The 57,671-nt window shown below is 53.4% G+C and carries 33 protein-coding genes and 1 pseudogene (1 of these 34 running past the window's edge); 6 read left to right on the top strand and 28 right to left on the bottom strand.

Translation table 11 applies throughout. The features are described 5' to 3' along the window. The 3 genes in view from HFP08_RS07605 to HFP08_RS07595 are tightly spaced (at most 37 nt apart) and all read right to left on the bottom strand, a layout consistent with a single transcriptional unit that may run on beyond the window. Positions 1–428, bottom strand: the start of a protein-coding gene (locus HFP08_RS07605; protein WP_168119991.1) for an ABC transporter permease. The gene continues 529 nt to the left of window position 1, outside the view; only the first 428 of its 957 coding nucleotides appear in the window; its start codon is at positions 426–428; its stop codon lies off the left edge, out of view. Positions 429–448: 20 nt separating this feature from the next. Beyond that, positions 449–2,092 carry a type 2 periplasmic-binding domain-containing protein gene (locus tag HFP08_RS07600; RefSeq protein WP_168119990.1) on the bottom strand — a complete coding sequence of 548 codons (1,644 nt, stop codon included), beginning with the start codon at positions 2,090–2,092 and terminating at the stop codon, positions 449–451. Positions 2,093–2,129: 37 nt separating this feature from the next. Further along, complete coding sequence (locus HFP08_RS07595) at positions 2,130–3,056, bottom strand: dihydrodipicolinate synthase family protein (protein ID WP_168119989.1); 927 nt, start codon at positions 3,054–3,056, stop codon at positions 2,130–2,132. A 194-nt stretch (positions 3,057–3,250) separates the two neighbouring features. Between HFP08_RS07595 and HFP08_RS07590 the strand changes: the two genes are divergently transcribed. Then, positions 3,251–4,006, top strand: coding sequence for an IclR family transcriptional regulator (locus tag HFP08_RS07590; RefSeq protein WP_168119988.1), 756 nt, complete (start codon positions 3,251–3,253; stop codon positions 4,004–4,006). Positions 4,007–4,107: 101 nt separating this feature from the next. On the opposite strand, the gene HFP08_RS07585 is transcribed toward HFP08_RS07590, so the two are convergent. Together HFP08_RS07585 and HFP08_RS29485 are read right to left on the bottom strand one after the other, a co-directional pair. Beyond that, positions 4,108–9,612 (bottom strand): S-layer homology domain-containing protein, encoded by a 5,505-nt coding sequence (locus HFP08_RS07585; RefSeq protein ID WP_168119987.1) that lies wholly within the window; start codon positions 9,610–9,612, stop codon positions 4,108–4,110. Positions 9,613–9,825: 213 nt separating this feature from the next. Continuing rightward, on the bottom strand, positions 9,826–12,075 hold the full coding sequence (locus HFP08_RS29485; protein WP_168119986.1) for an S-layer homology domain-containing protein: 2,250 nt from the start codon (positions 12,073–12,075) through the stop codon (positions 9,826–9,828). A 156-nt stretch (positions 12,076–12,231) separates the two neighbouring features. On the opposite strand from HFP08_RS29485, the gene HFP08_RS07575 reads away from it, so the two are divergent. Both HFP08_RS07575 and HFP08_RS07570 read left to right on the top strand, forming a co-directional pair. Further along, positions 12,232–13,968: a sensor histidine kinase gene (locus HFP08_RS07575; protein ID WP_168119985.1), complete on the top strand. Its 1,737-nt coding sequence runs from the start codon at positions 12,232–12,234 to the stop codon at positions 13,966–13,968. A gap of 5 nt (positions 13,969–13,973) precedes the next feature. Further along, positions 13,974–15,134 (top strand): response regulator, encoded by a 1,161-nt coding sequence (locus tag HFP08_RS07570; protein WP_240941220.1) that lies wholly within the window; start codon positions 13,974–13,976, stop codon positions 15,132–15,134. A gap of 285 nt (positions 15,135–15,419) precedes the next feature. On the opposite strand, the gene HFP08_RS07565 is transcribed toward HFP08_RS07570, so the two are convergent. From HFP08_RS07565 to HFP08_RS07505, 13 genes and pseudogenes are all read right to left on the bottom strand, one after another. Next, the gene (locus tag HFP08_RS07565; protein WP_168119983.1) at positions 15,420–17,126 is read right to left on the bottom strand and encodes a response regulator transcription factor; all 1,707 of its coding nucleotides are present in this window, start codon (positions 17,124–17,126) and stop codon (positions 15,420–15,422) included. Between the two features lie 161 nt (positions 17,127–17,287). Beyond that, positions 17,288–19,009, bottom strand: coding sequence for a sensor histidine kinase (locus HFP08_RS07560; RefSeq protein ID WP_168119982.1), 1,722 nt, complete (start codon positions 19,007–19,009; stop codon positions 17,288–17,290). Further along, the gene (locus HFP08_RS07555; protein ID WP_168119981.1) at positions 19,002–20,507 is read right to left on the bottom strand and encodes an ABC transporter substrate-binding protein; all 1,506 of its coding nucleotides are present in this window, start codon (positions 20,505–20,507) and stop codon (positions 19,002–19,004) included. Before HFP08_RS07555 ends, HFP08_RS07560 begins: the two co-directional genes overlap by 8 nt. Positions 20,508–20,963: 456 nt before the next feature. Further along, a pseudogene (locus HFP08_RS07550) lies at positions 20,964–21,487 on the bottom strand (PD-(D/E)XK nuclease family transposase); the annotation flags it as partial. 152 nt (positions 21,488–21,639) lie between these two features. Next, positions 21,640–24,378 (bottom strand): alpha-L-rhamnosidase, encoded by a 2,739-nt coding sequence (locus tag HFP08_RS07545; protein ID WP_168119980.1) that lies wholly within the window; start codon positions 24,376–24,378, stop codon positions 21,640–21,642. Next, on the bottom strand, positions 24,375–25,289 hold the full coding sequence (locus tag HFP08_RS07540) for a nucleoside hydrolase (RefSeq protein ID WP_168120247.1): 915 nt from the start codon (positions 25,287–25,289) through the stop codon (positions 24,375–24,377). Before HFP08_RS07540 ends, HFP08_RS07545 begins: the two co-directional genes overlap by 4 nt. A 364-nt stretch (positions 25,290–25,653) precedes the next feature. After that, positions 25,654–26,961, bottom strand: coding sequence for an alpha-L-fucosidase (locus tag HFP08_RS07535; RefSeq protein WP_168119979.1), 1,308 nt, complete (start codon positions 26,959–26,961; stop codon positions 25,654–25,656). A gap of 32 nt (positions 26,962–26,993) precedes the next feature. Beyond that, the gene (locus HFP08_RS07530; protein ID WP_168119978.1) at positions 26,994–29,708 is read right to left on the bottom strand and encodes a hypothetical protein; all 2,715 of its coding nucleotides are present in this window, start codon (positions 29,706–29,708) and stop codon (positions 26,994–26,996) included. A gap of 144 nt (positions 29,709–29,852) precedes the next feature. Next, entirely contained in the window at positions 29,853–31,424 is a 1,572-nt protein-coding gene (locus HFP08_RS07525; RefSeq protein WP_168119977.1) for an extracellular solute-binding protein, read from the bottom strand. Positions 31,425–31,553: 129 nt separating this feature from the next. Continuing rightward, positions 31,554–32,453 carry a carbohydrate ABC transporter permease gene (locus HFP08_RS07520; protein ID WP_168119976.1) on the bottom strand — a complete coding sequence of 300 codons (900 nt, stop codon included), beginning with the start codon at positions 32,451–32,453 and terminating at the stop codon, positions 31,554–31,556. After that, positions 32,447–33,412 (bottom strand): ABC transporter permease, encoded by a 966-nt coding sequence (locus HFP08_RS07515; protein ID WP_168119975.1) that lies wholly within the window; start codon positions 33,410–33,412, stop codon positions 32,447–32,449. Before HFP08_RS07515 ends, HFP08_RS07520 begins: the two co-directional genes overlap by 7 nt. A gap of 297 nt (positions 33,413–33,709) precedes the next feature. Further along, entirely contained in the window at positions 33,710–36,016 is a 2,307-nt protein-coding gene (locus HFP08_RS07510; RefSeq protein ID WP_168119974.1) for a helix-turn-helix domain-containing protein, read from the bottom strand. Between the two features lie 42 nt (positions 36,017–36,058). Next, positions 36,059–37,270, bottom strand: coding sequence for an oligogalacturonate lyase family protein (locus HFP08_RS07505; RefSeq protein ID WP_168119973.1), 1,212 nt, complete (start codon positions 37,268–37,270; stop codon positions 36,059–36,061). 120 nt (positions 37,271–37,390) lie between these two features. On the opposite strand from HFP08_RS07505, the gene HFP08_RS07500 reads away from it, so the two are divergent. Beyond that, entirely contained in the window at positions 37,391–38,254 is an 864-nt protein-coding gene (locus HFP08_RS07500; protein ID WP_168119972.1) for a helix-turn-helix transcriptional regulator, read from the top strand. Between the two features lie 29 nt (positions 38,255–38,283). Here HFP08_RS07500 and HFP08_RS07495 read toward each other — a convergent pair whose 3' ends face one another. Beyond that, positions 38,284–39,090, bottom strand: a complete 807-nt coding sequence (locus tag HFP08_RS07495; RefSeq protein WP_168119971.1) for an AraC family transcriptional regulator — start codon at positions 39,088–39,090, stop codon at positions 38,284–38,286. Positions 39,091–39,232: 142 nt separating this feature from the next. Here HFP08_RS07495 and HFP08_RS07490 point away from each other — a divergent pair, with 142 nt between their 5' ends. Together HFP08_RS07490 and HFP08_RS07485 are read left to right on the top strand one after the other, a co-directional pair. Next, positions 39,233–40,516, top strand: coding sequence for a hypothetical protein (locus tag HFP08_RS07490; RefSeq protein ID WP_168119970.1), 1,284 nt, complete (start codon positions 39,233–39,235; stop codon positions 40,514–40,516). Positions 40,517–40,702: 186 nt separating this feature from the next. Beyond that, on the top strand, positions 40,703–42,436 hold the full coding sequence (locus HFP08_RS07485) for a hypothetical protein (protein WP_168119969.1): 1,734 nt from the start codon (positions 40,703–40,705) through the stop codon (positions 42,434–42,436). 471 nt (positions 42,437–42,907) lie between these two features. Here the strand turns inward: HFP08_RS07485 and HFP08_RS07480 are convergent, their stop codons facing one another. From HFP08_RS07480 to HFP08_RS07440, 9 genes are all read right to left on the bottom strand, one after another. Further along, a complete protein-coding gene (locus HFP08_RS07480; RefSeq protein ID WP_168119968.1) occupies positions 42,908–44,626 on the bottom strand; it encodes a DUF2207 domain-containing protein in 1,719 nt (572 codons plus the stop codon). Positions 44,627–44,919: 293 nt separating this feature from the next. Then, positions 44,920–46,533 (bottom strand): extracellular solute-binding protein, encoded by a 1,614-nt coding sequence (locus HFP08_RS07475; RefSeq protein ID WP_168119967.1) that lies wholly within the window; start codon positions 46,531–46,533, stop codon positions 44,920–44,922. 62 nt (positions 46,534–46,595) lie between these two features. Next, positions 46,596–47,456 (bottom strand): carbohydrate ABC transporter permease, encoded by an 861-nt coding sequence (locus HFP08_RS07470; protein WP_168119966.1) that lies wholly within the window; start codon positions 47,454–47,456, stop codon positions 46,596–46,598. A gap of 16 nt (positions 47,457–47,472) precedes the next feature. Continuing rightward, a complete protein-coding gene (locus tag HFP08_RS07465) occupies positions 47,473–48,387 on the bottom strand; it encodes an ABC transporter permease (RefSeq protein ID WP_346768725.1) in 915 nt (304 codons plus the stop codon). A gap of 858 nt (positions 48,388–49,245) precedes the next feature. Continuing rightward, positions 49,246–51,543 (bottom strand): helix-turn-helix domain-containing protein, encoded by a 2,298-nt coding sequence (locus HFP08_RS07460; protein ID WP_168119965.1) that lies wholly within the window; start codon positions 51,541–51,543, stop codon positions 49,246–49,248. Positions 51,544–52,077: 534 nt separating this feature from the next. After that, a complete protein-coding gene (locus HFP08_RS07455; protein WP_168119964.1) occupies positions 52,078–53,298 on the bottom strand; it encodes a TolB-like translocation protein in 1,221 nt (406 codons plus the stop codon). Positions 53,299–53,453: 155 nt separating this feature from the next. Beyond that, positions 53,454–54,287 (bottom strand): helix-turn-helix domain-containing protein, encoded by an 834-nt coding sequence (locus HFP08_RS07450; protein ID WP_206109203.1) that lies wholly within the window; start codon positions 54,285–54,287, stop codon positions 53,454–53,456. A gap of 77 nt (positions 54,288–54,364) precedes the next feature. Continuing rightward, on the bottom strand, positions 54,365–54,943 hold the full coding sequence (locus HFP08_RS07445; RefSeq protein ID WP_168119962.1) for a DUF2179 domain-containing protein: 579 nt from the start codon (positions 54,941–54,943) through the stop codon (positions 54,365–54,367). Positions 54,944–55,103: 160 nt separating this feature from the next. After that, positions 55,104–57,539 (bottom strand): DUF4832 domain-containing protein, encoded by a 2,436-nt coding sequence (locus HFP08_RS07440; protein WP_168119961.1) that lies wholly within the window; start codon positions 57,537–57,539, stop codon positions 55,104–55,106. Positions 57,540–57,671 lie beyond the last annotated feature (132 nt).

Here is a 57,671-nt window from a genome sequence, read left to right as displayed (position 1 = left end):
ATGCCTACGATAATAACGATCGAGATGAAATGAGGCGCGTACGTGATAGTCTGCACGATTTTCTTGAGGGGCTGACTGGATGTGCTGTTGAGCGCCAAGGCCAGAACAATCGGCAGCGGAAAAGCAGCGATCAAGGTGTAGAAGCTTAGCAAAAGCGTATTCTTCAGAATGACGCTGAACATTGGCATCGAGAAGAATCGATCGAAATATTTCATTCCGGCCCATGGACTGTCCATTATGCCCAAATACGGCTTGAAATCCTTAAAAGCGACCGTAATTCCATACATCGGAAAATAGTTGAAGACGATAATTAACGCTATGGCCGGCAACAGAAACAGGTATAGCTCCCGGCTTTGCCAAATGCGAAATCCTACCGATTTCTTGCGAAGCTGTTGCTCTTGCGGACTAGCATGGCTAGCGGTATCCATGCCCAATCCCTCCTCTCGGCTTACTTGGCGATGGCATCATACGCTTTCTGTTTCAGCTTGATAAATTCATCCAAACCAAGCTGCTTCATTCGTTCCACATAGGAATCCCATGCGGCGTCAATATCCTGCTTGCCGGTAATGAAATCGGCCAACATGGCCTTGCGGTAATTCGTCAGATCCGTTTTGTATTGACTCATTAGATTGTTGTCGTCCTGGCTCATCGCTCCCTGGACGTACACCATAGCGTTCGGCAGCACGACATCCTTGTACACATTCTGATAAGCCCAGCCTCTGGAGTTCTTCACGTCGTAGGATTTCTCCTTCCACACATTCTCGTAGAAGTTCTGATCCTTCAGTGCGACAAAAGAGTTGTGCATTCCCAAATCTCCGGCGTTGGCCGCCATCAGATCCGGAGACTCCTCCCAGAAAATCTGATAAGCCTTGCCATCCTCGTCGGTATCCCATACGATTCCTTTCGTTCCCCTGCTAACGGTCAGGCCCAGCTCCGTATCTGCCGCGATTGCTTCGAGCAGGCGAACCGTCGCAACCGGATACTTATTCTTCGAGGTGATAATGGCAGTGTTGGCAGGTCCCGGCATATACGCCTGACTGCGAAGCAGCGGCTTCTCTCCGTTGCCGCTGTCCAGCGGCCCCATCGGAACGCCAAGCTCCGGCTGTCGGTTGGCATAGGAGTGATAAGCGCCGACGATTGGCGGATTGGAACTAATTTTGGAAGCGTAGGTTGTGAAGTCGTCGGTGAATACCTCCGGCGGAATCAGTCCGTCTGCATACAGCTCGCGCAAATATTTCAACGGCTCCTTGAGAGCGGGATTCGTCGACTGATCCTTGACAATGCCATCCTCCACAACGACGTAATCCGGATCGGTAATATACACGCCGAAGCTGCCGTAGATGTCGAACTGGCCGCCAACATAATTGTCGAAGTAGAAATAGTACGGAATGACATCGGCAGGTATGGAGCCCTTGCCGGCGTTCTCCTTAATCGCCAGGAGCGCGTTCTTGAATTCCTCCGTCGTCTTCGGTACTGGCAGGTTCAGCTCCTCAAGCCAATTCCCCATCATGATCCATTGATCTCGCAGATTACGGTCAAACGGAGCAAAGTCGATATACGGCAGGCTGTACAGCTTGCCGTTCGGCGCAAGCGAACCATTATAGACGAGCGGATTTTCCTCCATGAACTTGTTCCAAGTCGGCGCATACTTCTCAAGCAGCGGCTTCATCTCCACGAAGCTGCCGCCCTCCACGGCATTGGCCATTTGATTGGGATTGATTCCGACATTCATGATCAGGTCCGGAAACTCGCCGCTCGCGAACATCAGATCCGCCTTGTCCTTGTCCTTGATAATCTCAATATCCAGATTAATATTCGTTTTCTCCGCGACATACTTCCAGATGGCCGTCGTGTCCATCTCCGGACGCAGCGATCCGTACGTAACAGCCGCGGTAATCGTAATCGGCTCCTTCGTAATCGGATACCCCTCCAGATTGGTCATCCCCCCGTCTGGCAGCCCGGATTCATTCCCGCTTCCCGCATTAGTCGGAGGCGACTCGTTTGTGTTTTTCGAGCAACCGGCCATTCCTGCGACAGCGAGCACCAGCGACAACCCCATTCCAACGATAAAGCGCTTACCTTTTGTTTGCATACGTTTACAAACCTCCCTCTTTTATTGTATTGCTGCTTTACGAATGCACCAGCTGCAACATCTCCCCAGCCCATGCGGCCACTTCATTGAGCTGGCGAATTTCCAGACGCTTGGACTCCGCGAACAGATCCGCGTCCAATACGCGGCTGTCGATAGCCATCGTCACTCCTTGGAGAGACAAACTGTACTTTGCGTTAACCGGGTAATACTGGTATTCAGCCATGGAGCAAGCTCCAAGCAACCGCTGCAGGCGCTCCGCCTTGCCGGGCTCCTTCGCATAATTCCGGCAGAGCCACGCATACAGCTGCGGATGGAAATTGGCCATAACGCCGCTGTAGCCAGATGCTCCAAGCTTCAAACTGTCTAGCAGCGTAGCGCTGTTCGCATTGAACAGCTTGATCCCGGAGCCTTCGATTACGCTCAGCTTCTCAGCCATCTGGCCTACATTGGAGCATGTATCCTTAATGAACAGAAACCGTCCAATGTCCACACAGCTGCGCAGCACGCGGGGCGACAACACGCGCTTGTACGGATACGGACATTCGTACATTCCGAGCGGAATATCCGGAAACTTGGCCGAAAACGCTTCCATATTCTCGATCAGGCGATCATCCGACTCCTCTTCCCCCGCAAATCGATTCGGCAATACGACATAGGCTGCCGCTCCCTCGCACATGACAGCTTCTGCCTCGCGCGCCTGATCATCCAGATTGTCCGCAGTATGGCCGGACACGACTGCTTGCATGCCGTCAGGGAGACGTTCGACAACGAAGCGGATCAGTTGCTTCTTCTCCTCCAGATCGAGCTTGAACATCTCACTCGATTGACAGACAGCGAACACCCCGGCAACACCCCTCCGTTGATAAAACATTAAGAGCTTCTCGACCGCGTCATAATCGATTTCATTGCGGTCCGTAAACGGCGTAATCATCGTCGGCCAGACTCCATTGTGGATGTGATGCAAGAAATTCACCTCTTTATCGTTCTAAAATTAAGAACGTTGTTCTATAATCAGTTAATTCGTGTCCCCATATTAGCATAGCAAATAGGCGATGTAAACCCTTTCTTCTTAAAATAAGCTTTACACCGCCTGATTATATCGTTAATAATAGAATAATGTTCTATTATTCAGAATATTTTTCAGGAAAGGATCCTCTTATGCCCGAAGAACCGAAAGTTAAAACCTTGAAAAAAGCTCTCGATGTGCTGGAAGTGTTCTCCGTATCCACGCCTGAGCTCGGCATCTCAGAAATCGGCGAGAAGCTCGGCTTATACAAAAGCAATGTTCACAACATCATCTCCACCTTCGAGCAGTGCGGCTATATCGAGCGCAATCCCGACACGGGAAAGTACCGGCTCGGAACGAAGATTCTCGAGCTCGCGTTCGTCATTAATTCCAGCCTTGGATTGCACAACATGATTTACCCGCCGCTGAGTCAATTGTCCTCTGAGGTGAACGAAGTCATATACTTCGCAGTGCCCAGAGCATCGCATATTCTGTATCTCGAAGGCGTGTATCCTGCCAATTCATACAGCGTTCGCTCGATGACGGGCGAGACAGCCGAGATGTACTGTACCTCGCTTGGCAAGGCTATTCTGGCATATCTTCCGCCGGATCAAGCCATGAAGGCGATCAGCGAGCAAAGCATGACCTCCTATACGCCGAACACCATCACGGAACGGAGCGCGTTGCTCCATGAGCTCGATCTCATCCGGGGGCGCGGCTACAGTGTCGACAATATGGAGCATGAGTTCGGCATCAAATGCGTCGGCGTGCCGGTTTTCAAACGAGACGGCACATTGCTCGGAGGCATGAGCATCTCCGGCCCTTCCCTGCGCTTCGACGACAGCATGATTGAGGACTACGCCGCCAAGCTGCGCGCATGCAGTCAGAAGATCAGTCTGCGTGTGTAGGCCTTTCTCAGACGGCTCATATTAAAGACAAGAAGAGCAGCCTCAAGGATCGTTTCCTTGAGGCTGCTCTCCTATATGCTCTATCATAATTTTTCAGAGAACTAGTTCAAAAAACCAATCGCAATCAGCATGCGTTCCAGCATCGCCGCCGCTTCTGCTCGCGTAATCGGCTGCTGGGGATGCAGTTGATGCTCAGCATCCCCTTGAATGATGCCTGCTTGCATGGCTTCAGCCATCTCGTCCGCCGCCCATGAGGATATCATAGATGCGTCGGACATATCGGACAGCTCGAATCGAACCTCTGACGACTCTTGCACAATCTCCCTATGCCGCATTGCATTCATGAACATCACCGTTGCTTCCTGGCGACTTACAGATGCGTCCGGGCGGAAGGAACCGTCATCGTAGCCATGCACCAGTCCTTCGCCGTAAGCAGCGGCAACAAACCCCGCATACCAAGCTTGCGAATCCACATCGGAGAATACTTCCGGCCCGCCCGTTGGTTCAATGATGCCCAAAGCTCTAACCAGCATCGTCGTCAGTTCGGCTCTCGTCACCTGGGCCATAGGGGCGAAATGCTCTTCGTCGATGCCATTCACAATGAGCTTGGAGCCCATTCGATTGACGAGATTTTCCGCCCAAGTGCCTTGCACATCCGCAAATTGCTTCTCATGCGACAGGAGCACATAAACGCCTCCAGCCCTCGCTTTCCACTGGATCCATTCCGCATCAAGCAATGCCGGTATTGGCGTGTATGCGTCCTGCTCATGGTCATATCTGGAAATCAGGGTTGCATCTTGATTCATCCCTTGCTCCAACGGACTTGTAACTGAGATATATTCGCTCCAGGAGGCAATCTCGGTGCTTCCGTCGCTATTCACGGCGAGCAAGTGAAGCTGGATTGGCAGTCCATGCACGGTTGCGCCTATGGTATCTGCCGCCTCCGCCCATTGCGAGCTCGCGTTCCTCTTATCTTGCCCAAGCGTTATTGCGATGGAGGCAGCATCGCCAAGATTCAAATTACCGAATAGCGCGACGGGAATCTCAACAACCCCGAGACGGGATTGAATTTGAATGACTCCGTTCTTATTAACAGCGAGCAGCTTCTTGACCGTCTTCCTCGGCAGCGAGAGTTCCCATTCGCTAACCTCACCGTTCATGAGCTGATCTCCGTCCACTGCCAGAATGGTCTCCCGAAGCTCCTTCTCAGTGAAGGAGAACGCATTCGAGTTGTTCTCGTTCCAAGATAAGGTGATCGGGAACAAAGGCTCCTCGTCATTGTCAGCGGAATCCATGGCTGGATCTGGATTCGTCACCGCTGGAGAGATGCTCGACACGGTAATTTCTTCTGTTGCCTGATTTCCCGCGCTGTCTTCCGCAAAGACTGTATAGACGCCGTTCTGCGTTACTGTAAAAATTGACGTTGTCAGAATATCGCTGCCGAACGTTCCGCTCGCAAAATCGGATGCAGCTTGACTTCCAAGGGCCCAGCGCAGAGCCGTTAACTGATTGCCTGTAGAGCTTTCGCCATACGCGCTGGCCGTGACCGAAATCTCCGCCGTCGCGCCTCGATCGACGCTCGATAATGTAATTGCCGGCTCTATCGCTACAATGCGAACATCTGTCGTATTCGGAGCCGCATAGCTCAGATCAGCCGCTCCGCCGCCTTGCCGCATAATTGTTGCGCCGTCCGGCAGATTCAGTTCGGATCCCATCTCGATTCCATCTTCATCCGCTATGTTCGCAGGCACTGCATACGTAAAGTGAAGATGCGTCAAAGCGGTGTCCGTCTGTCCGTCATAAATCGCGTAAACGCTTTGCGTAACGCTTCCGGTGCCGATGGCCAGCAGAACGCGCGGCATTCCCGTTACAACAACGTCGTACCCATAGGTGACGGTAATGGAAAGATCCTGCCCAACGCCGTAAAGTCCATCTGCTGGAGCAGAAATCACGACGCCGACCAGCGCCGCATCGAAATCCGCAATGGCCGCGTTCAAAACCGCAGTTGCCGCATCCAATTCCGTCTGCGACTGGTTCACGGCATCAGCGTCCACCGCCTGCGCATCAGCAATCGCGCTCTGCAGCGTAGCACGCGCTCCGCTCGGCGCATCGCCCACGCCCGTTCCTTGCGGATGATCGACCAGACGCTGCTCGGCGGTTGTGATCACAGCCTCCAGCGCCGCCGCATCACCCGCTCCAATCACCGCTCCGTCGAACGCCGTTACCGCCGCTTCCAACGTCGTCTGCGCGCTGTTCAGCTCCGCCTGCGTCTTGCTCGCCTTTGCGGCATCCACCGCCTGCGCAGCCGATATCGCATTCCCCAGCGTCGTGCGAGCCGCTGCTGGCGCTTCGCCTATGCTTGTTCCCTCCGTGTGATCTACCAGCCGCTGCTGCGCCACAGCTATCGCAGCCTCCAGCGCCGTCGCGTCGCCCGCTCCAATCACCGCTCCGTCGAACGCCGTCACCGCCGCTTCCAACGTCGTCTGCGCGCTGTTCAGCTCCGCCTGCGTCTTGCTTGCCTTCGCGGCATCCACTGCCTGCGCAGCCGATATCGCATTCCCCAGCGTCGTGCGAGCCGCTGCTGGCGCATCGCCAACGCTCGAGCCCTCCGCATGATCGGTCAACTTCTGCTGCGCCACAGCTATCTCCGCCTCCAGCGCCGCCGCGTCGCCCGCGCCAATCACCGCTCCGTTGAACGCCGTTACCGCCGCTTCCAACGTCGTCCGCGCGCTGTCCAGCTCCGCCTGCGTCTTGCTCGCCTTCGCGTCATCCACCGCCTGCGCAGCGTCTATCGCATTCCCCAGCGCCGTGCGAGCCGCTGCTGGCGCATCACCAACGCTTGAGCCCTCCGCATGATCGACCAGACGCTGCTCGGCGGTCGCGATCACAGCCTCCAGCGCCGCCGCGTCGCCCGCTCCAATCACCGCTCCATCGAACGCCGTCACCGCTGCTTCCAACGCCGTCTGCGCGCTGTCCAGCTCCGCCTGCGTCTTGCTCGCCTTCGCGGCATCCACTGCCTGCGCAGCCGATATCGCATTCCCCAGCGTCGTGCGAGCCGCTGCTGGTGCATCGCCTATGCTCGTTCCCTCCGTGTGATCTACCAGCCGCTGCTGCGCCACAGCTATCGCAGCCTCCAGCGCCGTCGCGTCACCTGCTCCGATCACCGCTCCGTCGAACGCCGTCACCGCCGCTTCCAACGTCGTCCGCGCGCTGTCCAGCTCCGCCTGCGTCTTGCTTGCCTTCGCGGCGTCCACCGCTTGCGCATCAGCAATGGCACTCTGCAGCGTAGCACGCGCTCCGCTCGGCGCATCACCCACGCCCGTTCCTTGCGGATGATCGACCAGACGCTGCTCGGCGGTCGCGATCACAGCCTCCAGCGCCGTCGCGTCACCTGCTCCGATCACCGCTCCGTCGAACGCCGTCACCGCCGCTTCCAACGTCGTCCGCGCGCTGTCCAGCTCCGCCTGCGTCTTGCTCGCCTTCGCGGCGTCCACCGCTTGCGCATCAGCAATGGCACTCTGCAGCGTAGCACGCGCTCCGCTCGGCGCATCACCCACGCCCGTTCCTTGCGGATGATCGACCAGACGCTGCTCGGCGGTCGCGATCACAGCCTCCAGCGCCGTCGCGTCACCTGCTCCGATCACCGCTCCATCGAACGCCGTCACCGCCGCTTCCAACGTCGTCCGCGCGCTGTCCAGCTCCGCCTGCGTCTTGCTCGCCTTCGCGGCGTCCACCGCCTGCGCAGCCGTTATCGCATTCCCCAGCGTCGTGCGCGCCACTGCTGGCGCATCGCCAACGCTCGAGCCCTCCGCATGATCGGTCAACTTCTGCTGCGCCACAGCTATCTCCGCCTCCAGCGCTGTCGCGTCACCCGCAGCCTGTATATTGTTGACCGTAGCGGTCTGCACTTTCTTGTTGCCGGCTTTATCCTCGACATATACCGTGTAAGTGCCGTTGCTTGTCGCGTCAAATGTCTTCGCCACCGTTATATCCGTTCCGCTGCCGGCGAAATTGCCAACCGTCTTGCTGCCCGGCAGCCATTTAAGAGCTTGCAGCCCATTTCCTTCACCATGGATGGTCGGCGAAACCGTCATCGTTACCGGATCGAAGGTGCTGCTCATCGTGGAAGGCGTAATCACAAGAGACGGCGCAGTGGGGAGACTAACCGTGACAGTCGAGTTGCCGGATGTCATGCTGTTATAGCCTGCATCTCCCGAATAATCTACTTGAATAGAGTGGTTCCCAACCCCCAAATTTGAAACATCAAGCGATGCCGATCCGCTCATAAGAGTCACATTTCCCAGCGTAGTTGCCCCGTCTTTGAACGTAACCGTTCCCGAAGGCATTCCAACATCGCCAGACACGGAAGCCGTCAACGTGGTTTCCTGCAGATAAGTCGTTGCCGCATCCGACACTGACAACGATACGGAAGGATTATGCTTGAGCAACGCAGGCGTCGTCTGTCCACGCCCCCATGTCCAAATTGCCCCGTCATCGTCAATGCCGTAAGATCTCTCGTTGCCCGCAACCACCGAAGCGAAGGACAATGAGCCGCCCGTATTCGGGTTCATCACCGAAACTTTATGAGGATTTGGATTAGAAGTCGCTCCATCCCCCAATTGGCCTTGATCATCTTTTCCCCAAGCCCACATATCCCCCTTGTCGTCAAGAGCAAGCATATAGGAATTACCCGCTGAGGCTTGTGTGAATTGCACAACGCTCCCTCCGTCCATGATAACCCGCTTCTCTGGTGTATCAATAGAATCTGTCGAGGTTGATCCATTTCCGAACTGTCCATACTTATTGGTACCCCAGGTCCAGATCTGACCATTCGTATCGAGTGCCGCTTCCAGATATCCGACAAAGCTGCCATCAACTTCGGTTCCTACCGCTACGGATTGAAACAAAGCTTCTGAAGCACCGTCCATCAAGGCATATTTCGGCATCGACACAATCGACACATTAAATAGGTTCCATAGATGGTTGGTTGTATCAATCCCAAGCACGAATTCATCATAGGCCTGAATGGATGCAAATTCAGCCAGGCTCCCCCCATCCATCACATCGAGCGCCGTGGGCACATTCGGGGTGGAAGTCGTTCGAAACCCCCATGCCCAGAGATGACGATGACTGTCTATGGCAAAGGCGCTGAATCTGCCGATTGCAATTTGCGTAAAGACAGCCTCTGTTCCTCCGTCCATCACGCTAAGCTTGCCCCATGTCAACGAGTTCGTCGTCGTGCCGTTGCCCAGTTGACCATCATCATTAGATCCAGTAGACCATAATCGGCCATTATCGTCCAAGGCGATCGTGTAGCCGCCACCTGTCTGCACGTCTTGAAAGCTTACAGGATTGCCGCCTTCCAGAACCGTCACCTTCTCCGGCGCTCCATTTGCAGAACCGCTCGTCGTTCCATTCCCATATTGACCAACGCTATTATCCCCCAACCCCCAGATATTGCCCATGTTATCCAGCGCTATCGCGTTACTAAGCATCGTAGACACGGATACGAATACCGTATCCCCAGGACTTGCTTTCGCCGAATGGCTTTCCAGCGGCAACCACGCTATTAACAACGACAACAATATCATTCCGATTCTCTTCAACTCAAATTCCTCCAATACCCAATTTCTTGTCTTTATGAATTGCATAACTTTCAACAGTCTATCAAAGCGCACTGAAAGAATAATGAAAGAATACAATGATTAATGTTTAAAGAATCAGCTAGTTTTCATTGACTGGCATCGGTTTCGATAGAGGCGCACAATGAAAACAGAGAAACCAAGACGGCTCCTCTGTTTCATGTATTTCCATGTTATTTAAATATACGATCCGCTGCCATCATCCGCTACCTTATGCATGGACCATGTCACTCCTAAAGCGTCGGCGCCGCCAAAATCAAGCGAGATGGTCAGACCATCTGCTTCATAAAACAAACCAATTTGATCGCCCGCATTCAAGTATACTTCTCCATCCAATGTCACTGTTCCGCTTCCGAGCACCGTTCTCATCGTTAATACTAGGGGTATATTCACATCCAGAATGGGAAGTGACCCTGAAATTAAAGCTGTCGCGGTCGGAGACATCCTCTTTACAGAAAAATAAGGATCAATTCCAGCTCCCATTGATGTTGTAACAGAGGAGGTTGTTTTATAATTGATCGTTGCTTTTACGGCATATCTCCCCGTAGTTGGTACCGTATAGTTCCCGCTTGCTGCATTAAACCCGGAGCTGCTGTAAAAGGAATTTGCTGTGCTCCAATTTGTCAATTGCATGGAAGAAGAGCCCGTGCTGCTCCCCAAAAATGCCGAGAAACCTTCAGTCGCAGGATTACTTGAGCTTCCTGGTTCGCCTTGCGGACCTTGCTCACCTTGCGGACCCGCTGGCCCTGCCGGACCTGCTGGGCCTTGCTCGCCTGTCGGACCTTGCGATCCTTCTGGACCAATTGGGCCTTGCTCACCCTGAGCTCCTGCCGGGCCTTGCGGTCCTTCTGGACCTGTTGGGCCTTGCTCACCCTGAGCTCCCGCCGGGCCTTGCGGTCCTGCTGGACCTGTTGCACCTGTCTCGCCCTTCTCACCCCGCGCACCTGTCGGGCCTTGCGGTCCTGCTGGACCTGTTGCACCTGTCTCGCCCTTCTCACCCTGAGCTCCTGCCGGGCCTTGCGGTCCTTCTGGACCTGTTGCACCTGTCTCGCCCTTCTCACCCTGAGCTCCAGCCGGGCCTTGCGGACCTGCCGGACCTGTTGCACCTGTCTCGCCTTTCGCACCCGCAGGACCTGTCGGACCTGTCGGACCTGCCGGACCTTGCTCGCCCTGCAGACCCTGATCGCCTTTCGCACCCGCAGGACCTATCGGACCTGCCGGACCTGTTGCACCTGTCTCGCCTTGCAGACCCTGCTCGCCCTGCAGACCTTGCTCGCCTTGCAGACCTTGCTCGCCTTGCAGACCCTGCTCGCCCTGCAGCCCCTGCTCGCCCTGCAGACCCTGCTCGCCCTGCAGACCCTGCTCGCCCTGCAGACCCTGCTCGCCCTGCTCACCCGCCGGTCCCGCAGGACCTGGCTCACCCTGCGGACCCGCCGGTCCTGCTGGGCCAGTATCACCCTGCTCGCCTTTGTCTCCCTTGGCTCCTTGACCTCCTTGCTCGCCTGTTGCTCCCTGCTCGCCTTTGTCTCCTTTCTCTCCTTTCACTCCAGGGACCTCGATTTCTTCATCTTGTACAACAGCTTCCACCATTAAAGCCATGCCGTCTTTATGCAATACATTGACTTCCTCGCCAATAACCATTGTGGCCAGAGATCCTTCTTGTCCTGATTGATTACCGAAGAAGACCGTTTTGTTATTCCAATTGAAATTCTCGTTCGTTCCAGCGATTTCGATTGAGAAGGAGCTGCCCGTTACACTCGCCAGCGTTCCCTTCGCAAAATGATCTCGTCCTACCGGGAAGTATAGTAAGGAGTTACTCAATATCACTGCCATTTGCGACCGTGTAATTAGCGTGTCAGGCTGAAACATGTTGTCCGGAAAGCCGCTGACAATGCCATATTGAACGCCTGCATTGATATAACCAAGATATTCAGGAGAAATATCCCGATTATCTTCGAACTTCGTCAATGTCTTAGATAGTTGCAGCGCTTCTTGCTCCTTGCCAATCGCTCGAACAACTAATCTTGCTATCCATTCTCTGGTCGCCGTCTGAGCTCCCCATACTGCTCCGTCCTTCGTATTTTCCTCTGCCGCCTTAACCAAGCCTGCTCCGAGCGCGGCCGCTATTGCGAACTGAGCCCAGTCATCTGCTGACAGCGATACATCCATGCTCCGTACCGGATCTAGCTCCATTAGCCGGGTTGTCATAGCAACGGCTTCCTGCTTTGTCACATTCTCATTTGGATTAATTTTGCCGTTCTGATCGCCATAAAGCACCTCGAGTAATGCCATCTGCGTAAGCTGTTTTACCGCCCAATTCGGCAATTGCTCTACCTTTGTACCGGCATCTGCAGCAGCAAAGGTCGATGTGTTCAAAATCATGATCATAACCACAAAAAACGGCAAGAATCTATACTTTTTTTTCACTCCACAAATCCTCCAATTTCGAATAGTCTCTTCTTTGCACATACGTTTGCTTATCCTATCAAGATGCTCTGAAAGAATTCTGAAAGAATATGAGATATAGGCTCGAAATATGGTAGAATTTAAACTTAACCTCTATGCGCAAAGGAACTGATTCGGATGACTCTCTCATGGCTCTCGCTATCCTCCATGATTCTAGCTCTTTGCATGACCGGCATGATTTTGATTTATGCACTTTCGCATAGACGCGAGCGCGGCGTTCGTTTCTTTATCCCTATGCTGTTCTGTCGGGTCGTCTTCTCCTTGTGCGTAATCCTGGAGTTATATAGCTCCTCACTGGATGCGAAGCTGATCTATCGCTATATCGAAATTACAATGAATACCATCATTCTTCCTTTTCTAATTCTACTAACGCTTGATTTATTGGGAAAAGAGAGACTTCTGCGCAGCCTCCGGTTTATTCTGTTTCTGCCGTTTGGCGTATGGGCGGCTCTGAATTGGAGCGACTCGAGGCTTCATTTGATTTATGATACTGTCACTCTCCGCAATGATCAGCTCATCATGACCAAATCAGGCTTTGCAGTCGGCTACAGCCTCTTCTATCTATCTCTGTACATACTGTGCATGATTGGAATTCTTATGTATGTTCGCACGATTCGAAGCGAAATACGGACACCGGCCCTGTTCATCCTCTTGTTCGGAACCATGCCTCCGGCTGTGGAGATGCTCAGGCTCTGGCGGCCGGATCTGTCCCCTTGGCTGCAGCCCGCGGCCGTTTATTGCGGATTCACGGGTATGATGATGCTTATTTTATTTTATCGCCACAAGCTGTTCGTCAATGTGCCCATCTCTCGAAACGCCGTGGTTGAGACAATGCGCGAAGGCGTGCTCATCGTGAATGCCCGGGGGATGATCGTGGATTGCAACGCGCCTATGCTGTTGTTGTTCGAAGAGCGGGGATTAACGTCCATTATGAATCAACCTGCTGCCTCCCTGCTCGCTCCTTGGCCGGAATGGCAGCGACTGTGCGCGACGATGAGAGAAGGCTCCGTCGAAATTCTCTTCTCCACAGGCGGCGAAGAGAAGGTATACAGCCTGAATGTATCGCCTCTGAAGTCGCAGGGAAAGCGCAAGCTGGGAAGCCTGACCGTGCTAAACGATATTACCGAGAAGCAGCGCCGGCTCGAGCATATCGCTCATCTCAATCAGCTGCAGGACAAGCTGTTCACCATCGTATCGCATGATATACGAGGACCTGTCGCGCTTCAGATGCAGCTTATTGAAATGATCGAGAACGAGCGCAAAGAAACAGGAACAGAAAGCCGCGAAACCGTCGACGCTTTGCTGCAGCAAGTCCGAACCTCCTTCGGTATGGTCGAAAACCTGCTGGAATGGTTCCGCAGCCAGCGTGACGGCATCGTGCTAAAGCCGGAATGGATCGAGCTGTCCGAGGTGGTGGAGGAGTGTGTCGAGCAGTTGCGAATGAACAGCGAGGTGAAGGAGATCAGCTTTGCCTATTCCTTCAATCCTCTCATCCACATTCATGCCGACCGTGACACCTTCTCGCTTGTACTTCGCAATCTGTTGTCCAATGCCGTCAAATTCTCTAAGGCTGAAAGCACAGTTGAGATTAAGGCGAGCGCTTCGGGAGAAGACATCGTCGAAATTGTTGTTGTAGACAAAGGAATAGGCATGAACGAAGATCAGTTGCGCGAGCTGTTTGATGAAAAACGCTTTCGCACTTCAAGAGGAACCTCGGGAGAGAAGGGCACCGGGCTTGGGCTGCTTGTCTGTCGGAGATTCGTTCATTTAAATGGCGGAAAGCTTTGGGCGGAGAGCAAGCAAGGCGAAGGAAGCAGGTTCCATATTTTGCTCGAAGGGAGAGGGATTACGTGAAGATTATGATTGTAGACGATGAGCCGATCATGAGGAAGGCGATCAGCCAGCTTCTCTCCGGCATGGAGGAGGCGGCGGTAACCGCTTCTGTAGCCAGCGCGCGGGAAGCGCTGTCGCATATCCGCGAAGAGCATGTCGATCTGGCCTTCGTCGACATCATGATCGCCGAGGACAACGGGCTCCAGCTAGCCCGCGAGCTGCGAGCTCTGAACTCGGCGCTCGACATCGTGTTCGTCACCTCCCACAGCGACTTCGCGCTTGAAGCCTTCGACGCCTATCCGCTGGATTATATGGTCAAGCCCGTTACCAAGAGCCGTCTTCGCAAAACGGTGGAACGCGCAATGTCGAGAAAGACGGAAGTCGCCAAACAAGCTGCTCATGCTGCTAGTGTCGGCCATGCGGGCGAAAACTCCCGCCATGTCGATCCTTCGGTCAAGCCGCCCCTGCCCAAGCTCCGCATTCAGGCATTCGGTTCGATTGATATCGCCAGCGAATTCAGCGGCAGGATCAAGTGGATTTCGCAGAAGAGTCAAGAGCTGTTCCTCTATCTGCTCATGCATCGCGGAAGAAGCGTCTCCAAGAGCCGAATTATAGAAGATATTTTTCAGGATATGCCTCTCAAAAACGCGGAAACCTATCTCAACACAGCCGTTTACCAGCTGCGCAAGGCTCTTAATCCACATGGGCTGAAGGCGATCATCCATACCTCGCGCGAGCAGCTTCATCTGGATATGAGCAGCATTGAAGCCGATTTCGTTCGATTTGAGCGCTTTGTCGACAAGAGCGAGGGAATTGACGTGAATACGATAGAAGGGGCTGCTTCCATGGAGCAGCTCTACGGTGGCGGATTATTCGAGGACAAAAGCTATCCATGGTCTGTTGCCGAGCATGAGCGGATGGAGAGCTTGTATCTCGGCTTCGCCAAGAAGCTGGTGCGGTACTATATTTCCGAGGATCAACATGAGGAGGCGAAACGGGTCTGCAGGCGGTTGCTCAGCCATAATAACCTCGACGAAGAGGCGAATCTGCTTCTGATGATGATCTTAGACTCCGCCAATAACCGAGCTGCAATCGAACAGCATTACCGCCGCTACAAAACAATATTAACGGAAGAGCTTGGCGTTCCAGTACCCGCGGCTATTGAAGCCATCTATCGCGGAGGCTAATCATATATCCTTTTGTGCGGGATGGATTCAAGAAGGCTTGACCACTTGTCCAAGAATTGAAGCCTAAAGTCCACATTTGACCGTAAGAAGCGATTATCTCTCATTTTGTTTTTTTACAGGACGCCGATAACCGTAAGAGAAGATAATTAAGTGTTTAAATTATTTCTGTCTCTAACGGTCACGCATGACCTTTAGAACCGGCTCACCCTTATTCACAATGAATTGGCAGCCGCGAAAATCCCCCGCAGTCGAATCGCCCCAACCCGCAAACGATCAAGCTCGCAGCTATATCCGGCTCTCCTCGGCATTCTTGTTCCGGAAATCCTGAGGCGTCATGCCGAACTGGTTCTTGAACAGCTTGATGAAATATTGCGGCTTCTGGTACCCGACCTCCAGAGCGATCTGGCTCACCTTCCGCTCCTTGTCGCCCAAGAGCTCCACGGCCTTATCCATGCGCAACCGCAGGACGTAAGCGGAGAAATTCTCCCCGCTCTCCTGCTTGAACAGGTTGGAGACATAGACCGGATGAAGCTCGACATGGTCGGCTACCGACTGAAGCGTCGCTTCGCTCAGATGCTCCGTCATGAACCGGTATACCCGCTCCATCAGCTCCGAGCGCAGATGATTCGAGCGATTGCTGCTGTAGGCCTTCAGCTGATGGAAGCTGGCCATCGCCCATTCGCGAAGGGGGCCGGAGCTCCAACTGGCCTCCGCCTTCAGCATCATGTCGATATCTCTGCCGAACACCTCGAAGAACCGCTTCCCCTTCTTGTGAACATAATACGTGAAGGCCTGGAGCAAGGCTGTGTAGATCTCGAAGCCGTATTCATTCGTATTGTCCGCATGATGATCAAGCTCATCGAAGATTGCCGTCAGCTTCTCCTCGAAAGAGCCCCATTGCTCCACGTCGATCAATTGCATCAGCGTCGGCGTCGCGTACAGCGAAGACAGCGGCCGAAGCGCGATCTTCGTCTGATCCCCCATCACGTTCAGATAGCTCTCCGTCTGATAGCCGATGAAATCAGAGTAGGTAGACAGCGCCGCATGATACATCCCCGCCAAATCCGGAAGCAGCTTGCCTGGAGGACTCACGACAATCGACACCTTCATTTTCAAATAGAGCTTCACCTGATGCTGCACATGCCTGGCCAGATCTTCAAGAAATGCTCTTGTCCCCGCGCTCGTTACTGAGCTCGTTCCTGAATCTCCCGCCGCCCCGCCTTCTATACCTCCAGGACCAACTGCTTCTGTACCAGTACCTTCTTCGCCCTCCAGCGGTTGAACCATCATAATGAAATAATCGTAAGGATCCTTGCATGTCCAAATGCGATAATGTCCCGAAAATACCTCCTCCGCAATATTGCAGAAAGCGTATTCCAGAAGCGACACGCTGTACAGATCCATATTCGAATAATCCTCTTCGATCCTGATGCAGAGCAGCGTGGCCGGTTGATCCAGGCGAAAGCCCAGCCGGTACAGATCGATTTTCTCCTTCAGGGCGGACGGAGCTATTCTCTGCTCGGCGAGCAAATCCAACAACAGCGATTCGCGAAGCCTCGGAAGGCTTTCGCGGAACAAATCCGTAATTTTCTGCTGATCGACCAGCGCCTTGCCCTCCTGCTCGATCTCGGCGAGCAGCCTTCGCACCGTTTGCGCAAGCTCCTCGTTGGGCACCGGCTTCAGCAGGTATTCGGATACGCGATTGTGCAGCGCCTCTTTCGCATATTGAAATTCGTCGTGGCCTGTCAAAATAATCGTTCGCACATTGCGCTGCTTTTCATTAATGCGCGAAATAAGCTCGAGCCCGCTCATGCCGTTCATCTGAATATCCGTGACGACAATGTCGATGGCATGATAAGCGAGCAGTTCCAGCGCCTCCTCGCCGGAGTAAGCCTTATGCACCGCCGCGATGCCCATCGCTTCCCATGGAATCGTAATCGCCATGCTGTCGACCAAGTGGGTATGATCGTCCACAAGCAATATTTCGTACACAGCCATCGCCTCCCCTGTCTAACTTTAGTTGCTTACAGACATGTTGCTGTGAGAGACGATCATTCTTGGGATCGCTTCTCCAGAATGAGCTGTTCTCTCCGCTGTGTGTCGTAGTTCTACTTCCCGCCGTCCCGCTCCTGGTCATTCTGCGTCTCGCCCATCTACGTCTGATCGCCCTGCTTCCCGCCGCTCGTCCACGTCAGCTCCGCGCACACGCCGCCAAGCGCCGAGCGCCGGAGCATCAAGCCCGAGCCTTCCCCGAACAGCAGCTTCATCCGTTGATGCACATTTTGCATGCCCGATTCAATCGTCTCCGTGTTGTCGGCCCGGTTGCGAACATTGAGCGCCTCGAGCGCGTACCGCTCCATGCCGACACCGCTGTCCTCTACCGTCAATTGCGCCTGCCCGCCATCCAGCGTCCCGGTGATGCGAATCAGGCCGAAGCCGCTTTGATTCTTGAAGCCGTGCAGAATCACATTCTCCACAATCGGCTGCACGATCAGGCGCGGCACCTCCATCTGCAGCATGTTGGGATCCACTTCGATCTCATATTCAAAGCCGTCCATGAGCGAGCTGTGAATCGCCAGGTAATGCGACACCATGTCCAGCTCCTCCGCCAGCGTAGCCAGCTTGTTGCCCGTCTTCGTCGTGTAGCGGTAATACTTGCTGAGATTCATCGTCATCGCGATCGCCGCTTCCTCTTCGTCGAGCTCGATCATGCTCTTGATGTAAGCAAGCGTATTATAGAGAAAATGCGGATTAATCTGCGATTGCAGCTGCTTCAGCGTCGCTTCCTTAGACCGCAGCTGCTCCTTGAACACATCCTCGATCAGCGCTTCGATCCGCGACGCCATCGAGTTGAAGCGATCGTATAGGAAGCGGAATTCGCCTCGCGGCTTATCCTTCATTCGGATAGAGTAAATGCCCTTCTCGATCATATTCATGCTCTGCAGCAGCTTGCGGAACGGAATTCTCACATTGCGGTACACGATAAACGCCAGAAACACCGCCATGAACAGAATCATCGATGAGATCGCGTAAAACATCGTCAGATTGCGGTCGATTGGCGCCATAATCTGTGAGATCGGCACATAATCGAACACATACCAGCCAAGCGCGTCTACCTTTTGATAATGAATCTGGTAGCTCGAAGCTCCCGCCTTGCTGAGGAAATAACCCTCGTCCCGAGGCAAATCCGGCTTAAAGTCCGTCAGCAGCTCGTCGATCAGCTTCCGGTCGGAGGTATAATTGTAGATCGGCGCGCTGCCAGGCTGATAGAGGAACGGATCTCCCGAATCATTCGACTTGAAATCGGACAACGCGCTTTTGATTTCCGCCACATCCATTTTCACAATGACCCGCATATCCGCCTCATCCTGCGAGCCGTCGCTTCGCGGATAGGATAACACCTCCATGAAATACGAGCCGTTCGGATCGTCGAAATACTGCCACAGCATATCCTCGGCCGGCAGCTGCGAGGGCAGAGCGTTCAGGCTGGAATTGCTCTTGATCACATTCCCCGTCTTCGGGTAAGAAACCGCGATGACCGCCTTCCAATCCCCGTAGCCGGCAAGGCGGCCAATCTCCTCGGATACGGAACGAACCGTTCTGTATTTTTGCAAAATATCACCCAGCAGATCCGGATACGCCAAATTGCGCACATCCGTGCTTTCGTACAGCATCTTCTGATACGTATCGAGCTGCACCAAGGTGTGGTCGAGCTGGCTTGCGAACGTCTCGATCTGATTCTGCTTCACCTTCATAATCTCGTCCTTCAGCAAGCCGACGCTTGTCCGGTTGGAGATCGCATACAGAATCAGAATCGGCGTCAGCAAAATGACGAGCGTGGCGATCACCTTGGGGAATATGCCAAAATTATTCATCCTCATCCCCCGTTTGCGCGCGGAAGGCTTCGAACTGCCTCTTCACCTCGGCGAACACGATATCAAGTCCGGCCTTCTTCAGCGACTGAATCGCATCCTCATAGCCTTCGTCGTAACCGACCAGACCGAAGTTGATTGGCTCGAACTTCTCCTTGTACACCGTCATCACCTTGGCCAGCTCGTTCTTCACCGGCTCTTCGTTAAAGTGAAAGCCGAACAGCTTGGAAATTCGAGCGTTATCGTCATTCCCGAGCATATCGTCGATTACTTCATCATCCACAATCCTCGGCGCTGTGAAGTAATTCGTGTTCCGCCACATCCACTCGTACATGAGCTGATCATTCGTCAGCAGCTTGATCTCACCGTCATCCAGCTCGTAATCGACGCCCTCTACGCCGTAGATGATGAACATGTAATTCTCCTTGCTCTGCAAAATCCAGTTCATGAATTGCATCGCGAGCTCGGGATGCTCAGCGGCGGAAGGAATCATATACGCTTCATTGCTGGGGGCGGTAATATATTTCGGCTTGCCCGGCGACAAATAATATTCGCGAAGCCTGGCGTTCGGATCAGCCTTCTGGGCGGTCTGCCAATTCTCCATTGCGCGCGACACCGCGCCGACTCGGAAGAGCAGCTTGCCGGCATTCTCCTGATCGATCTTCGCCGCCGGATTGCCGACGAGATCGCGATCGATAATGCCCTTGTCCACCCAGGATTCGCGAAGCTGGACCGTCTTCTTGTACAGCTCGGACTCCACGTAATTCATCAGCTCGCCCGAATCCTCATCTACCGCGAACAGCTGCCGCTCGTCCAACATCGTATAATTGCGGCCCCCAATTTCCCTCCATAGAATATCCTGGCCGCGATCCGTCTCCAGATAGCCGTAATAGCTTGGATCTCTCTCATGCACCTTCTTATAAAATAGCTCCAAATCGGCAATCGATCGAATCTCTCTCATGCCGACCGATTCCAGCAGATCCTGACGGACCAGCATCGATGTGAATTTGCCGGCGGACGTGAACGCCTGGGACGGAATCGCCCATTGCTTGCCGTTAATACGATCGAGCTTGAAATTCTCGGCGGGAATATTCGCGATGAGATCTCTGCCGTATTGCTCGAGCAAATCGTCGAGCGGCTGAATATAGCCCTGCGTCATATAACCGGACACGAAGGGCGTGCCGTACCAGAACAGATCATATTTCTCGCCGGTAGAGAGGGCCAGCTCAAGCTTCTGCTGATAGCTCCCCCACGGGATATAGGTCAGGTCGAGCTCCATGTTCAGATCATGCCGCAGCCTCGCGTTAAGCTCGTTGTCCACGAACTCCCTCATGCGCGGCGATTCGTCTCCGGGCATGATCATTCGGAGCGTAACGATCTTGTCATTGCCGGTTCCGGCCGAAGATATCGCACTCTCATTATTGTTGTCGCCGCGGCAAGCGCTTACAAGCAGACTGATTAAGAGCAGCGCGGAGATCACGGCTATAGTAGGTTTGCGCATCGCATCGAAGACCCCGTTTCGTATTGCGAAATGAAGATACTATTCCTATTTTACAGGAGTCCGCGATGGGGGGATAGACCAAGGATTTAAGGTGGGATGCCTGAAATTAAAGAACATGACTCACATTTACCATAATTTACGAATGTATCACTTTAATGAAGCACCTAAAAAGCCGCACACAATAGGCCTCTTCAGATTCAAACGAAAGCTGGACATGAGAAAAAAGCCTGACGGTGTTTTTGTCAGAGGTAAGCAGCGCAAATGCGCTGTACCGTGCTGCTTTTCGATCCTGTAACGCTGGTCACCAACGTTGCAGTGCAGAAAGCGGCCCGGGATGGGGCTGTAACGCTGGTCACCAGCGCTAGACGGAAGCCCCTACCCGAAATGTTATACGCTATAAGAATAAAGAAAACCAGCCTATACGTAACAACAGGCTGGCTTTGTTAATGCTTATTTTTAGTTCTGATTCTTTCGAGCGAGTACCTCCGCCTCAGTCAATCCGGAAGCTTTCGCAATGACGGCAGGATCCACACCGAGTGCAAGAAGCTCTGCTGCCATCGTTCTCGCCTTCTGTTGCTGACCTGCAATGATTCCTCTTGCCTCACCTCTTGCTTCACCCCTTGCTTCTCCTATAGCTTCTCCTTGGGCTTTCCCTTGAGCTCTCCCCTCTGCAAGAGCCCCCTCAATCATAGAAGCTTCGTCGTGCAGAAACTTCTGACGATCCTCGTACAACCGGCGGGCCTCCGCGTCCTGACTGAGGAACTCCAGCGTATTCATCGCTTTCTTCAATACAGGTTCATTCATACTCAAGCCTCCCACTTGGATTTATCCGCACCCTTCAGGAACAACAGCCAATTTACCAAACCGCCGCCCTCCATTGCTACAGCATTATCTCCTAGCTTGGAAAGCTCCAGAAAATGCAATTCGATATCATCTATAAGCGTAATTCCTGTTCGATCCTCCCGTAAATGAAACACATTACTATTATATCATTTTTCTGCGAAATTGAACCCATTGGTGCATTATATTCGAATTCGCATTTCCTGTTTCATTTCTTCACAGCTCACGCAGAAAACCTCCCGAAAGATATATTCCTCCAGAAGGTTATCCTGCATGCAACTATATTAGAATGCTACACAACTTGACGCTCCACACTTAAAAACTCATAAGCACCCGAAGCAATTTCGAATTTCAAATAGCCATCTTCTTCTCCCACGGAAGTGCAGCCTGTCAAAGAAGAATCTCCCGCCGACAAGCCATTGATAGTAGCCTTCCCCTTCAGAATCCATACGGTTGCGGTCGTATTCGGCGGAATCGCGACAGCAAGGCGGAACTCGCCGTCCTGCTCCAGCTTCCAATGCGTGGAGATCGTTCCGTACAATGAATTGTAGGAGGCTTCCACCTCTGTTATCGTTCCGCCAGGACGCGGGCGAATAATGGCGTGCCGGAAACCGGATGCGGCAGCGTCCGTCTCTATTCCGGCCATGTAACGATACATCCATTCTCCGACGGAGCCGAGGGAGTAATGGTTGAAGGAGTTCATGGACGGTGTCTGGAAGCCCTTGTCCTCCGTCCAGCCGTCCCAGCGTTCCCATATCGTCGTGGCCCCATGCTTGATCGAATACAGCCACGAAGGGAATTCCTCTTGCGTGAGCAGTTGGTAAGCGACATCCAGCTTACCGTTATCCGTAAGCGCAGGCAACAGATAACCTACGCCGAGGAAGCCCGTCGACAGCCGGTCGCCCTTCCGCTTAATATCCGCAGTCAGATGCTCGACCGCCTTTTGCCGTAAATCCTCGGTCAATAAGCCGAATTGCAGCGCAAGCACATACACCGTTTGGGTATGGCCGCGAATGATTCCTTGCTCGTCGATGAATGCGCCTCGGAAGGCCGCCGCAATATCCTCGAACAAGGCGGAATAAAGCGCCTCATCCTCCATTTTGCCCAGCACGCCGGCAATAGTGGAAAGCAGCTTCGTGCTGTACGCAAAATACGCGGTTGCGAGTACTTCGTTGGGCGTATCCGCTTCAATGGACAACCAGTCGCCGTAATTGGCATAGTCCGGGCGAACAAGGTTGTCCGTGGTGCAGCGCAAATATTCAACCCAACGCTCCATTGCTCCATAATTTGCTTCCAGAATTCTCGTATCCCCATACATCAGATACAGGGTCCAGGGAATGACAACACCCGCATCCCCCCAGCCTGAATTGTCCGGCGCATACCAATTCAGTCTGGTATTCCACATTTTATGCCGAATCCAGCCTGCGTCCGGGGCAACATCCGTGAAAGCTCCCGATGGCTGCTGGCAGTCCAGCATATCCTGATAGAACTTGGTGAAAAATCGCGATACGTCCATGTTATAGGAAGCTGTGCGAGCAAAGATCTGCGCATCCCCCGTCCATCCCAGTCGCTCGTCGCGTTGCGGACAATCCGTCGGAACCGACAGGAAGTTGCCTCTCTGCCCCCAAGTAATGTTAGCGTACAGCTTGTTGACTTTCTCATCCGAGGTGCGCATGCGACCGGTCTTCGGCGTATCGGAGTGGACGACCTTGCCGACAATCGTGCCCAGATCAGCCTCGCCTGGATAACCGATCAGCTCCACATAACGAAAGCCATGGAAGGTGAAGCTCGGTTCGTAACGCTCCTCCCCTTCGCCTTTCAAAATATAATGATCCTGCTGGATGCCCTTGCGCAGGTTATCCAGATACATGGAGCCGTCCGAGTTCAGCATCTCCGTATGGCTTAACGTAACCCGAATGCCTCGCGCGCCGCTGACCTTAAGCTCCGTCCAGCCCACCATGTTTTGCCCCATGTCATAGATGTATGTGCCTTGATTCGTCTTCCGAATACTAATTGGCTTCAAAATCTCCGTCGTCCGGATCGGAGGCTCAAGCGTCGCGCTCAGCACGCCGTTATAGCCAGGGCGGACATCCGGCCGCTCCCAGCCGGAATCGTCGTAACCCACATTGTCCCAGCCCGTCAATTCCTTGGTGGCGTCGTAGGTTTCCCCTTTGATCATATCCGAGTAGAGCAGGGGACCGGTTGTCACTACCCAACTGCCATCCGTAACGACGCTGTCGCGGCTGCCATCCTCGTATTCGATATTCGTCTGCATCAGGAAGAAGGGTCTCTCGCCGTACACCTTATTGCCGAGAAATCCAACCGTTCCCGAATACCAGCCATCTCCGAGAACAACGCTGAACACATTGCTGCCCGTCTTCAGCTCATCGGTTATATCATAAGCCTGCACCTGCGCGCGCCTATTATAATCGGTCCATCCCGGAGCGAACCAGTCTCCTCCCAGTCGCTCTCCATTCACGCACAGCTTATAGACGCCAAGAGCTGTCGCGTATGTCGTCGCTCGCTTGACGGGTCCTCGAATTTCGAACATCTTGCGCAAATGAGGCGAGGGCGACAATTGCTTCTCCAGCTCCGGCTTCTGTCCGTCTGTTGCTGGTGCTGCCGCTGATGCAGCCGCAGGCTGAACGGGCTTGCGGCCAATCCACTTCCCCTTCCAAGCGGTTCGCGACAGTAGGCCGATCGTCCAGAATGCGGGCTCGCTCCACTCTGATCGTTGATCTTCGCCGTCCCAAACGCGAACCTTCCAATAATAGACCCCTTCTTGCTCAAGCGGCTTGCCGTCATAGACAATCTGTATGGATTGACTCGATGCGACCTTGCCGCTGTCCCACCTATCCGCTTCACCATTGTCCAGCTTCTGCAAGGAGGTCGCAACCGCGATCTGGTAAGCGGTTTGCTTAACGGCTTGCCCTTGCGCTTCCATCCGCCAGCACAGACGCGGCTTTAAAGTGTGCAGTCCTCTCGGATTTACAGCATATTCCGTTTTGCAGCCGACCACTCGAACTGTCATGACGCACCTCCCTTCTCTTCGTTACAGGCATGGAATAAAGCCAGCTTGGCGTACATGTCCTCAAGCGTGAACCGGGCATCCACATATCGATACACCCGTATGATGCGTCCACCCTCCCGCTCCTCATAGGTCATATCGTCGCGAATATGAGGCGCTGGGCGCAATTCGTATTCGAACGCATGATCATCAATAAGAAGCGATACCGCCGGGGAATCTCCCAGCATCCACATCTCGCCCTTCGGCCATCTTGCGCTATGCCTCGGCAGCAGATTGAATGCCGCAAGCTGTTCGTAGAGATATTCACCGATGGCTCCGTAAGGACGGACCCGAACCGCGAGTTCAGCCAGGCTGACCCGGATCATGGAATACACATTCTTCGGAACCTGCCACAGCGGCACGAGGGATTTCATTATCGTATTGGCGGCCTTGATATCGTTAAGGAGGTTAAATTCCTCTGCGCCGTGCGGATACGATCCGCCTCCTATCCAAACTGCGGTCAGCCGATCTGCGATTCGAGGCTCCATTAAGTAAGCGGATGCCATATCCGTCAGCGGCCCAAGGAATATGACGTACAATGGCAGCGGATCCTCCTTCATCGCCTCGCGAATGATAAGCTCCGCTCCTTCGGACGGAACGGGAGTCTCCTCATCCACCATCGCGCGGTGAGCGCCTCTATAGAGGGGAATCGTATCCTCCATGTCCATGAGCTTCAGCAGCTTGCCGGCCTCCGCATAGGATTCCTCCATCGTGGTCGTTGTTCGAGTGCCGAAATGCGCGGCGATGATGCCCGTGATTTGGAACCTTGGCGTCAGCAGGGCATGCACGATCGCGTATTGATCATCCGCTTCATTCGCGGCATCGGTGTTGATGATAAGGCGTATCTTCTTGTTATCTGGAACCTGGAAGGGCATAATCACACCAAACAACTCCTCTATTCGGATCATTTAGCTTCATTTAGTAGAATCGTTAAGGAAGATTCATAACGTTAAACGCGTAATTCTCCAGCCTTGGTGAAGCTAAAGAAGATTGATATCGTTATTTCTTCAAAGTGAGCATGATTTCAGCCCGAAACCATGAAATAAGACGATAAATCTTCGTTAGATTCGAAAATGATGCCTTTTTATGCTCTTAACGTTATCATGTTTCGTTAGCATTCCGCCTGGCTCCATCCAAGCCTACGATCGAGGTCCTTCCGTGATACTCGACCTTCAGCTTTGCAGAGCCAAGCAACGTTGTAAGCTGCGCATTCATCACTCGGAGCGGAACGGTAGCTATTCACTGATCTCTCAAGAAAAGCTCAATAACCGGAACCGCCACGTTCGGTTTCTTCACTGGCAGTTGCAGCGTCAGCGTGTTCGCCGGGCGGCCCTCATCGAAGGCCCCGGCCTCCATCGTCAGCTTCTTCTCTCCCTCGACCATCCGGATTTCCGAAGCGTCATTCAGCAGTTGCGCATATTCGACCCGTCCGGAGAAGTTCGAGAGATGCAACTGTTTGAACGGCCACGCGAATACATGCAAATACAAGCGATTAGTGTCCGGATTGTACGTGAATCGGCAATCCGGCGGGCATTCGAATGCTTCCGGCGCAGCCGTGCAGCCGTAGATCGAACGGCTGTGGCGGCGCATCCATCCGCCCATCCCCTTCAGGCGGTCAACAGCTCGTTCATCGAACTCCCCGCGGCCGGTAGGGCCGACGTTCAGCAGCAGATTGCCGCCCTTGGCAACCGTGTCGATGAGCATCTGCAGCAGCATGTCCACGCTCTTCCATGATTCCTCGTCCCGGTAATAGCCCCAGGATCCGCTGAAGGTGTGGCAAGCTTCCCATACGACCCGCCTCCCGTTCACCTTGATCCACTCGCGGGGCTGATATTGCTCGGGCGTCGTAATATCGCCCGGCACCTGCAGCCGGTCGTTCAGCATAATGCGCGGCTGCAGCTCGCGAATCAGCTTCACGAGCTTCTCGCTCTGCCACGCTTCCTTGCCCTTGCCGGGGAAGCCCTCCTCCGCCGCAATAGAGAAATCGTAGAACAGCACGTCGATGTCCCCGAATTCGCTGAGCAGCTCTCGCGTCTGACCGAACAGGTAATCCACATACTTCGAGAAATCCCGCTGCTTGCTCTGCTCCACGAACGCTGCGTCGTAACGCTGCGGATGCTTCACATCCACGGTATACTGCGAATGATGCCAGTCCAGCAAAGAATAATATAAGCCCGCCCGAATGCCCTTGCCCCGGAAGGCGTCCAGCATGGGGCGGAGCAGATCCTTGCCGTACGGTGTGTTCGTCACCTTGTAATCGGTCAGCTTCGAATCCCACAGGCAGAAGCCTTCATGATGCTTCGTCGTCACGACCATATACTTCATTCCTGCATCCGAGGCGAGCTGCGCCCATAGCTCGGGATCGTAGAGATCCGGATCGAATCGCTTGAAATACTTTTCATACTGCTCATTGCTCAGAAATTCGCGCCCCCGCATCCATTCATGACGAGCGCCAAGCGAATATAATCCCCAATGGATATACATGCCGAACCGCGCTTCCGTGAACCACTTCGAATCGCCCACGGGTTCCATTCCTTTCTGATTCATCTCTATGCCTCCTCCTATCCGCAATCAGATCCTCATGCTTTTCCGTTCTCGTACAGCCAATCGAGCGTATCCATACTGTTGGAGCCCTCCAGGTCGCGCACCGTTATTTGCTGCGAAGCCTTAATCACGCCCGCAATGAGGTAAGAGCCTCGTCCGAAGACGAGCGTATGACGGCCTGCCTCATACAGAAAGGCATGGACATTAACGGATGGATAGAAAAATACCTTAAGCCCGTTTTTAAGAATCGGTGCCAAACCGCCTCGATCATCCGCATGAGTATTTTCCTCCAAGTTCGGCACCTGAAGCCATTCTGAATCTTTGGAATTGAAGTAGCCAATCAGAATACGCGCGGGCTCCTTCAGCTCAATATCAATCTGAACGCCTTCCTTGGCTGCTTGATCCCGATTGATGCGAATGCCCGTTAACCCGGCAAGCTCCTCGGCCACATGCGAGGCGATCACATCGCCGTCCGAGAACACCCTGCTTTGCTTATCCAGCACATACTGCTCGGCATCGGCGGAATGCAGGACGAATTCGGCCTCCGCATAAGGGCCCGCCGCTTCGCCTTGCGCAACCGCCGGCAATTGCCCCCGTTTCAGCTCCTCTACCCGCGCTGTGAAATGGTCGAACTCCCGCTCGTAATACGGCAAGCAGTCGCGCCAATGGCCGTGTTTCTCTCCATCCGGGAACGGCACCTTCCGCTGCGGCGTCTGCATGCTGTTGGCATAGAGATACGTATCCTCGGTCAGCTTCGCCAGCTCGCGGTAATTCAACAAGCTTTGCTCAAAGTCCGGGATCGCCTGCTCCAGCAGCTCCACATGTTTCAGGAACTCCCGTCCAGCTCGCGACTTGTAGGTCAGAATCCCAACAGCCGCCCGCGCTTTGAACGTATAGGCGCGAGTCATAAGCGCAATCGCCAACACATCGGTCGCGATGCGCTCGAATTCCTCTCCGTTTCGCAGCACATGAGGCCGCGCTCTCTCGATGGCCTGTTCCGCATTCCTCGCATGCGCATCGACGTTGTCCGCGATATCCAGAGGCGTCTCCCCAATATGCGGCTCCCCGCGCTCTTCGCGCGCAACGTACTGGTCCAACCGCTCGCCTTGCGGCGCTTGCGACTCCCACAGCTCCTTCCACGGACCGTAACGGTCGGGATTCGTCAGCTGGCTCATCGTCATGCCGAGACTCATCGTCTGACGATTGCCCTCGGTAATGCCGAATCTGCGCAGCAGCTTCGGAGCGCATTCTCCCGATTCCTCATAGGCATCCAGAATAGCTTCTCCTGCCTCACGGCTGCCATATCGCTTCGCGAATTGCTGAGTCCAGTATTCCCGCTCAAGCGCCGGATGATGATCAGGCTTCCATGCATAGCGGAACCATGCAGCGAACCAGATCCAATCCCGATCGAGCTGCTTCAATCTTGGCGTCACGGCATCCGGCGAGTAAGGCCAATCCCAGTAGAACAGCGGATAGAGATGAATGCCGTTGCAGCCCAGCCGATATTTCGCCGCTTGCACGCATTTCTGAATAAACGAAGGAGCTCCGAAGCGGAAGGGCTCCAAATTCGCCAGAATATGAACATTGAAAAGATGAACGGATCCCAGCGAGCCGAGATGCTGATGCGTGTCCTGCCAATTGCCGCGCGGCGTGAAGGTTGTGAGCGACTCCCCGTTATACTTGGCCTCTGTGAACAGATTGCCATAGTTCGGGATCGCCGCTTCCATGACCTTCTCCGATGGAATCGCATGAGCTCGGACGATAATCGGCGGCAGCTCCTTCGGCTTCAGATCCTTAAGCCCCTCGTTCACGCCGACAAGAATCGTTTCGTTGAACCATTCGACCCCGTATAACGCCCCTTGCAGCGCTTCGCCCAGGCAGACCATGAGACCGACATTCGGAAAGCTGCGAATGAATGCGGATATCGATTGAATATAATAGTCGCTTGTCAGCGGCATCGGCTTCGGCTGATGAAGATCCAGCCCATGCTTCTCGGCGAAGGGCAGCGGAATGTGAATATTATAAAATTTCAACACCAGCCAGATGCCTCTACGGTCGCATTCCTCTGCGAGCCAGTTGAATGTATCCACGTTCAGCGCGAATTCCTCCTCCGTCACCTCCATGGCTTCCGGATAGCTCTTCAGCCTGACGAGCGAGGAGAACGGATGTCCCGACCAGATATAGACGACATTGCAGCGATATTCCAGCAAGCGATCCAGATAGTCCAGCCACAGTTGCTTATCGTAAAACCACGGAAACCGTCCTGGCGTAATCGGATATTCATAGGTTCGCCGCGGCGGCTCGACCTTCGTCAGCTGAAGCGGCACGACCGGGCCGCGAAGCTTCATATCCGGCGCGTCCCCGTACGCCAGTTCGGCGGGAATACCGCCTTTCTCGGCCACCATGCCCGCAAGCTCCTGACAGCCGTACAAGACGCCCGTGTCGCTGCCCCCGACAACCACAATCAGATTGCCCGGCAGGGAAGCCAGATAGAAGCCTTCTCCTTCCGGCGCATTCGTATGATAGAGCAGCACCTCGCTCTGCTCCAGCTCTTGAATGAAGGAATGCTCTCCGCGGTTGCCAAGCACCAGCTTAAGACTGGCCTCCCTGCGATAATTGTCCAGCGTTAAGCCGCCAATATCATTTACAACATGCCCTATATCAAGGAGAGAACGCCTCAGCAGCTCCGCTCCCAAGCGGACCCGACTGCATGCTTCCTCCGGCACTGCCAATCGAATACTTGAAGTCATATATGAAAACTCCTTTATAGATAAGCTTAAAATGCATGTTCACACTGTCCGGTTTTTAAATCTGCCTCTTAAAGAGCTGCCCAGCTCCTGCCAGGATCGAAAATCCCTTCCACTCCCGCATGGGCCGGGCCGCTCCGCTCCCGCCTACTTCAAATATTTCTCGTAAATCGCTTGTGTTTCGCTTAAACCAACCTGCTCCAGATCACTAAGGTAACCGTTCCATACCTTGTCGTCATTCACGTCCACAAGACCCATAATGGCTTTTGTCGCGAATTGCAGAGCCACATCCTCCAGCGCGCTAACTTTGGTGTTGATCGCTTCCTGCTCATCCTCTGTCAGCGGCGCGCTCTTCGGCAACAGATTGAACATATCTGCGTTCTGCTCCATCGCTTCCTTCTTCTTCAGATACCCGGCGTCCGACTTCATGAAATCCGCGCTTTGGCTCAGCCACCAATCGAAGCCGTATTGCTCCGCGACCTTCTGGCGATCCATGCCTTCCTTGTACTGAAGCGTGCCTCCGACATCCTCATACGTGACATCCTTCAGACCCGCTTGGTGGAACAACTGCCCTTCGGGCGTTGCTCCCCATTCTATATAGTCGAACAGACTCTGCAGCTTCTCGGGATCATCCGCCAGCTTATTGCTGAATACCGGACCGAAGAGGGAGAAGTTGACCGGCTTGAATTCCAGCGCCGGCTTATCCGACGCGGTAGGCAGGTATCGGGAATAATCCCACTCTCCGCCCGGAATATCCGTTAAGGCATAGCCCGGATCGACCGTATGGCTCGAATATTGGAAATCAAGCAGCACCTTGCCCGTCAGTCGTTTCGCTTTCCATTGATCCTGCGTTAACGTTGCGAATTCTTTCTCTACCAGCCCTTCGCTGTACAGCTCCGCAATATAACTCAGCATGTCGCGATGCTTGGATGAAGCCATATCCCATACCACCGCATCGCCTTGATCCGGATCATTCCAGAAGCCCCGCGTATAGGTATTATGCGGATTGCGGAAGGCTTGCCTGAAGCCGTTCATCAGGTTTTTCACTCCGTTGTTGTCCGTGCCTCCGCGCACGCCGATTCCCACACTTTCCGGATAAGCTTCTTTCAGCTTCTTCAGCGCTTCATGCAGCTCATCCAATGTCTTCGGGAATTCCGTTATGCCGACTTTGTCGAAGGCGTCCTTGCGATAGATCCACGTCATGGGATCGTTGCTGGCCACGCTGGGCAGCATATACAGCTTGCCGTTCGTCTGGGCGAAGTCCAGCAGCAGCTGCCAATCCTCATCGGAGAAGAGACCGCGGTAGTTCGGCAGCTTATCGATGTAGTCGCCAATCGGCAGCAAGTAGCCGGCCGAAGCCCATTTTGCCACGCTTGTCGGGCTATTCATATTGGGGATGAAGTCCGGATAATCCCCCGAAGCGAACATCACGTTGTATTTCTCAATGCCCGCGGACAGCGGGATTGATTCGAAATCCCATTCCATATTGAACCGCTTCTCGACTTCCTTGATGTAATCGTTCGGAATGTCGTTCGGCGGATATTTCGGCATGCTTGCGACGGACAGTTCAACGGGCTTATTCCCATTCGAAGCGCTCTCCGCAGGCTGTGTGGAGCTTGAGCCCGTATTCTCGTTTTTCGCATTGCTGCTGCAGCCGGATAGCACGGACGTAACCAGTAGAATCATTGCAGTGGTCAGGACGAACATTGTCTTCTTCATGTGTTGCAATCCCCCTCGAAAATGAATGGTTGTCGCAGTTTTGATGCTGCTTTTGAACGATAGGCCCAATATGCCGGCATCACCTCCCTCATTAGGCTGATCATACTTGGAATCGCCTTTGTCTGTCGTCTAGCCCTTCAAGGAGCCGATCATGATTCCCTTCACGAAGTATTTCTGAATGAAGGGATAAATAACCAGCATCGGAACGATGGATATGACCAACGTCGCATACTGTACACTCTCGGGCGTCAGCTTGGAGCTCATATCCTCGGCCAGCGCGGCATTCCCTTGCGAAGCCAGCTGTTCGGCAAGCGTGCTCTGCAGAACGATTTCTCTCAGGAGCAGCTGCAAGGGATAATTATCGTAACTGCGGAAGTACAGCATCGCCGTAAAGTAGGAATTCCAGTGATTCACGCCATAGAACAAGGCGATCGTGACAACACCTGCCATGGACAGCGGCAGCACGATTCGGAACAAGGTCTGCAGCTCGCCGCAGCCATCGAGCCGGGCGGCTTCCTCCAGTTCGACCGGGAAATTTTTGAAAAACGAAATCATAATGATCAGCCACCAAGAGCTGACGAGAACCGGCACGGTTACGGACCAGATTGTATCCATCATGCCGAGAGACTTCACCAGCAGAAACTGCGGCACGAGGCCGCCGGTGAAGAACATCGGCATAATCGCGAACATCAGGAAAAACGGCCGAAACAGCAAATCCTTCTTCGCGAGCGCATAGGCGGTTATCGTCGTGAAGACCACATTAAGGAAGGTTCCTACTATGGTAATAACAACGGAATTCACGAAGGAGCGCGGGATATGCGCATTCTCGAACAGAATAGTGAAATACGCCGACAAGCTGAAATGGGAAGGCCACAGCCCAACCTTGCCTCTCATAATATCCGCCGGATCGCTGAACGAAATCGATACGACATGCAGCAGCGGCAATAACGTAAGCACGAGGACGAGCGCCATCACCCCATGCACGACAACATCAAGCATTTTTGATCCCAGTGTATGATCCTTTACCATAAGCTTTCGTTCGCCACCTTTCTGGCCAAATAATTCGCCGTCACAAGGAACAGGATGTTGACGATCGCGTTGAACAAATCAACGGCGGCGCCAAAGCTGAAATCCAGCTCGACAAGTCCCCGGCGATAGACGAAGGTGGAAAATACGTCGGCCGTCTCGTAAGTAAGAGAGTTATACATCAGAATAATTTTCTCCGAGCCCACGCTCAGCACCCCGGACATATTCAGGATTAACGTAATGACGACCACTGGCTTGATCGCCGGCAATGTAATATGCCACATTTGCCTCAGTCGGGTCGCTCCGTCGATAACCGCCGATTCATACTGCTCGGCGTCTACCTTGGACAAAGCGGCCAGGTAGATCACGGCGCCCATGCCCATCGACGTCCAGATGCCGGAGCTCACGAACAGGAAGCGGAACCAGCCGGCGTCAGCCATGAAATAGATCGGCTCCAGCCCCAGCTTGGTCAGCAGCACATTCACGATCCCGCTGCCCGGCGACAGGACCATCTTCATCATTCCGATGACGGCTACGACGGATAGGAAATAAGGAAGATAGCTGATTGTCTGGACGAAGCTCTTATAGAACTTCCTTCTGAGCTCGTTCAGCAGCAGGGCGAACAGAATGGGAATCGGGAAGCCGAACACTAAGGAATAGATGCCGAGCAGGAACGTATTCCTGAGAAGCTTCCAGAAGAACGGACCATTCACGAACGCCTTGAAGTGATCCAGTCCGAAGGGGCCCGCCCACGGGGCTTCGAGAATCGTCTTCAAAAAGCTTTGATCGGCCTGCATTCGAAAATTTTTGAATGCGATAAGAACGCCATAGATGGGAATATAATTGAATATAAAAAAGTAAGCGATTGCAGGAAGCAATAAAAGCAAGAGAACCTTCTGCTTCTTCGCTTTCCGCCCTATTTCGGACCATCGATTTTTCCGTCCCATGATTGCTTCTCTCATGTTGGCTTATCCCCCTGTCCTTATGCGTTGCTTTCCGTGTGGCAGCGCTCTCATTTACAACCATAGCTTGCGGCGCGATCGCCGTAAAGGAACAGTTCATTTCCAGCATCCTCTCAAAATGAAAGCGCTTAATTAAGTGGGCAGCCGCCTGCCTCCAAGCGGCACCCCTTTCATTTGCGACATACCATTAATCCAGGGCATGGGGCTGACGCCTTGTAAACGCAGAAAAAAGAGATCATCGCCCGCCGCATAGCTGCACGGGGGAGATGAGCTCCTTGTTATTCCGCATTCTATCGCCTATGACAAGCCGGATTTGATCTGGGGTTGATTTCGGAACGAGGTCGGCTGTACGCCGAAGGATCGCTTGAAGGCTCTTCGGAACGATTTGTCATTGCTGTAGCCGACGCGAACAGCGATGTCCTGAATCGGAGCGGCGGTTCTCTTGAGCAAATCGCATGCTTCATTCAGCCGAAGCTGCTCCAGATATTCCGAGAAGGCCATGCCCACGTATTCCTTGAAGGAGGTGGACACAAAGCTTTCGGTCTGCTGGTATTCGCTTGCCAGCATGGCCAGACTCAGATTATTGTCTGCGAAATTCACTTCCACATAATGCTTCATGCTCTCGAACATGTCCTGCTGCTTCGCCGATCTCTGCTGCATAATCTTGTCGCTGGTTGCCAGCAGCATCGACTTCACCCGCTGAAACCCGGACAGAGCTTCGCCTGCTCCCTCCAAATCCGCATGATCCAATTGAAAATCGATCGTACCGGACAAATACTGCGCTTGCTCGGAGAGCTTCAGCAAAGTGCCCTGGATTTCCGAATGCAGCTGCCTGACACGCCACGGACTAAGCTTGCGCATCTCGAAATTCTGGGTTTCGATATGCTCCAGGAGCCGCTCCAGCGCCTCGGTGTCTCCCAGCTTGATCGTGTTCAGCAGCTTGTATTCCAAATCGAGCGGATAATAATAATGATTGGAATCATAACTGATCGTCTCATAGCTGACGAGCTTCAAGGAAGTGTCTGGATCCTGAACGTCGAGCGCTTGCAGCGCTTCGTTGCAGGAGCGCCATAGATCCAGACCATGATGATACAGCTGTCCGATCCCGATGGAGGTCATCAGCTTGTGCTCGCTCAGGAGCTTCTTCTGAAACCGATCCAATTGCTTGGTCAAGCCTGCCAGCTTCTCCTCTGCCCGAGTGCCGCTGAAAGAGTAAATCAAAGCAAGCTTGTCCGATTTCAAATCATGAATATACCAGCATTCCTCAAGCTCGGGGGACCATAGTCGCTTGACATGAGCTTTCTCCGCCAGCAGCTCTTCGCGAACCCTGTATTCCGTCGCCTGAATTTTCAGAATCGCCACGCCAACATGTTCCTCTGCAAGTGTCATGTGCGCTTGATTGAGGTACGTTCTCATCTCTTGCTCGTTATGAAAGCCGCTCTTCAGCAATCGCTCCAGACAAGCCGCTTGCAGCATGGGCAGCTGCTGCTCCATCTTAACGTTCATATCTTTGTTATCGCTAATAATGTCGTGAACCGTCGAGGCAAGCAATTCGATTTCGTTCGTCTTCCGCTCCGGCTCTCCTCGGGCGAATTCCCGAATCGAGTCGACGAGATCCTCGATCGGCTTGCTATTGCGATAAGCGAACAAGTAGGCAATGAGACAGCCTAGCGCCAGGGCGATTCCGGCGATGATCCAATTGATTCGCTTAATGTATTCCGCTTTGGAGAATACCGCGTCGGCCGGAATGCCAACCGTATAGGTCCAGCCTCTCTGCTGCGCCGAATACGTGGTGACGAAGATGTCGCGCCCCTGCGTTTTCAGGAAGGAGCCCGATTCTCCCGAATAGGGAACCGGCTCGAGCTGTTCCTTGCCGTTTGCCACCGAGACGATGATCTCGTTCTGCTGGTTCATGATATAAGCAAAGGCGCCTTCATGAACCATCAGCCGATCGAATAAGCTGGCAATGGAGCGTTCGTCAATCAGAATAATAATCGCGCCATCGATATGCGCTCTGCTGTTTCCGGCGGGCAATGTGCTGACATATGCCAAATAATTGTGAGTCGCTCCTCCCTTGGACACATTCTCCAAGCGCAAATACCGGTTTGTCTGGTCATTGTCGAAGACGCCCTCCAGCCACTCCCCGAACGGCGTCTCGCCAATCTTGATCGGTTCGGTGTCCAGTCTCTCGATCGCATTCTTCGAGATGACCGCCTCGCTCTTCTGCAAGTAAATGAATAAATCGGAGAAGAACTGGTTGGTTGACAACAAGCTCAGCTCATTTCGCTGCAGCTGTGAGAATTGATACAGCGAGCTTGGAGACCAATTACGATCTGCCGTAATCATACTCTTGAGCACTTCCGAATCGAGCGAGAGCAGCGATACGGTATCGCGAATTTCCGTGAGCAGCCGATTGAGCGCTTCCTCGCTTTGCTCGAGAACGGTAAGATTCAATTGCGCGGCATCCTCGCGAACAACGCCGACCGTTTTGTTATAGGCATAGACCCCGATGAGCAACGGAACGAGCAGGATGAGAAAATAAGACAATAGAAACTTGCCGAACAGTCTGTTTTTCCCCTTCAAGCTTGGCGGCCACCATCGCATCTATATCCCCCCTTTGTCTAGTCAACGATACTCTGTATCCGCTTACAATTCAACTAGATAGATATTTCCTTTTCCTTCCTCATTATGCGCGTCGGAGGTATACAGCACGTAACGATCCTCCCTGCTGAAGATCGGATGCGGATGGACATCCTGTACCTTAAAGCTGCTGTTATGCGCGCATACCTTCGTCCAGGATGCGGATCTGCCCGGCCAATTCGGTTCGATCAAATGGATGCTGGCGTCATCAATCACCCCATCGGTCACGAGCAACGTATCCTTTGAATTCGAGGTGAAATGGCCGTACGCCTTCATCTCCGGCGGGAACGACACTTCATCATAACGTTGGGCAGCCCTGTCATAATACCCGACAAAGCTTACGATCTCATCCTCTGCGCGACCAAGCTCCCGCATGGCCGGATCGTTGGGGATGCCTGACGTACCGTGATAGATCACGCCTTGACCCTGCTGCGACCACATCTCATGGCAAATCCAGAGCGAATCGGGGCCGGGCATTTGTTCTCTGATTTTCTGAATCGTCTCCCCGTCATAGAGCCAGATGCGCTGCTCCACCATCCCGCCTTCATGATTGTACAAGAGCTGGCTAGAGTCCTGAGGATGGTACTGCACATGAGTAATCCAGCCGACTTGCCGAAATAACGTATCGCAATGCCCCGTTTCCGTATCAATCTGGAGCATGCTCGAAGCTATGCCTTCCTCCTGCACCTTCATTCGAATTTGGCTGAACGGATTCCCCGGAGGGACGCGGAACGCCTCGGCGGGAATAATTGGCACGGCCGCGAGCCGGCCGGCCGACGAGAGATGCGTGAAGCCGGTCATCGCATGGGAAGGCAGGCGGCAGAGGCATTTCTCCTCAAGCGTGTCCACGTCAATCAGTCGAACCTCGTTGTCCTGGATATAGAGCATGTTGTTACTCTCCGCATTATAGGACGGACTTGCTTTCGCCAGCCCCCGATTCGGATTTCCGTCATAATATACATAGCTTCTCATGATCCCGTTCCGATTGTCTGTCAGTTGAATCGCTCTTCCATCCGCAATGGACAGCTTGTACAGATTCGGATTCCCGCTGCCGTCGTCGCTGATGTACAGAATATGTTTCTTGTCCGCGGTAAAGCTGCTGCTGGTAAAATACAAATGATGATGGTTCCCCGGAAGCGAGGTTAGCTGTCTGACGACCTTTCCCGTCTCCGGATCTTTCCGTTCAATCACTTGATGCTGTACGGTTGCGCCTTTCATATGATCACTCTCCTTCCTTGAAGCATAAGGAATAGGGAAGGCAGGGTTCTTCATTTATGTTGCGGCTTGCCGTACAATTAACGTATCTTGCGATTTATTTTTTCGAGAGGATGGAGTAGAATGGATCATTCCAGCTTGCTGGCAAGCACGCCTGCCTTTCATCTTGAATATGTGGACAGCCACAACACAGATAGACAGCCGCTCGAGCATTTCCACAACTCGTTCGAGCTGGTTCTATTCATTAAAGCCGATATTGATATATGGATCAAGGACCGGAAGTACGATATTCGGGATGGAGATATGTTATTCATAGACATCTTTGAAATCCATCGAATGGAATACAAAACCAATCAGCCTTACGAGCGGTACGTTATTAATTTCCAATATGCATTTATAAAAGAGTTGTTGCAGACGCTGCAGCTCGAATCCATGCTTCATACGCTAAGAAGCGGCGCAGGGGCCAGAATCAAGCTTGATCTGAAGCAGCGGTTTGCGATGGAAGCGGATTTTCGCCGGCTTCATGTTCTTCAGACGGAGCTTGCCGCGGATGAACAGGATGCGACCATTAAGCCCGCTATCCAGCTTCAGCTTCTTCTGCTGCTGCAGTCCTTCTTCCGGATCAGCCAGACGCAGCGCCAGTCCAGGTCATACAGCCGGATAGACCAGCAGATTCAGCGGATCATTCAGTATATTGACAAGCATTTCTCCGAGCCGATCGAGCTTGAGGATCTCGAGTCCGTGGCAGGCAGAAGCAAATATCATCTCAGCCATATTTTCAAGGAATCGACCCGCTATACCATTATTGAATATGTTCACTATCGCAGAATCGCGGAAGCCCAGAAGAAGCTGCTGTATTCCGAGCAACCAATTATCGATATCGGGCTTGCCTGCGGCTTCCAGAGCCTGCAGCACTTCTACCGCGTGTTCAAGCGAATCGCCGGAATGACGCCCTCGCAATATCGGAGATTGCATCGGGAGGAATAAGGAGAACGACGCTCGCAATTCCTGCTCTGCTAGCTTTCGAGCTCAGCCGCAGCCTTCGCGAATTGCCTCGGGGATCTTCCTGTGAATTGCTTGAACTGTCGGCTGAAGAAATATACATTGCGATAGCCGAGCGTGTCCGCCACCTCCGCCACGGTCATGTTGTTGAAGCGCAGCAAGTGCTCCGCCCGCCTTATTCGTTCCCGAATCGTGAACAGCTCGACGGTCGTAGACATCGTTTCCTTGAATTTCAGTGAAAAATAACGCGGGGACAATCCCGCACGCTCGGCTAAATCCTTGAGGGAATGGCGCATGCCCGGATTCTGGCGAATGAAGTTCGCCGCTTCGTGAATCCGATTCCTCTTCTCGTCGCCGAGGAAGCCGCTCTCGTTCTTCGTCTCCCACTGCTCTCGCCGAAGCTGCTGAAGCAGCAGCGACAACAGCAGCTCCGCCTCCCGTTCATGCTGATAGGATTCGTTAATGAGCGTTTGCACATAGCGATTCAAATAGGTTTCGAAGAGAAGGGTATCCCGGATGTCCCGGTAGGAATCGAGGGATGGAACATCCGGATCATCCGCTTCGAAATGAATATAGGTCACCGTAAGCGGGTTGTCCGGGTGATGATGCGCAGAGGTGCGATCCCCCGGACGGAACAAGAAGCAGCTTCCCTTCGACAAAGGGAAGAGCTCCCCGTTCAGATTCATCTCTCCCGCCCCGTCCCACACATACCACAAATCAAAGTCGGTCAAAGGCTGCTCCTTCGTATTCCATTTCCAGCCCGTCTCGCAGGTAACCTGCCCGTAATTATTGCAAATCCGAAGGATTGACTCTCGTGTCATCCCGTTTGCCCCCTACTAATGGAAACTTGAATTTATGTAGTTCAGTATAACTCTTTGGGCATGTGATGCATTTCAGAAGCCCGCGATCCCTCCTACAATAGAGCTGAACCCTAACCTTTCATCACAATGAGGAGATGATGACATGCATCCATTCATGGGTATTGAAGACTGGCAGCGGACCGGATTCTCCGTCGAGCAATCCGCCAAGAGACTTCAGCGGATCGCCTATGCGGATCGACAGCTCATGCGGGTTGAAGCCGGTCATATGACGGCTCGCCCGGAATACGAATTGAAAGGCGCTCTCGCCCGCATGCTCTGGCAGGACGCCTCGCATTATGATGCCTTGCGCAATCGCGGCAAGCAGCTGCGTATGAGCGTGGTTGCGTTCGACAAATGCCCGGATGAGGCGCTGGAGGAGCTGATGTCCCGCGTCCTCGATTCTCCATCAACGCTTATGCTGTTATCCGCCTTGTTCGAGGTGGTCAAGCCTGCGCAGATTGCCGCGATAAAGGAGTACCTGCAGCTTGCGCAGCCTATCGTCGACGAGCCGACCATCCAGATGCTGCGGCATCAACTGCTTGATCGCGAGGAGCAAGTGCAATGGGGGCTGTCGGCGATTGACGAATACAGAGCCGCTGCCGGGGCGGAGGAGCTGCAAGGCTGCGCGTCCTGGACTGCTTATATGAAGGCGCTGCTGGATGCCGCCGGCGGCATGAGTGGTCAAGACGCTCGAACGCCGGTCCCGGCTCGGGCTGTCGTCCCCGCGAAGCCTTTCGCGCTGCCCGAATTGAGCACACGAGACCCGCGTTTCACCAGTGCGATTATCAAACACGAGGGCTTGACCTTCGAGCAGAACGATGACGGCCGCTTCCTCATGATGATGTACAATCGTTTCTTCGAAATGACGGCCGCCGAAGCCATTGCCTATGTTCATTATACAGAAATCGGAAGACCGTGGGCCTTCTATTACGATACGGCAAGACATACTTGGGACGAGGTGCGGCATTCCTGGTTCGGAGAGGCAGCGCTGCGCTTGAAGGGGTATGATGTCTATGCCGCTCCCAACTGGACAGGCTGGTATCATATGACGGCCAATCTGTTCGAGAAGGATGAAGCCTATACTCATTTGACGATCGCGATCGAGAAAGCGGCTATGAAATATCCTCCGGGCAAGCGCGAGGAATGGGAGTTCTGCCGGGATACGGTCGCCGATCCGCTCATGACCACCTTCCAGGACTTCGATTGGGCGGATGAGGTTGTTCACGCGGGCTTCGGGCAGCGCTGGGTCGTCGAGCATCTCTTCGAAGGGGACGCGGTCAAGGCCAAGGAGGCAGGCGAACGAACGGTTGAGAAAAGATCGGAGTTCATGGCTGCAAGCGAGGCGGGACTACCGCCCGAGGGCTTGTCATTCGGCGGGGGCTATTGAGAAGGTCACGCCTCCTCTCGGCGTGCATTAAAGGGGCAGTAAGCCGTAACGATTATTTTTTCACCTTAGGCGCCGCTTCCCGTTGCTCATCTTCTCTAACGGATGTTTCTTCACCTTAGCGGTCAATATGCGTATTCATACACCGCTTTCGGCATGCTAAGATACGAAAAAAAAGGAGCGAGATTAATGACTTCAACCAATGATTCAAGGGCGCCGCAGCCAAGGCTGGGTATTCAGGGCTCCGTTCTGGCATGGCAGGATCCTTGGGCGGGACAGGCATCCGATCAATTGATGCGTACCGGAACAGGCCGGATCGTCTTGTCTCAGGATGATGCGCCTCGAGGGCAAGAGTTTATGAAAGCGCTTCGAGAGCTGCATGCGGACTTCTATGTTCATCACGTTTTTCCCGGATTCGAGGGGCAGCGCGAGCTTCTCGCCGATGCTTGTCAATACGGAATCGACCTGTGCCTCGGCAATGAATACGGCAACATTAACGGTCCATGGGTAGAGGGAACGAACCGCTACGATATTCCCGATGCCGAGCTGCTCGAAGCAGCCGCATCCGGACGATTGATCGGTATTCTCTACGATGAACCGGAGCATCTTCAAATTAATGCAGCCCAATATCGAAAGGACGGATGGTTCCCTCATTGGAAGAATGGCGATGGCGCAGCCTCCTCTTCATCATCGGAGCAGCCGCTTAATGCTCAAGCCCGTCTGGATCATGCCCGCGAATGCGTGACGAAATCCGTAGAGACTCGCGTCAAGCATGTTCAGGCATTGCTTGCTAATGCTCATTCGGACAGTGCGGCTCATGCGGGCGTTCCCGGAGCCGCCGCGTCAAGCGTGCCTCTCTTGTCCGAGCAGGTATTCCCCGTTCTCTTCCATGCGCAAGCAAGGGGAGGAATGGCTCCTTGTCCGAAAATAATGAAGGAATCCTTCCAATCCTTACAGCTCGCAACAGCCTTGGGCGCCGCAAAGCAATATGGCAGGCCGATGTGGATATGCGCGGATCTATGGGGCCCCGATGTCGGGAGCTGGTTCACGCGCACGCCCGGTTTCCCGGGCCATTCGCCGGAAGAATTCGCATCCGCGCTGCGAATGGGCTATTACATGGGACCCAGCCATCTCTTCGCCGAGAATGCGGATGTCCTTCTGAGCTATGGAGCAGACGGCTTCCGCAACACAGAATTCGGCGATGTGTGGCAGCAATTCACTCGCGAATTCATACCCGCCAATCCGCTTAGGTGGACCCATCAGGATGCGGCCGCCACTATTGCTCTTATACACTCCGATGACAGCAATTACGGTCAGAACGAACGCCCCTTTGGCAGCCGGGAGCTGTCGATGCCGGCAGAATCGCAAAGCGTGTTCCGCATCTGGCATATGCTCAGTCACGGAGCGATTCCCGCTCATGGAAACAACATGCATATTCCCGGCTTTGACTTTCCCAGACATGAGCTAAAGCGGCAATATGCCGCGGAGCGTTTCCCGCTCCGCAGCGGTGCTGTATTGCCTGATAAGCCTAACGTGCATCCGCTCTTCTATCCAACAAACAACGTCCTGGTGTACGATGGGTTCGTGCAAGAGCATCAGCTTGGCTCGCCGAACCTCATCATCGTCGCCGGAACATCCGTTTCTTCGGGTACCTTGCTTGCTGTGCGCAAACATGCGGAAGAGGGCGCTGCGGTCATCGCAGCCGAATGGCTGCTGCCGGCAGAGTGGCGCTCGAGCAAGCGTTACGCCAGCGGCGGCCTTTGGCTCCCCGTGTCCGACTTCCTATCCGATGCAGTTAGAGAAGCATGCGCGCCTCATCTCGGCCGACCCGACTGCTGGACGCAGCGCTTCGGAGCCTCCGAGATTCGCATGTACAAGAAGGATGCGGACGGCTTCACGCTGGACTTTGAATCTATACTCTAAAGCACTAAAATTTCGTCGGTTCATTTTCATTTCTGGCGGTAGCTGTCAGGTCATGTTTGATTCTAAAGAAGATTCATAACGTTAAACGCCTAAAGCTCAGGCCTGCGTGTATCTAGCGCTGGTGACCAGCGTTACAGCCCCATCCCGGGCCGCTTTCTGCACTGCAACGAAGATTCAGAGGCTGTCGATTAACTGTAGACTGGGTTGCAAGGTTGATTTCCAGCGCTGCAGCTTCAGATCACGCTCCGGCTGAGGTGTTCTACAAGTTGGTGATTCACAGTTAATCGACAGCGTCATTCATATCGTTCGTTAGATTTGAAAATGACGTCTTTCCGCTCTGTTCGATCTCCACCTTTGCGGGGTTCAGCAACTTTGTAAACATCAGGTTGGGAGAAGCGCCTAAAACGCAAATGTTCGTTACTCGAAATAATCAATTCGTCAGGACTGTCATTTCCGATTCTGCAGCAACCCTCAGAAGGCCCCGCGACCGCCCCCTCCTCCGCCGCCCCCTCCGCCTGAAGAGAACGATCCGCCCGAATCGTCTGATGGATTGGCTGTAGCAGCTATTTTGTTAAACGCGCTATTGAATGAATGACTCCCGTTGGTATATTCGTACATATAGAAGTAATCATCCTGAAGATTCGCCCGTTGATCTATCGGGAGGAGAGATTTCATCATCTCCGCTACGCCCTTGGCAACCCCCAAAGGAATGGCATAAACGAAATAATGCTGCCATTCATACACGCTTAAAGGCTCTCTGACATCCAATGTGTTGTATTGCTGCAAATAGCGTCTGAACGCTTGCCACTTCTTATATTCGGTCTCCCCGTAGCGTGATCTTCGTCTGCGCTTGGGCCGAAGAAACAACAGCGGCAAAGCGCAAAAGGCTATCCAGTTCACATTCTCCGAGGCCAGAAACATAATACCGAAAAATTGCAGGAAAAACAGAAGCAGGACAGCCCAGAATGCTTTACTGTGATACTCGTAATACCCGAGCTCGTCTACTCTTGCTTTCACGGCATTCTTCCATTCTCCAAACCGTGACATAAACGTCTTGGCCTCGGTCTCGGATTGCCCGCGCAGCTCAGAGAGTCGCAAACTCCCGCTTCGGCCCTGTTCATGAAATAACCAATTCATCAACAATTGCTCATGCGGGTCTAATTCACTCCACTCATACTTTATCAGGATAAAGGCATAATCGTCCTTCTCCTTTTTCTCCAGACGAAGATATCCCTTTCTCACAAAATCTATTAGAGTGGCATACAAATCAATAGCATTTAATCGATGCTTTCGCAGGAAGCTCACGACGGCAGGCGTTACGTCATTCGGCAGCTCGCTGCAGTACTTGTCCCTCCACTCCGACTTGTGCTTCTTGCCGTACTTCATACGGGCAATAAACCCGACGACAATGTTCAAAAGCAGCAGCGCCAATCCCAAATCGGCTCTATCGTCACCGTTGCTTTCGTATGAAGCTGCATCCGCATCCGCCCACGCTTGCTCCTCTGCTATAATGTTATCGAGCATCATCTCCTGGCTTCGATTGACGCTGTCAGGCACGATCTCCACAGGAAACAGAACGCGCGCCTCCACCGTTTCTCCCGCAGATAACGGTCCTACTTCATAATACACCGTGCCATCCTCCGTATACTCCACTGTGCCACTGTCCGGACCATGGCCATACATCTTCACCTGCTCTGGCTGCGCCCCTTCCGGCAGCCTGACGTTAATGAGAACAGAGGCAATGTCGCTGCTATTCGATTCATCGAAAAATTTCCAATACAATTCAGCGGTATCGGCATAGACCTTCACCGCATTGTCAACAACATACGAGAACTGATAGGCGCGAGTCTCATTGTGCGAAGCCGAATACACCTTATAGTGCTGCTCGTCCCCGTCCTCGTTCAACTCATATTCCAGTTCTTGCCGAGCTCCGGCCGTCACATCAAACACTTGAAATCCATGAATACCATTCGAATGATTGCTGTTCAGATCAATATAAATGCCGTTATATTCGCCATTAAATTCATAAATGTCCATCTCTGTCACATGCAAATTACCGGCATTGTCCACAACGACATCTATCTGGGCCTTCTTAATCTCGAAGGATCGTTCCTCCGCTGCTGCCACAGACATGATCGGTATGAGCAAAACGAGCATGAAACACAATAAAACGACTACTCTTCTAATCACACAGCCTGTCCCCTTCCCGCGATGTTCATCCTATCGGAATCATAACTGTCTATTTATGGTTGTTTCTGTGTAAATTATATGTGTATATTCGTATTCCGTCCATATATGAAATCTGAAGTCTGTCGCGCATCGGTTAGCGTCGTTTGCCGAACAACGCCAGACTAATCGCTTATAACGCAAACAAAGCCAAGCCTGTTCATCCTAACAGGTTGGCTTTGCTTCTGCTTCTAATCGCATGGACTTCTATAAGACAAGCGCCTCGCACAATTCATCGCCTGGTCGGCAGCGGTCGCCTAGCTGCCGCCATACGTACGTTGGTAGGATGCGTTATACATATCCCTCAGTTCATGCGCGCCCAACTTCACGCTTTGATCGACAAAGGCTTTGATCGTATTGTCGTTAATCGGCGTTCGTCCGGCAATGAATTCGGAAATCTTCTGATCCATATACGTATTGAGATTCGATTTCTTCGCTTTCTCGAGATCCGTCTCCGCCGGCGTCATGACTAGCGACTTCGGAGCCTCCACCAGCCTCGGCAGATATAAGTCCTCGATTCGCTGGGCGGCTTCGCTCAACACCTCGGCTTCGCGCGACTTGCCAAAGTCGAGCGCAATGCCCGGATACCATATACCGTAATCGCCGCGAAGAATCGAGTACGGAGCAGGACCCAGTGATTCCAGAAACTTGGCCTCGCCGTTTACTCGTTCATAGGTCTCGCCTTCAATGCCGAGCGACAATAAGTCAGAACCTCGCTCGCCCATGAGGAAATCAAGGAAGCGGACAGCCGCTTCGGGATCCTTGATCTTGCCGGAGATGGTAATTCCCGACCCGCTGACCATATTACGAGAGAACAGATACGGTTCTATGCCGGGAGAGGCGAAGAGCGGCATCGTATCCATCTCGTAGCCGTCGATCATTCCCGCTTTCTCCGCATTGTTGTTGAACATTTGAATACGCGTCTTCCAGAACCAGCTTACCAGCCCTTTGCCCGACAGCATTCTCTCCTCCCATTGCGCAGACTTCATAATGAGAAACTCGGGATCAAGCAGCTTCTCGTCATACAGCTTGTTCATATACTCGAGCGTATCCTTGAAGCCGGAACTCTCGGGGGCGAAGACATATTCCTGCTGGTTCGGATCGAAGGCAAGCAATCCGCTAAGGCCAGTGAAGGCTGTCAGGAACGGTGAGAACAGATTTTCGGCACTGAGATTCGTCGCTCGTTCCGGCACAAGCGGATAGGTGTCGGGGTGATGCTCTTTAAGCGTTTTCAGCATATTGTAAAATTCATCTGGATTCGTCGGGTCCTTAATGCCGTATTTGTCCATCAAATCTCTGCGCACAATCCATGAATAGTTAAAGCCCGTGCCCTCCAGCATCGGCACGCCGTAGAGCCCCCCGTCCGATCCCGTAACAACCGCCTTGGCTTCGGGATATTCCTCATAATAGGCTTTCAGATTCGGGGCAATATCCAAATATTTGCTCAAATCAAGAAACACGCCGTCCGGCCCGTACGCTCGCGCATCGGTGTTGCCGGTCAACATAAAGTCGGGAACCGAATTCGTTGCGATCAAAATTTGCTGCTTCTCGGCCATGCCGTCAGCTACCGGCTCAAATTCAACCGTTACATTCGTCAGTTCGCGAATTTGGTCGAAAACCGGCCAATCATTGCGAACAGGAGCCTCCTTGCGATCCGATACCAGCCACTTGAACGTCATCGGCTTATCGAACAGCTTTCCCCCTCCCGCCGATTCCGTCGGCGCAGAGGATGAGCCTCCGCTCGGCGCGTTAGTCGCCGCCGGGTTGTCATTGCCATTGCCGGAGCTTCCTCCGCTGCAGGCTCCGGACAGCATAGCCAGCGCGGTTACGATCGCCGTTGTCGCAATCCCTTTTTTCCATACCTTCTTCATGCTCGTGTGCCTCCCCTTCTTCTTTCCATTATATAAGATAGCCAGAGTGCGCGACATCGGGACTATCCTTTGATGCCGCCAATCATGGCGCCTTGCACGAAGTACTTCTGAATAAACGGATATACGCATAGAATCGGCAGCGTCGAGATGACAATCAAGGAATATTTCACCGTCTCGACGAAGGTTCCGTCATCCTCCGCGTAGGAATCCGAGGTATTGCCGACGATAAGGATGGTTCGCAGCAGAATTTGCAACGGATACTTGTCTCTCTCGCTCAAATAAAGCATGGCGTCGAAAAACGAATTCCATTGCCCCACCGCCGTAAACAGCCCTATCGTGACCATAACCGGAATCGACAGCGGCAGCACAATGCGAAACAGCACGCCAAGCGGACCACAGCCGTCGATGGTCGCGGCATCCTCCAGCTCGCTTGGAAGCGCTGCGAAGAAAGTTCGCATAATGAACAGATACCATGTGCTCACAAGCGTGGGAATAACCATCGCCCATATCGTATTGAGCATGCCAAGCTGTTGAATGACGAGGAAGGTCGGGATAAGTCCTCCATTGAACAGCATCGTGAATGCGATCATCAGCAATAAGAAGCGCTTGCCCGGCAAAATTCGTCTTGCCAGCGGATACGCCAGCATGCTCGTCACGATAAGCGTCAATACCGTCTGAACAACGGTATATCGAATCGTATTCCAATAGCTGATCCACAGATCCGATCTGGATAAAATTCGTTCGTACGCGATCCATGTCCAGCCCTGCGGCAGCAGCTTCACCTCTCCTCCCTGCACAAGCGCCGGATTGCTGACCGATGCGGAGATAACATACAGCACCGGATATAAGGTGACAGCCGCAAGAAGCAGCATCAGCAAGATGTTGAATCCGTCGAAAATGCGGGAAGATACAGATATCCTCATGTTGTTCTCTCCTCCTTCACCACAGACTGGTTTCCGAATATTTGCGGGCAAGCCGATTTGCGGCAATGACCAGCACGAAGCCCACGGCCGACTGGAACAGGCCTACGGCGGTTGCGAAGCTGAAATCCGCTCCGAGCACACCTCTTCGGTACACGAACGTATTAATGACATCCGCCGTTTCATAGACCATGGGATTGTACAGCAGGATGATTTTCTGATAGCCGATTTCCAGCATATTGCCCAGATTCAGCACGAACAGAATGACAATGACCGGCACCATGCCGACGAATGTGACATGGCGGATCTGCTGAAATCGATTGGCTCCGTCCATCTTGGCCGCTTCGTAAAGAACCGGATCGATGCCGGAGATCGCCGCCAGATAGAGAATGGTGCCCCAGCCCAGATGCTGCCAGATCGTCGTGCCGATATAGATAGTGCGGAACCATTCCGGCAGACCGAGAAACATAATGCGCTCCAGGCCCAGCCACGCCAGCAAGTGATTGACGATGCCGGTTTGCGGAGAGAGGAAGGTGACCGCCATGCCGACGATGACGACAGTGGACAGGAAATGCGGCATGTAGCTGATCGTTTGCACGATTCTCCGAAACATGACGTTCTTGAGCTCATGAAGCAAAATCGCCAGCAAAATCGGTGCGGGAAAATGAAAAATCAGATCATACACATTAAGCAAAAGCGTGTTGCGAACCAGCTTCCAGGCGTCGGGCGTTTCGTAGAAGAAAGCGACGAAATGCTTCATCCCGACCCAATGGCTCCCGAATACGCCCCTGGCGACCGAGTAATCCTGAAACCCGATCAAAATGCCGTACATCGGAACATACTTGAAAATGATGTAATACAGCAGTCCCGGCAGCATAAGCAAATAAAAAACCTTCAATTTGCGAACAAGACGCCACGTATACCTGGCCTTCATTCGAAAGCCGGTTGCCGGCTGCGCCGCGCGGACCGCCTCGGGATGTGTTGAGGCAGCGATAACGATCCCCTCCTTGACTCGTCGATTGGTTGTCGTGCTTCTGTACGTCCCCATCGTAGCAAGCATGACGGAATATCGTATAGCGCCCATTTTTGTAGAAGGGGCGAGTTGTGAGGATGGGCTTGTTCAAGGGCGGAACGCCGCAATAGGGGCGTTATTTGCGATATAAGGGGCATTATTTGCGTTGGGAAACGGCCCGAGAAACAGGAGAGCCTCAGTCTTCCAGAGAGCGGCGATCGCACACCAAAAACTTGTTGCGATTCTGCAACATTATTACCACCATTCATGCAAATACGGCAACGTTGTTGCATCATATGCCATCTATTAGCGACTTTTCTGCGGACATCAGGGTCAAATAGTTGTATATTCGCATCATTTCCATCAAAAAAGCTACAGAATCGTTAATGATGTTGTATATTCGCAACAATATGTTCTCTCTATTTTGAGGTATATTCCCCCATCTAACGAATAGTCATAACGTTATTTACTCGAAATCAGCCGAATCTGGATTTTAACGAAGATTCGTATCGCTATTCCAGCAAAAATGGACTTGTAATCGAGCAATAGGGACAAATAAGGTTACAGATCTTCGTTAGATTTTGGAGTCATGCAGCATAGGGACTTTAACGTTATCAGTCTTCGTTAGAATCGAACATGACCCGTACGGACGCCGTCGCTAGAAATAAATATGAACCGATTGTCCACAACAGTCGAAATTGTTCATTTCCTAAACAACACCAAAAAATCCGCTACGGTTAAAAACCATAACGGATTCCGAAAAAATGATATTCGTCCCCATCAGGACCCGGATTTGCAAGCCTCGCGATATTTGCCCGGCGTAATGCCGACCTGCTTGCGAAAGGTCTTGATAAAGGAGTTGCGGCCCAAATAGCCGACCTCTATCGCGATATCGTCAATTCTCTTATCACTCTCCAGCAGCAGTTGTTGAGCGGCCTCTATCCGGCAGCGGGTCAAATAATCGATGTACTTCTCGCCGATCGCGTCCTTGAAGCTTCTGCTGAAATGTCCAACAGACATGTTCATGCCGCTCGCCAGTTGCTCGATGGTCAAGTCTTCGGCATAATGCGTTCGAATATAGTCGGCCGACTCCCGAAATTGCTCGGCCCGGCTGCCCGTCTCCGTCTCGACGAACAGCTCCGAGGCCGTGTCTCGGAAAAACCGGCGAAGCTCCTCCCAGGTCGAGCACTCCTCCAATCGCATGTACAACGCGGTAAACTGCTCCAGGCTGAAATCATGCCGATTGTCGGCGGCGACCGTGCGGATCCAGGCGTTAAGCATATCCGAGCTGAGCTGCTTGACCGACACGGCGGCGGCGTTCTGCGACTCGGCTTGTTCGATTCGCTCCAATGCGTGCTCGAGCATTGCCGAATAATGGCCCCCGCGATACCAGTTCAATAATTGGCTGATTTGCTCCGCCGGCAAGAAGCTGTCAAGCGTCGTCTTCTCCTCGGGCTCGGCCAAGCCGCTGTAGACGATCACGCTCTCGTCCAGACTTTTCAGACGGAGCAGACGTTTGCCCCTCTGATAGGAACGATGCAGCTCGGCCATCGTCGCAACCTTGCCTCCAACGCCGATCGCGGCGCGGTATCGATCGCTTTGCCGTCCGAGCAGCTCGGCGATTTCATCGGCCTTCTCGAGCGATTCCCGATCCGAGTCCTCTCCTCTTCTGAGCTGCAGCACGCATACAAGCAGGTCTTTGTGCAAGGAGCAAAGCCACACCTCGTCCCGCAACAACCGCTCCAGCTTGTTTTTCAAATCGACCATCAAATAGGACTTGCCCGTCTCCGTTACATCGACCGCGAATACCAGCTCAATGCAAAGAGCGGCAAGATCGAGCTGCGGGAGCATGCGGAACCCGATTTCCTTCGCGTAATAGTCGATCGACAGCTCATCCCGGAATTCTCCAAGCAATATTTTGCCCAAAAAGATTTCATGCATAATCGGCGACATCCCGTTAATTTGAACGGACATATCCTGATGCTCCAGCATCAGATGCTTCGCCCAGGAACGTATTTGCTCCAGCTCGTTGCCCGGCATGTCATGAGGCAGATTCGCCTTGCGCCGGCCCGTCTCCAGCTCCTCTTTGATTTCCCGAATCGGCGTATGCATTCTTCTGCTGACGAGGAAGGAGAGCATCGTTCCGGCTAGCAGAAACAGCAGCAGCAGGAGAATGCTTCCTCGTTTGATCTGATCTCCCGTTCGATTCAGCTCCTTAATATCCGTCAGGCCGACATAGAACCAATCATGTCTGCCAAGCTGATGGCCGAACGCCCTCCATTCCCTGTCGCCCGTCCGAATCCGAACTTCCGATCCATTATCCGACGTAATCGCCCGCATCAGCGCTTCGCTGCTCGGCATTCCCTCACCCGTATACGTCAGCACCTCGCCGCTTCGGCTAACGATTGCCGTTTCGAACAGATTGCTGTTGCGGATCTGTATCTGACTTCGCAGCTGCTCGGCATCGACATTGACGACCAAATAAGCCTTCGGATCGGGCGAATTATAGGGATAGCTCATAATGGCCGATGTATACCTGCCAGAATTCAGCTTCAAATTATCGTACAGCGCAAATTCCTCGACCGTGCGCATGGCGGTGAACGACATCATTTTGGTCCCGCTGAACATGGTCTGCAGTTGATCCTCGGACATGTCGGCGAAATGATTAATATAGGAAAAGAACACTTGCTTTCCGAAGCTTCCTGTCGGGTGAACGACCAAATCATGGCCGGTCAGCACCAAATACGCATCCGAAGCAAGCGGATGCCCCGCAACCATCGCGGACATCTGCGACATAAAGGTTCCTAGCAGCTCGTTGCGGTCGATGGAATCCGACTCTTCGTCCTGCATCCTCAAATATCGGTCAAGTCCGGGATAGCCGAGCAGCTTGATCATGTCGTTCTGAAGCGCATTGATCATTTCATCGGTCCGATCCGCGAAATGACCAATCACGATCTGGCTCGATTTCTCCATCTCGCGCTCCAGCAGACTCGTGACGTAGGTATAGATAAACAAGCTTGCCAGCATGGATGGCACGAGAATGAATACGAGAAAGGTTACAAAAAAACGCCAGAACAAAGTGACTTTCCGGACTCCCCTTGCCTTCAGATTCAGCAGCGCGACCCGCCCCCTTGCAATGATTGTATCTTATTATAACAAACGGGGAGCTGCTGGGAAGCGGTTACAAAATTCGTCCCTTTCGCAAAAACGAACCCTTTCGCCTCGCTTCATTATTGAGCTCTAAGAATGAGAAAAACACCTGATGGCATCCTTCTCAAAAGTAATCAGCGTAAATGCGCGGTACCGCGCTGTTTCGATCCTGCAACGCTGTTTACTAACGTTACAGAGGGGAAAGCCGTCCGCATCGGGACTGTAGCGCTGGCTACCAACGTTGCAGCATGGAAAACAGGCCGCATGGGGGCTGCAGCGCTGGCTACCAACGTTGCAGCATGGAAAACAGGCCGCGTGGGGGCTGTAGCGCTGGCTACCAACGTTACAGCGTGGACTGCGGCCTGGGATGAGGCTCTAACGCACATCAAAACGAGCATGATTTCTGCCCGAAAACAACTCTGCATTCATGAAATGTCCGCTGCGAGTACTCCTTCCCTGACTCTACATACCCAGCGCCTGCTCCACATCAATCTCGCACGCGACCGCGTCTTTGCCGTCAAGCGTATTGACGAGCAGCTTGCTGCCATCGCGCGAGAAGGTCGGATGAAGGCAGACGCGATATCGATTGCGGCCTCGCCGCTCGACATCGCCGAGCGTGCGCGGCAGATGCAGCTGTCGCAAAATTTCGCCGGAGCTCTTGTCGATGAAGGAAATCTCTCCCGGTATTCCATAATCGTCCGTTACCAGCAGATTCGCATTCGCCGGCGAGACGCTGGGATGACCTCCGCTGTTATGGGAGCTTATCTTGCGATATCGCGTGCCGTCATATCTGACCTCCGCCAGGCATAATCGCGAGCCGTCGTCGGGATCGGGACCGTAGCCTACGAGCATCTCGCCGTCCGGCTGCCAGGACCAATGCAAGCCGGGAACGCCGTAGCTGAGATCCAGCGCCAGATGAATCTCCTTCAGTTCCCTATCCGCCGTGAATATGTAGGTGAGCCTTGGCTCTCCGCGCCTCCTGTCGACGCAATGATTGCCGAAGAAGAACAGCACCCGCTCCCCGTCCGGGCTCCAGCGCGCGCAATAGGCCATCAGCGTAAGGCCGTCGCCCCAGCGAGCCTTCATCTCTTGGTCGCTCTGCATCAGCTTCAGCTTATGCGGATGGGACGCCAGTATTTCGGCCGTGCTGAGAACCAGCTTGCTGCTCCCGTCTTCAAGCGAGCAGCGAAACAGACCGTGCCGCTCTCTCTGCAAGAAGGGAACGGGCGCTTCCTCCGGCTTGAACATCCCGTCTCCGTAGCCCGCCGCATACAGCATGCCGAGCAAGCCGGAGAGAATCGGCTCTCCGAAGGGAGGCGCGCCTTCCATATCGCCCTCCATCGAGCGTTCCTCGCCGGTGGCCAGTTCCCTGCGGACGATGCGCGGCTGCCTCATGCTGCCGCTCTGATAATACACGAACCGTGCGTCCGGACTCCAGGTTTGCCATCTCCCCGTATGATAGAAGCCTGTCGTCAGCTTATCTTCCCCGAATCTTTCCATCACCTCGCCATCCTTGGAGAGAACTAGAACCTCGCCTGTATCGCGATCCAGATCGGCCCCCGCCAGAAGCAATCTTCCCGAACCGTCGGGCGCGTACGGGCTGATCGTATAATAGCTGTGTACGCACCAACGATTCTGTACAGGAAACGGTCTGATGAAGGGAGCATTCATTCGAGACGGCATAAGCGTTGCCTCGCTTTCATTCGGATTTATGAAACTGCCGCAATATTGGGGCTTATCTTCTCTTCTTCCGCCCTTTCGAGCTTTTGTTTAACTCCACTTTACAATGCGCCGCCCTTGCGGTACATGAAGAAAAAGAAGATATAGCTGGATAATTGTCAGATCGAACTCCTGTACGCTCTAGGGGACATTCCCGTTTCTCTCTGGAAAAGTCTAGAGAAATAGAAGGAATCCTCGAAGCCGCATTGCTCCGCGATTTCCTTAATCGGCGCGTCAGTGTCCCTTAGCAGCTGCTTGGCATGATCAAGCCGAATTTTGTTCAAATATCGGATCGGATTACCCCCTGTATGCGTCTTGAACAATGCGGAGAAGTAGCCTGGCGATACAGCCGCCGCTTCGGCCAAATCGTTCCTCGACAGCGGCCGCATATAATCCGTCTTCATTCGTTCGATCGCCCGCTGAACCGCTTCCTTGCCGCTCGAACCGTGAACGCTGAACCGTCCGAGAGACTCCAGAAGCTTCAAGGTTTGCAGGAACTGCAGCTTGACATGCCAGTCATACCCCGTATCCTTGGCCGACCACAGCTCGTACGCCTTGCGGAAATGCTCTTCCACCGCTTGCATCTGGCCTCCCGCATGCAGGAGCTCGAGCGGCAGCGGACCTCCGGTCTCTTCGCCCGAAATCGCGTTTTGCTCCCAGTTCACGACGCGATAGCGAAACAGATAGGAATAAAAGGCAAGCGGATGCTCCCTGCTGGAGACGATCTTCATCGCATGACCCGGGCAAAGCTGGAACAGCTCTCCTGCTGCGAGTTGTCTGCTCTTCCCCGCATACTCGAGTACGCCTTCTCCGCTGTAGACATACCCGAGTGAATGAAGCGCCGTCCGATCTCTTACAATCTGATAGTTCGACCGCTCCCATCGCGGAAGGCCGCGGTTCGTAACCTCGCTAATCCGCGGAAGAAAGCTTTCAAAAAACGCATAGTCCATCATTATCCCGCCCAACATTTCTGTTTCTTGTCATCGTACCACGTTTTATCCATGCATGGGGATCCTTCTCCTTCGTCCTTTCAATGCGCATCCAACTGCTTCTTCGCCTCCTCCTCTTGTTGTTTCTTCTTATAGAATAACTCGCTTCTTTTCTTCATGGCTTTCGTAATATAACCGCCTTTGAAATTTCTCGGCTCGTAGGTCGCGACGAACGCTTGCGCTTCATAGTGGGCGACCAATTTGTAAAACTCTTTCTCCCGGTCTCTTCTGGCTGTGCAATCCAGGCGGAAACGCAAGGAATTCATGCCTTCGGCTTCACTGACCGACACGCTGAATCCGACTTCCCGAAGCTTATTAATCAGCTCCGTATTTTTGTGCGGAATATTCGCTTCAATGGAAACATAGCCAATAGCCAGCCGCTCCTCTAACAAGCCGCCAAGATAAACGCCGACCCCGAATCCAAGCGCGTACGCAATCATATTCATGTAATTGGAGAGATCGCTGAATACCAGACCGAGAGCGAATACGTAACTGAAGCCTTCCACCATTCCGATTGCCGCTGACGATCTCTTCATGCCCTTCACGGCAAGGATCGTTCTCATAATGACGACGGGCACGTACAATAGCTGCACGGCAAAGACTAATAATGCGCTTAACATAAACTCACTTCCTTTCTTGTGTAACCATTGCAGCCGACACGATTCAAATAAAAAAGCACCGTGTAGATAATGGGATTCCCATTCTCTGCATACAGTGCTTTACTTTGAGTCTATTATAAGCTTTCGGGCGGCCGGTGACAAATGAGATGCTGCCGGAGCACTACTCGAACCGAATCTCGTCGATCCAGATCGTGCCGCTGCCGCCATGCCAGAAGGTCATGGTCAGCTGTCCCGGCGCGCTGCGGTTCACGCCGTTTGCGACCAAGTCGATTTCAATATCCTTGTAGGATGTCGTAATCGTGTCGCCGCTGAATGACTCCAGGCTCTTCTCCACGCCGCCGATAGATAGATTGAAGTCCGATTGCTCTCCGCCAGCGGCTCCCTTCACCCGTATGACCATCTTGGAATAGCCGCTCAAATCCTGGTTCACATCGGTGCCAAGCCAGCCGTTGTTATTATATTGAAGCTTTAACGCGCCGCTCTCAATGACCCCGGCGCCATTCGTGAAGCTGTTCGCTCCGGCCCAATTGTCCAGATCGTTGCTGCCCGGCCATGAAGGAGAGCCGTCGAAGTCGTCAAGCAGCAGCCCCGAGCCTGTTGGCGGCGGTGTGGGTGTGCTTCCGCCTCCCGGCGGCTGCGTGCTCCCTCCCCCGCCGCTGCCTGCACTTACCTCGATGCGGTCAAAATCCGGCGCCCATCCGCTTGGATTTGAGAACTTGATCGTGTTGTTGCCCGCATTCAAGTTAATCTGCGACTGCACGGTCCCTATCGTCGTCCAACTTCCCGTACCCGGGAAGTTAACGGTTACGGCCGCGCCTCCGTTCACGCTCATCTGGGCAGATCGGGCAGACCCGCCATTCAAATAGCTGATCGTCACAGTCGCAGAACCGGCCGCACCTGCGCTAATCCCGTTGAATTGCAGCGTTCCGCTGTTGTCGCCGACGTAGCCGACCTTACTGCCTCCCGAACAGTTGGAGCATGAGCTGATGACCGCACCTCCGAGCAAGGTATTGCCGGATGCTTCCGCCTCATAGGACGCACTGCTTCCCCCGGTGTCTCCATTGCCGCCATCTCCCCCGTCTCCACTATCGCCGCCGTCGGTTATACCGCCATCATATGGACCGCTGATCAAGCTGTACGATAACGTATTGTCGCTCTTCAAGCTATTGAACGATCCCAGATTCTGATTCGCCGGGTCGCCGCCGATGCCGACCTTCCCGATCGGTGTATAGCCGCCCGTATAGTAGTTCGTATTCGCGAATCTCACGCTTGGCTTCCAGCCTGCCGGATCAAGAATGGATAAGGCGAGCGTGTAGGTTCCATTTGCCAGATTACCAGGAATGGTAAATGAACCTGAAACGGCATTCGTTGCCGGAGCATTGTTATACGCTCTCGAGCTTGTGTTCCAATCCGTTCCCGGCAGCCAGTCGCGGATATCGGCATTGAACACGCCCTTCCAGGCTACCGTTTTGTCCGCATTCAGCAGGCTTGCCTCTACCGGCCAATCATAATAGAACGGCGAAGAACCTTTATTCGTGACATTGAACGACACGTCCATCGTTCCACCCGGCTGAACATTGCCGGAGAAGGACGCCTGGTTAATGACATAACGATAACCGAGCACCTTCTGCATGGCGGTCGCGCCGGTCTCAACGGCGGAATTGCTCGCATTGTACTCCGCAATCCAGCCCAGACTCGACGTATGCGTCTTCATAATCCAGTCGATCACATAGTTCGTGTTGCTTACGCTGCCGAGCGTGCCGTCGGGGCTGCCGCCGAGGTTCGATTGATCGCCCCAATCATAGGCCACCTCGCCGCTGTTGATCTGCGTCCTCCACGTATCTCTGGCGACCTCGCCATTGCCGCCCGAGGCGTCATCCGGCAGTGCGAAGGAATCCCACTGGATGCCGAACGGATAGCCGACGAACGTCTCCGGATAACGCACCATCACCTTTTTATCAGGAAAAGCATCCACATAAGCATCGCCAAGCGCCTGCTGAAAGCTAAGCGGGATACGATCTGTGCCATCCGCAAATTTATTGGGATAAATATGCTGCTCGCCCCAATTGCCGAACAAGCCGAACTCCACCGCAGCGACTCTCGGATCATCATTCCAGGCTTGTCCGAGCTTGTCGATGAAGGCAATCATCCTGTTCTTATACGTATCCGACAGCCATTGTCCTGCCGGATCGCCGTGCGGAATGCCGTCCGGCCAATATTCGCCCACATTCGGATAGACGATGACCACCCGGGGCACGACCTTCAAGTTGCGGCTCTCCAGCCCAGCCCAAGCCGTGTTGCTCCAGTCCTTGATCTTCTGCACCGAATCGGACGCCAGATTCTCCAGATCCGTATACGGAATATACTGCTTGTAGATCGACGTATACTCCTTGTCCGGAAAGTTCGTGCTTCCGATATACACCGATGGTCTGAAGCCACTATTGGGGTTCTTGAACGCCTCTGAGGTTTCCGACAAATTGACAGTCAACGTCCCCACATCGGCATTCGCTTTCTGGACCGGCCAGCTTACTGCCCCGACAGCGAGTACAATGGCCAGCAAGCTTAGCATGCCCGGCCACCTGAACATTTTTTTCATTAATATTCCCTCCTGTAACGATTTCGGTAAACGCTTTCAGTAGAGTAGAGAACTGAATTTCGTTGGAGGGCGCAAGCCCTCTAGTTACTTTCCAGTTCCCCCTTCATCAAACCGGACGTGAGGTTTTCCCTC

This window comes from Paenibacillus sp. HB172176 (assembly GCF_011947265.1).
Lineage (GTDB): Bacteria > Bacillota > Bacilli > Paenibacillales > Paenibacillaceae > Pristimantibacillus.
Note: the sequence above shows the minus strand (reverse complement) of the source record. Positions and strands in the feature narration are given on the sequence as shown.

Bases quoted from the DNA above. Each gene is read 5' to 3' on its own strand.
- HFP08_RS07600 (WP_168119990.1), bottom strand. From the start codon at position 2,092: ATGCAAACAAAAGGTAAGCGCTTTATCGTTGGAATGGGGTTGTCGCTG.
- HFP08_RS07590 (WP_168119988.1), top strand. From the start codon at position 3,251: ATGCCCGAAGAACCGAAAGTTAAAACCTTGAAAAAAGCTCTCGATGTG.
- HFP08_RS07575 (WP_168119985.1), top strand. From the start codon at position 12,232: ATGACTCTCTCATGGCTCTCGCTATCCTCCATGATTCTAGCTCTTTGC.
- HFP08_RS07570 (WP_240941220.1), top strand. From the start codon at position 13,974: ATGATTGTAGACGATGAGCCGATCATGAGGAAGGCGATCAGCCAGCTT.
- HFP08_RS07560 (WP_168119982.1), bottom strand. From the start codon at position 19,009: ATGAATAATTTTGGCATATTCCCCAAGGTGATCGCCACGCTCGTCATT.
- HFP08_RS07555 (WP_168119981.1), bottom strand. From the start codon at position 20,507: ATGCGCAAACCTACTATAGCCGTGATCTCCGCGCTGCTCTTAATCAGT.
- HFP08_RS07545 (WP_168119980.1), bottom strand. From the start codon at position 24,378: ATGACAGTTCGAGTGGTCGGCTGCAAAACGGAATATGCTGTAAATCCG.
- HFP08_RS07540 (WP_168120247.1), bottom strand. From the start codon at position 25,289: ATGCCCTTCCAGGTTCCAGATAACAAGAAGATACGCCTTATCATCAAC.
- HFP08_RS07535 (WP_168119979.1), bottom strand. From the start codon at position 26,961: ATGAATCAGAAAGGAATGGAACCCGTGGGCGATTCGAAGTGGTTCACG.
- HFP08_RS07530 (WP_168119978.1), bottom strand. From the start codon at position 29,708: ATGACTTCAAGTATTCGATTGGCAGTGCCGGAGGAAGCATGCAGTCGG.
- HFP08_RS07525 (WP_168119977.1), bottom strand. From the start codon at position 31,424: ATGAAGAAGACAATGTTCGTCCTGACCACTGCAATGATTCTACTGGTT.
- HFP08_RS07520 (WP_168119976.1), bottom strand. From the start codon at position 32,453: ATGGTAAAGGATCATACACTGGGATCAAAAATGCTTGATGTTGTCGTG.
- HFP08_RS07515 (WP_168119975.1), bottom strand. From the start codon at position 33,412: ATGAGAGAAGCAATCATGGGACGGAAAAATCGATGGTCCGAAATAGGG.
- HFP08_RS07510 (WP_168119974.1), bottom strand. From the start codon at position 36,016: ATGCGATGGTGGCCGCCAAGCTTGAAGGGGAAAAACAGACTGTTCGGC.
- HFP08_RS07505 (WP_168119973.1), bottom strand. From the start codon at position 37,270: ATGAAAGGCGCAACCGTACAGCATCAAGTGATTGAACGGAAAGATCCG.
- HFP08_RS07500 (WP_168119972.1), top strand. From the start codon at position 37,391: ATGGATCATTCCAGCTTGCTGGCAAGCACGCCTGCCTTTCATCTTGAA.
- HFP08_RS07495 (WP_168119971.1), bottom strand. From the start codon at position 39,090: ATGACACGAGAGTCAATCCTTCGGATTTGCAATAATTACGGGCAGGTT.
- HFP08_RS07490 (WP_168119970.1), top strand. From the start codon at position 39,233: ATGCATCCATTCATGGGTATTGAAGACTGGCAGCGGACCGGATTCTCC.
- HFP08_RS07485 (WP_168119969.1), top strand. From the start codon at position 40,703: ATGACTTCAACCAATGATTCAAGGGCGCCGCAGCCAAGGCTGGGTATT.
- HFP08_RS07475 (WP_168119967.1), bottom strand. From the start codon at position 46,533: ATGAAGAAGGTATGGAAAAAAGGGATTGCGACAACGGCGATCGTAACC.
- HFP08_RS07470 (WP_168119966.1), bottom strand. From the start codon at position 47,456: ATGAGGATATCTGTATCTTCCCGCATTTTCGACGGATTCAACATCTTG.
- HFP08_RS07465 (WP_346768725.1), bottom strand. From the start codon at position 48,387: ATGAAGGCCAGGTATACGTGGCGTCTTGTTCGCAAATTGAAGGTTTTT.
- HFP08_RS07455 (WP_168119964.1), bottom strand. From the start codon at position 53,298: ATGCCGTCTCGAATGAATGCTCCCTTCATCAGACCGTTTCCTGTACAG.
- HFP08_RS07450 (WP_206109203.1), bottom strand. From the start codon at position 54,287: ATGATGGACTATGCGTTTTTTGAAAGCTTTCTTCCGCGGATTAGCGAG.
- HFP08_RS07445 (WP_168119962.1), bottom strand. From the start codon at position 54,943: ATGTTAAGCGCATTATTAGTCTTTGCCGTGCAGCTATTGTACGTGCCC.
- HFP08_RS07440 (WP_168119961.1), bottom strand. From the start codon at position 57,539: ATGAAAAAAATGTTCAGGTGGCCGGGCATGCTAAGCTTGCTGGCCATT.